This window comes from Mycobacterium sp. ACS4331 (assembly GCF_001667265.1).
Lineage (GTDB): Bacteria > Actinomycetota > Actinomycetes > Mycobacteriales > Mycobacteriaceae > Mycobacterium.
The window spans coordinates 1-57,130 of sequence record NZ_LZHW01000017.1; the positions used below are offsets into that span (position 1 = coordinate 1).

Here is a 57,130-nt window from a genome sequence, read left to right on the forward strand (position 1 = left end):
CCCACTTCCCGCGAGCTCCCCCCACTTCCCGCGAGCTCCCCCCACTTCCCGCGAGCGTGCATGTCTCCGCTCGACACGCCGCGTCAGGACCGTGTTCTGCGCACGCTCACGCCGCCGAAGCCTCCAATGCGGCGGCAATGCGGTGCACCGTCGCGTCCGGGGTCCGCCGCACATCGACATCGACCAGGGACACCAGCGTCCACTTCATCTCCTCCAGCGCGGCCCGTTTTCGGCGATCACGGCGGAACGCCTCTGGGTTGCTGTGCCACGCGAACCCGTCGTACTCCACCGCCACCTTCTGCGCGGGCCAGGCGAAATCCAGGCGCCACAGGTTCCCGTGAAAGTCAACGATCTCGTATTGGAGAACGGGGGCGGGCAGCCCTCTGTCATGCATGATGAGGCGGGATTCGCTCTCCATTGCGGACTCGGCCAGGGGTGAGGCCAGCTCCAACAGTTTGCGCACGTTGACGATCCGCCGCCGGCCCGCCTGCAGTTGCGCGGCACGCAGCAGATCGGCGCGGTCGCATGTGCTGCTGCGCAGCGCGGCGTCCAGCGTGGCCAGCGCTCGTGGACGGCGCAGTGATCGCGCGACCTCGATCGCCGTCCATGCCGGCGCGGTGGCAAGTCTGCCGTCGACCGTCGCCAGCGGCGCACCCTCACGCCGATGCACCACGAGCCCGTCACTGGAGCGCAGCTGATGGCCCAACGGAGTGAGAACGTGCAGATCCCGCGTCTCCTCGGTGTCGAAACCGTATGCCGCAGAGGCGGTTCCGAGACAGATCGGCACGGGTTCACCTGCGCGCAGATCCAGGCCGGCCAGCCGAATGTGGTTGTCGACCTCGCCTCGCGCATACACTCCCGTCCACACCGGCACGAACAGTCCGGAGGCCACACCCGACTCGAACCGCGCTCGGCCGACGACGGCCTTCAGCTGACCTGTCTGGGCTACACCACCCTGCGATGCGAACAGTCGATCAAGTGCCTCATCCATGTGAGGAGGCTGCAGTCGCGACATCGGTCGCGGTATTCAGCCTGATCGGGTCTGTGGACAACTCCACGAGCGTGCGCGGAACACGGTCTGAGCGCGGCGTGTCCGCCGGAGACACGCACGCTCGCGAGGAGAAAGTCCGAGAAAGGGGCGTCGGAGTTCTGTCCTCAGCGGCGACGATAAGGATGTGAGCGCCGAATCGGATCAGACGGACGCTCCACGGCGACTGCTTGCGCTCTACGACGAGGCCCTGCCCACGGTCTACGGGTACTTCGTCCGGCGCTGCGGCGACCGTGGGACGTGCGAAGACCTGACGTCGGAGACCTTCCTGGCGGCCATGGACGCCGCACGCAGGAAGGATCCGCCCCCGATCGGCCTGCCCTGGCTGATGGGTGTGGCGCGACACAAACTGGCCGACCACTATCGCCGCGGCCTGGACCGGTTCACCACACCGGTGTCCGATCCGCCGGAACAGCCGGCCACGGACCACTGGGACGCCGAACTCGACCGCATCGTGGCCGAGAGCGTCCTGGCACGACTGTCCGAGCCGCATCGCGCTGTGCTGGCGCTGCGGTATCTGGACGACCGCTCGGTGCCCGAGTGCGCCGATGCGCTCGGACGCACCGTGCACGCCACCGAGGCCCTCCTGGTCCGCGCCAGGCGCGCCTTCCGGGCGCAGTACCCCGAAGTCCAGCACCCGGAAGGAGGAGCGTCATGACTCACGACCCGCTGAGCGTGCTGCGCGACGGCGACGTTCCGGTCCGACCGGACCCGGAGTTCGCGGCGCGCCTGCGCAGGCGTCTGGAGTCGGCCCTGTCCCTGCCCCACGGAACCGAAGGAGTCACCATGAGCGGCACCGCATCTGCACTCGAAGACCTCACGACAGACCACACCCTGCCCCGCCCCGCGGTCCTGCCCTACCTGACCGTTTCCGACGCGCGTGCGGCGCTGCGCTGGTACGCCGACGTGCTGGGCGCCTCGGTCGTCTCCGAACCCGTGGTCATGGCCGACGGCCGCATCGGCCACGCCGAACTCGCCCTGGCCGGCGGGACGCTGTACCTGGCCGACGAGTACCCCGAGATCGGGCTGCGCGCGCCCGCGCCGGGCGCGGTGTCGGTGAGCCTGATGCTGCCGGTCGACGACACGGACGCCGCACTGCGCCGGGCTCGTGACCACGGCGGGCGCGTCGAACGCGAACCCTATGAGGACCACGGATCGCGCAGCGCGAGCATCGTCGACCCGTTCGGCCATCGCTGGATGCTGACGGGGCCGTTGACCGGTGCCACCACGACCATCAAGCACGGCGACGTCGGGTACGTGGCGGTGTGGACGCCCGACGCCACGCGCGCCGCCGCGTTCTACGGCCACGTCCTGGGCTGGACGTACGACCCTGCGACGCACCAGATCACCAACACGACAGCACCCATCGGGATCTTCGAAGCGCCCGAGCGCCACACGCTGTTCTGCTGCTACGCCGTCACCGACCTCGACGGCACGCGCGAGTCGATCCAGGCGGGCGGCGGCACCGTCGGCACCGTGCGGGAGTTCGACTTCGGCACGGTCCTGGACGCGACCGATCCGCAGGGCGCGCCGTTCGCGGTGTTCGTGCCCGCGCCGACGACTCCCCGGCCCGAACTGAACGGTGCTGGGCCAGGCGAACTCTCGTACATCACCTACGAGGTCGCCGATTCGGCGGCATTCCGGGCGTTCTTCTCCCGCGTGCTGTTCTGGACCTATCAGCCCGGCCGCATCGAGGACGGCTGGCAGGTCGACGGCACCCACCCCATGGCCGGCATCTCGGGCGGCCACCCGCAGGCCGTGACGGTGCCGATGTGGACCGTCGCCGACATCGACGCCGCGGTCACGCGGGTCCGCGAGGCCGGGGGCTCCGTGCTGCAGGAACCCAGCCGTCAGCCCTACGGCCGGATGGCGGAGTGCACCGACGACCAGGGCGGCCGGTTCTACCTCGGCGAGTTCTGAATCTCCCACCCGCGAGCGTGCGCAGATCACGGGCTGAGCGCGGCGTGTCGGCCGGCGACACGCACGCTCGCGGGGGGATCAGCCCACGCGGGGGATCAGCCTTCGCGGGGGATCAGCCCAGGACGTCGGAGATCGGTGCGCCCGCGGCGATCTTGGCCCGCACCTTCATGACCTTGCCGGGCATGCCGCCGCCGACCACACCGGCCACCACGCCGTCGCGTTCGTAGTAGGCCAGGAACTTACGGCCGTCGTCCTCGACGATGTGGACGATGTCGTCGGCCTCGGGCTCGCCGAGACACTGGATCTTGACGTCGTACTGATCGCTCCAGAAGTAGGGCACGACGACGGCCTCGGACGGCTCCCTGCCCAGCAGCGCCGGCACCAGAACGCGCGCCTGCTCGGCGACGTTGCTCCAATGCTCCACGCGGGCTTGATGTCCCGTGGCGTCCTTCCACGACGCGACGTCACCGAGCGCCCACACGTGGGGGGCGCTGGTGCGTCCGACGTTGTCGCACACGATGCCGTTGTCGATGTCGATGCCGCTGCCCTCGAGCCAGTCGGTGGCCGGCCGCGAACCGATGCCCACCACCACGAGATCGGCGTCGACCTCGGTGCCGTCCGTCAGGGTCACCCGCTGCACCGCGGCATCGCCGGCCACACCGGAGACTCCGACACCCGTGCGCACGTCCACACCCTCGGCGCGGTGCAGCCGGCTCACCAGGGCGCCGATCTGAGCGCCGAGCACCGACGCAAGCGGTTCGGGCTGGGGCTCCACGAGCACGGCCTCGACGCCCAGTTTGCGCAGGCTGGCCGCGACCTCGCAGCCGATGAATCCGGCGCCGATGATCACCGCGCGGCGGGCCGACGCGGCCTGCTCGCGCAACTTGCGGCTCTCGTCGTAATTGCGCAGCACATGGATGCCCTCAAGATCGGGGAACGACGGGATCCGCTTGGGCACCAGGCCAGTTGCGACGATGAGCTCGTCGTACTCGAGCGTGCTGCCGTCGGCCAGCGTCACGGTCTTGGCGGCGGTGTCGACGGCCGTGGCCGCCGAGCCCAACCGCAGCGTGATGTTGTTCTCGTCGTAGAACTCGCGCGGCTTCAGCAGGACGGCGTCGAGATCGTGGTCGTCGGCGTGCAACGCGTCCTTCGACAGCGGCGGCCGGTCGTAGGGCAGATGCACCTCGTCACTGACGATGGTGATCTCACCGGCGAACTCCGCGCGACGCAACTGCTCGGCTGTCCGCGACGCGGCCAGGCCCCCGCCCACGATGACGATCTTCTCGGTGCTCACGAGGACTGTTCTTACACGATGGACGCGCTCTCGGGGACGCCACCCCTTGTCACTGCGACCAGCGTGCCCTGTCGATGATGTTGGACAACACCACGATGCTCTCGCTGCGTTCGATGTCGGCGCTGGAGCGGATGCGCTCCAGCGCGGTCTCCAGGTGGCGCATGTCGCGGGCCAGCACGTGCAGGATCGCGTCGGACGTGCCGGTCACTGTCGCGGCGCTGACCACCTCCGGGATGTCCACCCAGGCACGGCGCAGCTGGTCGGGCGCGATGGTGCCGTGACAGTAGACCTGGACGTAGGCCTCGGTGGTCCAGCCCAGCGCATTGCGGTCGATTACGGTGGTGAAGCCACGGATGACGCCCGCCTCGAGCATGCGGTCCACCCGGCGTTTGACGGCCGGCGCGGACAGGTTGACGCGCTCGCCGATCTCGGCGTAGGTGGCCCGGGCGTGCTCGGCGAGCTCGGTGAGGATCTGCTCGTCGGTCTCGTCCAGACGGTCCACAGGAATCGACTCCCCCATCGTGCGCAACAGATCGCGTCCATACGCCCATTTGCACAACAGATCATACGCCTACGCGCAATATCCGTTGATTGATTGCATCATTTGCCGTCAATACCATCGATTCATGACGGTTTCCGACGCCTGCCCCGCCGCGATCGCCGCCCACGCCGAGCCCACGACCGTCCGCACCGCGCGCGTGCGGCGCTACGCCATGACCCCGCCGACCCATTTCGCGGTGGAGTACGCCATCAACCCCTGGATGGACACCAGCACCCCGGTCGACACCGGGCTCGCCCTCAGACAGTGGGACTCCCTGCGACAGATCTACCTCGACCTCGGACACTCGGTGGAACTCGTCGATCCCCTGCCCGGGCTTCCCGACATGGTCTATGCGGCCAACGGCGGACTCATCGTGGGCGACCGCGCGGTGGTCGCCCGCTTCAAGTTCGCCCAGCGCGCGGATGAGGCGCGTGCCTACGCCGACTGGATGACGGCCCGCGGATATCCACCCGTGAGCACCCAACACATCAACGAGGGCCAAGGCGATCTGCTGGTGGTCGGCTCGATCATTCTGGCGGGCACCGGCTTTCGCACCGACGAGGCCGCCCACGCCGAGATCGCGACCGCCTTCGGACTGCCGGTGGTCACCCTGGAACTGGTCGACCCGCGGTTCTATCACCTCGACACCGCGCTGGCGGTGCTCGACGACACCACCGTCGCCTACTACCCGCCCGCCTTCACGCCACCGTCCCGTGCGCGCCTGCTGGAGCTGTTCCCCACGGCGATCGAGGTCGCCACGCCCGACGCCTACGCACTGGGTCTCAACGCCGTCTCCGATGGGCGGCACGTCGTACATCCCGCCGCGGCGACCGGGTTCGCCGCTCAGCTGCGCGACGCGGGTTTCGAGCCCATCGGCGTGGATCTGTCGGAGCTGCTCAAGGGCGGCGGATCGGTGAAATGCTGCACGTTGGAGGTGTATTCGTGACCATCCTGGATGACGTGACGGAGACGGCGGACACTGGGCCCAGCGCCGCCACCCGTGCTGCGATCGACGTGGAGGCGCGCCACACCGCGCACAACTACTCCCCGCTGCCGGTCGTGGCCTCCTCGGCCGAAGGCGCCTGGATCACCGACATCGACGGCCACCGCCACCTCGACTGCCTGGCTGCGTATTCCGCGGTGAACTTCGGCCACCGCCACCCGCGGATCGTGGCCGCCGCGCACGCCCAGCTCGACGCCGTGACGCTGGTCAGCCGCGCCTTCCACTCCGACCGTCTGGGTCCCTTCTGCGCTTCGCTGGCCCAGCTGTGCGGCAAGGATCTGGTGCTGCCGATGAACAGCGGCGCCGAGGCCGTCGAGAGCGGCCTCAAGGTGGCCCGCAAGTGGGGGGCGGACATCAAGGGCGTGCCCGTCGACGCCGCCAACATCGTGGTGGCACGGAACAACTTCCACGGCCGGACCATCAGCATCGTCAGCTTCTCGTCCGACCCGCTGGCCCGCGGTGGCTTCGGCCCGTTCACCCCTGGATTCCGGACCGTGCCGTTCGGCGACGCCGACGCCGTCGCGGCCGCAGTCGACGACGACACCGTCGCGGTGCTGCTCGAGCCCATCCAGGGTGAGGCCGGGATCATCGTCCCGCCCGCGGACTTCCTGCCTCGCGTCCGCCGGATCTGCACCGAGCGCAACGTGCTGCTGATCGCCGACGAGATCCAGTCCGGACTGGCACGCACCGGGCGCACGTTCGCATGTGACCACTGGGATGTGGTGCCCGATATGTACCTGCTGGGCAAGGCTTTGGGCGGCGGTGTGATCCCGCTGTCGGCGGTGGTGGCCGACGCCGACGTGCTCGGGGTGCTGCACCCCGGCGAGCACGGGTCCACCTTCGGTGGCAATCCCCTGGCCGCGGCGATCGGATCCACCGTCGTCGAGATGCTGGCGACCGGCGAATTCCAGGCCCGCTCGGCCGAACTCGGCGCCCACCTGCACACGCGCCTGCGCGCGCTGATCGGCCATGGCGTGCACGACGTTCGCGGCCTGGGCCTGTGGGCCGGGGTCGACATCGACCCCGTTCTGGGTACGGGTAAGCAGATCAGCCTCGCGCTGGCCGCGCGCCGAGTGCTGGTCAAGGACACCCACGGTTCCACGCTGAGGTTCGCACCACCGATTGTCATCACCGAGGACGAGATCGACTGGGCGGTCGAGCAGTTCGCGGCCACGCTGGCCGATGCCGCAGTGCAGCAACCGAATCGAGCGGTCTAGGCGCCACGCTCATCCGGCATAAAACCGGGTGCCGGCGCTGTCGGCCTGAGCCTCAGTGCTTCATCACGCCGCGGTCCACGGCGATCTGCGACCCGGAGATGGACATCGACGTGTCACCGGCCAGCCAGGCCACCACGTCGGCGACCTCCTCGGGCGACATGAACTCCTGCAGACCCTTCTTACCATCGCGCGCAACGGGTTTGAACGGCATCGGGGCGAAGCTGTGCAGGAACTGGGGGTACTTGCCGAAGATCTCGGCCATGGCCTCGGGTTCGATCATGGGCGTGTCGATCGAGTACGGGTGGATCGAGTTGACCCGGATGCCGAACTCGCCGGCCTCGATGGCCAGCGCGTTGGTCAGCGCCACCAGGCCGTGCTTCGACGCCGCATAGTGCGCGTTGCCTGGGGTGGCCTTGAGCCCCGCCGAGGAGCTGACCACGATGATCGACCCGCCGTTGCCCGCCTCGATCATCGCCGGCAGTGCGGCCCGCAGCGTGCGCCACGTCCCGTTGAGGTTGACGTCGACCACGGTGTCCCACTGCTCTTCGGACATCTCCCAGATCCGGCCCCAACTCAGGATGCCCGCGTTGGCGACGACGATGTCGAGGCGGCCGAACTGCTCGATGCCGTCGGCGACGAGGAGCTGCTGTGCGGCGAGGTCACGGATGTCCACCTCGCGCGCCAGCACCTTGCGGCCCGCGGCCTCGACGAGGCGCACAGTCTCGGCGAGGTCCTCCGAGGTCGGCATCGGGTAGGTCACGGTGTCGGACACGGGCCCGCAGATGTCGAGGGCGATGATGTCGGCGCCCTCGGCGGCCAGCCGGACGGCATGCGCCCGGCCCTGACCGCGGGCCGCCCCGGTCACCAGGGCCACCCGTCCCAGCAGCGGTTCCGTGGGCATTCGGTGGTCCTTTCCTCGACGACTCGCGAGCCCAGGTTAGCAGCCGAACTGGAACGTGTTCCAAGCTCTGTCAGGACACTGGATCGCGGGTGATCGGGCAGGTCATGCAGTGCCCGCCACCGCGGCCGCGGCCCAGCTCGGCACCCACGATCGTGATCACCTCGACGCCGGCCCTGCGCAGCAGCGAGTTGGTGTGGGTGTTGCGGTCGTAGGCGAAGACCACCCCCGGTTCGACGGCCACCAGGTTGTTGCCGCTGTCCCACTGCTGCCGTTCGGAGTCGTACTTGGTGCCGCCGGTCTCCACCACGCGCAGCTCCGGGAGGCCCAGGGCCGCGGCCACGACCTCCACGAACGGCTTGTTCTCCTCGATGACCGCGACACCGGGTTCGGCGTCGTCGGGCACCAGGGTGAACGGCGCGATGTTGTCGACGATCTCGGGGTACACCGTCACCACATCCCGGTCGGCGAAGGTGAACACCGTGTCGAGGTGCATCGCCGCCCGCAGTTTCGGCATACCGGCCACAATCACCTTCTCGGCGACGTTGTTGGCGAACAGTTCGGTGGCCACCTGCGTGATGGCCTGGCGCGAGGTCCGCTCGCTCATTCCGATCAGCACCACTCCGTTGCCCGGGATCAGGACGTCGCCGCCCTCGAAAGTCGCCAGCCCCCAGGACTTCTCGGGGTCTCCCCACCAGACCGTGGAACCGACGAAGTCCGGGTGGAACTCGTAGATCGCCTTCATCAGCAGGGTCTCGTCGTGCCGCGCGGGCCAGAACAGCGGGTTCAACGTCAGGCCGCCGTAGATCCAGCACGTGGTGTCACGCGTGTAGAGCGTGTTCGGCAGTGGCGGCATGAGGTATTCGGTGACCCCGGTGTCCTCGCGGGCCAACGCGCGGTATCCGCGGCCGAGGTCGGGGGGAAGGTCCCGCGTGGACATCCCGCCGATGAGGAAATCGGTGAGGCGCCGCGGCACGAGTTCGTCGAGGAACGCCCGGGTTTCGTCGACCAGGCCCAACCCGACTTCGTTGGGCACGATCTTGCGGTCCAGAAGCCAGTCCCTGGCCTCGGGCATCTCCATGGTCTCGGTCAGCAGGTCGTGCAGTTCGACGACCTCGACACCGCGGTCGCGCATCTTGTCCATGAAGTCGAAGTGGTCACGCCTGGCGTTCTGCACCCACAGGACGTCGTCGAACAGCAGGGCGTCACAGTTCGTCGGGGTCAGTCGCTCATGCGCCAGCCCCGGTGAGCACACCAGGACCTTGCGCAGGGTGCCGACTTCGGAGTGGACACCGTAGGTGTCGGACGGTCTGCTCATACGTCGTCCTCTCTAGATCTGGATGGAACCGGACACAAGGCCGTACACCCCGGCGATCGCACCGGCGACGATCACCAGGAACAGCAGCAGTTCAACCGGACGGAACACCCGCAGCCCGCGCTGCCTGCGGGCCATCCAATACAGCAGCGCGCCAGGCGCATAGAGGATGCAGGACAACAGCAGATGGTCCAGACCGGCCGCATACACGAGGAACAGCGTGTAGAAGGTCGCAATCGCGGCGATGATCATGTCCGGCACAAGTGAGCGCCGGTCGTCATACGTCTCGCGGGTGATGGTCAGCTTCAACGCATAGCCGGCGGCCAGCAGATACGGGATCAACGCCAGCGCCGCGGTCAGGTCCAGCATGAAATCGAGGGCGTTGTCGGAGAACAACAGCAGGAGCAGCAGCAGCTGCACCAGTCCGCCCGCCATGATGAGTGCGTTGACGGGTGCGCCGTTGGCGTTCTCGCGCGCCAGGAAACGGGGCATGTCGTCGGATTTGGCGGGAATGTAGAGGATCTCAGCGGCCATCAGCGTCCAGGCCAGATAGGCGCCCAGCACCGACAGGATGACACCGAGCCGGATCAGCACGGAACCCCAGGGGCCGACGACGGACTCCAACACCGATGCCATCGACGGTTGCGGCGTCTCGGCCAACTCCGACTGCGACATCACGCCGTACGACGACAGGGTCACCAGCATGAACACCGAGAGCACCGCCAGGAAGCCGATCACCGTGGCACGACCCACGTCGGCGCGCTTGCGGGCGAACCGGGAGTAGACGCTCGCGCCCTCGATGCCGAGGAACACGAAAACCGTGATCAGCATCGTGCCCTTGGCCTGCTCGAAGAGCGAGGCCCAGGAGTAGTCTCCGTCTCCGCCCCAGAAGTTTCCGGTGAAGACGTCGGCTTTGAACGCGATGCCGACGATCAGGATGAACATCAGGATCGGGACGACCTTGGCCCAGGTCGCGATCCGGTTGATGATCGCGGCCTCCTTGACCCCGCGCAGGATCAGGTAGAAGAACAGCCACACCCCGATCGAGGAGATCACCACCGCGATCACGGTGGAACCGTCGCCGAGGGCCGGGAACAGCGCCGGGAACAGCGAACCCAGCGTGGCCATGATGAGCACCCAGTAGGAGGTGTTGCCCGCACATGCCGACGCCCAGAATCCGAACGCCGAGTTGAATCCCACATAGTCGCCGAAACCCGCCTTGGCGTAGGCGAAGATGCCGGCGTCCAGGTCGGGCTTGCGTGAGGCCAAGCGCTGGAAGACGAACGCCAGCATCAGCATTCCGGCGCCGGCGATGGTCCAGGCGATCAGCGCGCCGGCCACCCCGGCCTCGGTGGCGAAGCGGCGGGGCAGAAGGAAGACGCCGGATCCGATCATCGATCCGACCACCATGGCGGTCAGTGTCGGCAGGCTGACCTTGTTGTCGGTGTGCTGCTTCTCGGTGGTGCTCATGACGCCCCTTCCGAATCGGGATCAGGCTGTGCGGCAATGACTCTGAATCCGGTGAACCCGTACAGCACGCTGAGCGCCGGGCTGAAGATGTTGAAGAACGCAAACGGCAGATACGCCAGCGTGGAGACCCCCAGCACCGCACTCATGAACGCGCCGCAGGAGTTCCACGGGACCAGCGGTGAGGTCACGGTCGCACTGTCGGCGGCAAGCCGGGACAGATTCTGCGGCGCCAGACCGCGATTGGCGAACTCAGCGCGGAACATCCGGCTCGGCAGCACCAGGGCGATGTACTGGTCCCCCGCCACCACGTTGAGGCCGAAGCCGAAGCCGAACACCGTCAGGTAGAGCCTGCCGCGGCCCTTCGCCTTCGCGATCGCGGGCAGCACGATGCGATCGATCAGCCCCAACTCCTCCAGCAGCGCGCCGAAGGTCACGGCCGCGATGATGAGCCAGATGGTCAGCAGCATGCTGTCCATGCCGCCGCGGGACAGCAGACTGTCGATCTCCCCGATGCCCGAGTTCATGCTGAACCCATTGGCCATGGTGGTCCAGACCGCCTGCACCGAGCCGACGACAACGTCTGCGCTGCCACCGATCTCCCGCACGAAGCCCTCGACGACCTCGCGCTGCAGCAGCACTGCCTGCACTCCGGCGAACAGGCTGGCGGCGAGCAGCGCCAACGACGCCGGGACCTTGCGGATCGAGAGCACCGCCAACAACACCAGCGGCAGCAGGTTCAGCGGGGTGATCCAGAAGATATCCCCGAGCTTGGCCAGCTCGACCTGATCGCTGACCGTGTTGTGTACGGGTGGGCCCGCCACCCCGAGCAGCGTGAAGCACAGTGCGGCAGCGATGAACGCCGGCACGCAGGTCCAGGCCTGGGCGCGGATGTGGGTGTAGAGGTCGACGCCCACCAGCTGAGAGGTCAGGATTGTGGTCTCCGACAGCGGCGAGAGCTTGTCGCCGAGGTAGGCACCGGAGATCACCGCGCCCGCGGTGATGGCCGTCGACACCCCCAGCACTCCCGCGATGCCCACGAGTCCCACCCCGATGGTGGCCGAGGTGGTCCAGGAGCTGCCGATCGACAGTGCCACCACCCCGCAGATGCAGGCCGCGGCGACGTAGAAGAATCCCGGCGACAGGGCCTGGATTCCGTAGTACACCAGCGTCGGGATGGTTCCTGACAGGTTCCACGTGCCGATCAGGGCGCCGACCGCAAGCAGGATGAACAACGCACTGGTGATCGATGACAGGGCGCCCTGACCGGCCTCCTGCACCGCGGTCCAGGCGTGCCCGTTCTTCATGCCGATCAACGCCGCCACGGCGCAGCACATGACCAGCGCGACCTGGATCGGCCCGTCGAGGGCACGCATACCGAAAAGTGCGAGCGCCGAGGCGATCAGAACCGCGAGGACGACCAACGGGATCAGCGCGTCGAGCAGCGACGGGGACTTCAACGACCGCACGTCCTGATCGCCCGACACGTCGAACCCCCTGCCCCCAGGCCGAAAACCAGCCGTGCGGGACGCTATCAGCATCCGGGCGCCCGCGCGCGTTATTGACCTCCAGGTCAGTTCAGTGAATCGCTTCCGCCACTCACAGATCGGCGAGTATCTGCTGGCGTTTTTCGGTGTACTCGTCCTGCGTGATCGCGCCCGTGGCGCGCAGGGTCTCGAGCTGCTGCAGTCGTTCGGCGGTCGACGGCGACGGGGGCGCCATCACCGGCGGGGCGGCCAGGGGTGCTCCCGCCGGCGTTGCCTCCGGGGCGGCCTGAGGTGGCGCGACGGCTCCGCGGACGATCGCCATCACCTGCTGGCGCACGCCAGGATGGGAACGGATGTCGATGGTCGAGGTCATCGGGATTCCGTTGTCCTTCAGGATCCGCAGAATGTCCATCAGCGGAGCGGCCTGCCCCGAGAGATCGTAGGTGCGGCCGTCCTCGTCGAGGGTGAACTGTGCGGGCACCACACCGCTCACCAAAGCGCTTCGGTTCCAGTCGATCTGGAGATTCTGCGTCCCGGGTTCGACCAGAACGACGAGGTGGCGCGATGTCAGCATCGGCAGCCGGCCGATGGATCCGATCACCCTGTCCTCGGCGGTGAAGGGCGCCAGCCCGGGCGCCTCCACCTGCAGGGTCAGCTTCACGAGCGGTTGATCGTTGATGCGCGTACCGGTTTCGGTCATACCGACGATCCGCGCCAGCGCCAGGATGCCGTGCTGTTCGAGCAGGCTCGCCTTGGCCGCGGCGTTGGCACCGTAGTTGGCCAGCCACAGCGCGGCCAGCACATCGAGTGCGGTCACGACCAGACCGGTCCAGAACATCCACTTCAGCAGCGGATCTGCGCCGAGGGCGAAGTACACCACGAGGAAGATCGGGCCCACCAGACCACCGCACAGCAGCACCGTGACCTGCGCCTTGAGATAACGCACCAGCATTCGCGGACATCCTTCCCCCGATGGATCTCGCGCAAGAGTAACGCAGGCGTGAATGCAGAAGTCCCCCATTTCCCGATGGTAAATGGGGGACTTCTGTCAGATCAGATTCCGCAGGCGGAACCTACTTAGATGATCCCGTAGGCGGAGCCTACTTAGATGATCCCGTAGGCGGAGCCTACTTAGATGATCCCGTAGGCGGAGCCTACTTGATGATCTTGGTGACCCGGCCGGCGCCGACGGTGCGGCCACCCTCGCGGATCGCGAAGCGCAGACCCTCGTCCATGGCGACGGGCTGGATCAGCTTCACGGAGATGTCGGTGTTGTCACCGGGCATCACCATCTCGGTGCCCTCCGGCAGCGTCACAACACCGGTCACGTCGGTGGTGCGGAAGTAGAACTGCGGACGGTAGTTGTTGAAGAACGGCGTGTGGCGGCCGCCCTCGTCCTTGGACAGGATGTAGACGCTGCCCTCGAACTCGGTGTGCGGGGTGGTGGTGCCGGGCTTGACGACAACCTGGCCACGCTCGACGTCCTCGCGCTTGATGCCACGAACCAGCAGACCGACGTTGTCACCGGCCTGGCCCTGATCGAGCAGCTTGCGGAACATCTCGACACCGGTGACGGTGGTCTTGGTCGTGTTGGGACGGATGCCGACGATCTCGACTTCCTCGTTCACGTTGATCACGCCACGCTCGACGCGACCGGTGACCACGGTGCCACGGCCGGTGATGGTGAAGACGTCCTCGACGGGCATCAGGAACGGCTTGTCGGTCTCGCGGACCGGATCCGGGATCGACTCGTCGACCGCGTCCATCAGATCCTCGACGGACTTGACCCACTTCGGGTCACCCTCGAGGGCCTTGAGCGCCGACACCCGGATGACCGGGGCGTCCTCGTCGAAGTCCTGGGCGGCCAGCAGTTCGCGGACCTCCATCTCGACGAGCTCGAGCAGCTCCTCGTCGTCGACCATGTCGGCCTTGTTCAGCGCGACCAGGATGTAGGGCACACCGACCTGACGACCCAGCAGCACGTGCTCACGGGTCTGCGGCATCGGGCCGTCGGTGGCGGCGACCACCAGGATCGCGCCGTCCATCTGGGCGGCACCGGTGATCATGTTCTTGATGTAGTCAGCGTGACCGGGGGCGTCGACGTGCGCGTAGTGACGCTTCTCGGTCTGGTACTCCACGTGGGAGATGTTGATCGTGATACCGCGCTGACGCTCCTCGGGCGCATTGTCGATCTGGTCGAATGCGCGCGACTCGTTCAACTCCGGGTACTTGTCGTGCAGAACCTTGGTGATTGCTGCAGTCAGCGTGGTCTTGCCGTGGTCAACGTGACCGATGGTCCCGATGTTGACGTGCGGCTTCGTCCGCTCGAACTTCGCCTTCGCCACTTCTGTGTCCTCCTGGACTAGTTGGTGCTTTGGTTAAAGCAGTGTGGATTTCTTCAGTTGTGTGGTCCGTGAAGACCAGTGGGCAGAACTACTCGCCCGTCGCCTTCGCGATGATCTCCTTCGACACGTTCGCCGGAACTTCGGCGTACGAGTCGAACACCATGGAGTAGTTGGCCCGGCCCTGGGTCTTCGACCGAAGGTCGCCGACATAGCCGAACATCTCCGACAGCGGCACCTGCGCCTTGACGACGCGCGCCCCGCTGCGCTCCTCCATGGCCTGGATCTGGCCACGGCGGGAGTTCAGGTCGCCGATCACGTCACCCATGTAGTCCTCGGGGGTGATGACCTCGACGGCCATGATCGGCTCCAGGATGACCGGTTGGGCCTGTCCCGCAGCCTTCTTCATGACCTGAGAACCGGCGATCTTGAAGGCCATCTCAGACGAGTCGACGTCGTGGTAGGCGCCGTCGAGCAGCGTGACCTTCAGGTTCACCAACGGGTAGCCGGCCAACACGCCGTACTGCATGGCGTCCTGGCAGCCCGCATCCACCGAGGGGATGTACTCGCGCGGGATACGGCCGCCGGTGACCTTGTTCTCGAACTCGTAGGTCGCACCATCCTCGCCGACGAACGGCTCGAGGTTGATGAGCACCTTCGCGAACTGACCCGAGCCACCCGTCTGCTTCTTGTGGGTGAACTCGACGTTCTGGACTGCGCGCTTGATCGTCTCGCGGTAGGCCACCTGCGGCTTGCCGACGTTGGCCTCGACCTTGAACTCGCGGCGCATGCGGTCCACCAGGATGTCCAGGTGCAGCTCGCCCATACCGCCGATGACGGTCTGGCCGGTCTCCTGATCCAGGTGCACCTTGAAGGTCGGATCCTCTTCGGCGAGCTTCTGGATCGCCGTGCCGAGCTTCTCCTGGTCGCTCTTGGTCTTGGGCTCGATGGCCACCTGGATCACCGGATCCGGGAAGGTCATCGACTCGAGCACGATCTGCTGGCTGGAGTCGCACAGCGTGTCACCGGTGGTGGTGTCCTTCAGACCGATCACGGCGTAGATGTGACCAGCGGAGGCCCGCTCGACCGGGTTCTCCTTGTTGGCGTGCATCTGGAACAGCTTGCCCAGGCGCTCTTTCTTGCCCTTGGTCGAGTTGACGACCTGCGAGCCGGACTCGACGGTGCCCGAGTACACGCGCACGTAGGTCAGCTTGCCGAAGAACGGGTGCACCGCAATCTTGAACGCCAGCGCCGAGAAGGGCTCGTCGACCGACGGCCTGCGGGTGATGACCTCGTCCTCCTTGCCGGGCACGTGGCCCTGCACGGACTCGACGTCCAGCGGCGACGGCAGGTAGTCGATGACGGCGTCGAGCATGGGCTGAACGCCCTTGTTCTTGAACGCGCTGCCACACAGCACCGGGTACAGATCGCTGGCCACGGTCAGCTTGCGGATCGCGCCCTTGATCTCGTCGATCGTCAGCTCTTCGCCGCCGAGGTACTTCTCCAGCAGCGCCTCGTCGGTCTCGGCGACCGTTTCGATGAGCTTGGTGCGGTACTCCTCGGCCTTGTCGGCGAGATCGGCCGGGATCTCCTCGACCTCGTACTTCTCACCGAGGGCGGTCTCACCGCGCCAGACCTTGGCCTTCATCTCGACCAGGTCGATGATGCCGATGAAGTCGTTCTCGGCGCCGATCGGCAGCTGGATCACCAGCGGGGTGGCGCCCAGGCGCTCCTCGATGGTGCGCACGGTGAAGTAGAAGTCCGCGCCGAGCTTGTCCATCTTGTTGACGAAGCAGATGCGCGGCACGTCGTACTTGTCGGCCTGGCGCCACACCTGCTCGGACTGCGGTTCGACGCCTTCCTTGCCGTCGAAGACGGCGACCGCACCGTCGAGCACGCGCAGGGACCGCTCCACCTCGACGGTGAAGTCGACGTGTCCCGGGGTGTCGATGATGTTGATCTGGTTCTGGTTCCAGAAGCACGTCACGGCAGCGGACGTGATCGTGATGCCACGTTCCTGCTCCTGCTCCATCCAGTCGGTGGTGGAGGCGCCGTCGTGGGTTTCACCGATCTTGTAGTTGACACCCGTGTAGTACAGGATGCGCTCGGTGGTGGTGGTCTTGCCGGCATCGATGTGAGCCATGATGCCGATGTTGCGGACCTTGCTCAGGTCGGTGAGCACGTCTTGTGCCACGGTCGGATTCCCGTTCTTTCGCTCAGTGGTTGAGTGGTGCGCTGACGCCGGCGGCGGTTGAGGTCCGCCGGCACCGAGTCACCAGCGGTAGTGCGCGAAGGCCCGGTTCGCCTCGGCCATCTTGTGGGTGTCCTCACGCCGCTTCACGGCGGCACCCAGGCCATTGCTGGCGTCGAGGATCTCGTTGGCGAGACGCTCGACCATGGTCTTCTCGCGACGGGCCTTGGAGAAGCTCACCAGCCAGCGCAGCGCCAGCGTGGTGGAGCGATCCGGGCGAACCTCGACGGGGACCTGGTAGGTGGCACCACCGACGCGGCGGCTGCGGACCTCAAGAGCCGGCTTGACGTTGTCGAGGGCACGCTTGAGGGTGACGACCGGATCGGTGCCGGTCTTCTCGCGGGCCTGCTCCAGCGCACCATAGACAATGCGTTCAGCCAGGGATTTCTTCCCGTCCAGCAGAACCTTGTTGACCAGCTGGGTCACAAGCTGGGACCCGTACACCGGGTCGTTGACCAGCGGACGCTTCGGCGCGGGGCCCTTGCGCGGCATTAGCTCTTCTCCTTCTTGGCGCCGTAACGGCTGCGTGCCTGCTTGCGGTTCTTGACACCCTGGGTGTCGAGCGAGCCGCGGATGATCTTGTAACGCACACCCGGCAGGTCCTTCACACGACCACCGCGCACCAGCACCATCGAGTGCTCCTGCAGGTTGTGGCCCTCACCGGGGATGTACGCGGTGACCTCGACCGCGCTGGTCAGCCTGACGCGGGCGACCTTGCGAAGCGCCGAGTTCGGCTTCTTCGGGGTCGTGGTGTACACGCGGGTGCACACGCCGCGACGCTGAGGGCTGCCCTTCAGGGCCGCGGTCTTCACCTTGGCAATCTTGTCGGTGCGACCCTTGCGGACCAGCTGGTTGATGGTTGGCATGTACCGGCTTTCTGTGTTGCTTCCGTGCTTCTTGGTTACTGCTAGGTCTGTGTACTGCGGTTATACCTCGGTCACGTCCCCCGCGCCCGGGCGTGTCGCACGCGCTCACATCGAGGTGTCGATGCGAAACTTACACATGCGAATTGGCCCGGCGTGTGGGCACGCTGGCTTGGATTCAGCGCCGCGTGCACCCGCGTTGGCCAGGCACGAGCTACCACAATACCAGCAGTGAGCAGCCCGACAAAACCTGCGCGTGACCGGTCTATTCGCAGGTCAACTACTGTCGGTGCGCCAGGCCCGAAGTGAGTCGCAGGACCATATCCGAGAAGACGGCATCCGCGTCGACGTCATCCATCACACCGGTCATCTCCAACAGCACGAAACCGTGCATGGCCGACCAGAACTCGAGCGCGGCGTAGAAAGCCTCCTCGCCCTCGAGCCCGTAGGACTCCAGCACCGCGATGACCGGGGCGGCGGCATCCTTGGTGGCGGCCGAGTACTCGGGGTCGTCGCCCCCGAAGGGCATCCGGGTGAACGCCGAGTAGCGGCCCGGGTGGTGGTGGGCATAGCTGCGGTAGGCGCCGGCCATCACCATGACGGCGTCGTCACGGGTGCGGCCCTCCCCGACGGTGTTGAGCATCCCGATGATGTCGCCGACGACGCGCATGCGCACGGTGCGACGCAGATCGTCGAGGCTGTCGACGTGGTTGTAGAGCGACGGCCCCTTGGTCCCGAGGTGATTGGCCAGCGCGTTGATGGTCAGCGCGTCCCAGCCCTCCCGGTCCAGGAACGTCAGCGCCGCATTGACGATCACATCGCGGCTCAGTTTCGTCGACCGCGCCGGCGCACGCCCCCCGGCGCGCGACCGCGCACCCGTCTCGGGTGAGTCAGGTCGTGCGGCCATGGTGTTCCTTGCCTGGTGCGGTCGAGGGATGACGGTCAGCGATGAACTCTAGTTGACCGGGTCACGCGAAGGCCGATCCCGCGGTCCCTGCCCAGACCGTGTCTTGGGGACGTAGTCTTTCCCGCACAGTCTTTCCCGCAGACCGACACCACCGATTGGGAGGCACCAGAAGGTGAAGAGGACGAACGCGACGATCGGCGCGCTGGCCGCCACCGCCGTCGTGACCGCCGGCGGCGTCGCGGCGTCTCCGGCGGCGCAGGCCAAGTTCAACGACACCCACATCACCGGGGTCGGAATCGTGCAGACCGTCGACTGCCGGGACGCGACGCTGTTCGTCAACGGCGCCAACAACGTGATCACGGCCCTGGGCAGCTGCTGGGCGGTCACGATGCAGGGGTCGAGCAACACCGTCATCGCCGACAACGTCGTCAACGACATCACGGTCTACGGATTCGACCAGACCGCACTGTTCAAGACGGGCAACCCGGTGCTGGTCGACCGGGGCCGAGAACTCGGCATGACCAACCGTCTGGATCGGGTGCCCGCCTGACTCCGGTGCGCCGCCCAGTCCTGCTCGCCGCCGTCCCCGCTCTCGCATTCGGCCTGATCGGCTGCGGCTCGGACGAGCCCGCTGCCACGACCGAGTCCTCGACGGCCACCGCGCCCGCACCGACGGGGTACGGCCGCACCCTGCACTACAGCTCGTTCGGCACCAAGGCGGACATCGACTGCGGCGACCGCCGCCCATTGGACGTCTCGGGCTCGAACAACACCCTGACGGTCACGGGCACGTGCGCGTCGGTCACGGTCTCGGGCGCCGACAACCGCCTCCGGGTCACCGACGTCGCCGACTCGATCGTCGTCACGGGCCTGAACAACACGGTGGTCTACGACAACGGCGAGCCCGAGGTCACCGACAGCGGCACGGGTAACGACATCCGCCGCCCCTGACGCCGGCGCCCTCAGGCTTTCTGCCCGTGCCGGCCCGCGCCGTCGGCGAAGCGTCTGGGACCGTCGGCCAGCGACGCGGCATCCAGCTGGGACAGGCTGCCGAACTCGTTGTCCATCGCCTGCGCCTCGGTCAACCCCCACTGCCCCAGCGTCGAGAGCCGGTCGGCGCGCAGGCACTGCTGCGGCAGCGCGGCCAGTTCAGCGGCCAGCTCCTCGGCCTGCTCGCGCGCGTGTCCGGTGGGGACCACTCGGTTGGCCAGTCCGATCGCGTATGCCTCGGCCGCGTCGACCGCGCGGCCGGTCAGGATCATGTCCATCGCGCGGCTGTGCCCGATCAGCCTGGGCAGCCGTACGGTGCCGCCGTCGATGAGCGGCACCCCCCACCGCCGGCAGAAGACGCCGAAGACCGCATCCTCCTCGGCCACCCGCAGGTCGCACCACAGCGCCAGCTCCAGCCCACCGGCCACGGCGTAGCCGCTGACCGCGGCGATCACCGGCTTGGACAGCACCATGCGGGTCGGGCCCATCGGCCCCGGCCCGGTGCGGTGTGTCTGATTGGTGTCCGCGGTCCCCAAGGCCTTCAGATCCGCTCCCGCACAGAAGGTTCCACCATCGCCCCACAGCACCGCGACCGACGCGGACTCGTCGGCGTCGAACTCCTCGAAGGCCGCCACGAGTTCGGCGGCCGCGGGTCCGTTGACCGCGTTTCGGGCCTGCGGCCGGTTCATGATGACCGTGGTCACCGGGCCGTCGCGTTCGACGCGCACTCCACCGCTCATCGGTTCGCCTCCTGCAGTTGGTTGATCGGATCGCGGCGGGCGACCAGTTCGTCAGCGAAATCGGTGTAGGCGCGGCGCAGTTCGTCGGCCGGCCAGTCATCGGGCAGCAGCTGGGCCGGCAGCACCGGATCGGTCAGCAGGTGACGCACGATGGCAGCGGCCGTCACAAACCGGGCCGACCTCTCCCCCGCCTCGGCCAGCGCGGCCAGCAGGTGCCTGGCGTCGGCGGCCCACGCATCAAGGTCCCACAACTGCGCCGCCAGCGCCTCGGGGGCCGATTCCCGCACCTCGAAGACCCGCACCACTGCGCGCACCTCGTCGGGCAGGTCGGCGTCAAGGTTGTCCGGACGCAGCCAGACGCCCTCCCGCAGTTCTGCGAATCGACTGTCCTGCAACATCTTCCGCAGGGAAGACCGATCCCTGGCATCGATGCCCACCGTGGTGATCACGAGCATCACCCAAGTCCCGTCCCACGGCCGCAGCCGGGGATGCACGGCATCGTCCTGGCGGCGCTGCCGCGCCAGGAGCCGATCCGAGAGCCGATAGCCGTCGGCCGAGCGCACGAGGTCACCCGCGCTCACCATGCGCGTCAGCGCCACCCGCAGCGTCGACTCCTTGATGTCGAAATCGGCTGTCAAACGGACCAATTCGGCTGCCGAGGCCCACGCGGGGTGCGCACCGAGCAGCACCGAAAGCACGACAGAGCGGGCGGTCAGCCGCCTCAGGGGCCCCACGTCACACCCCCGAGGTGCGCCTGCCGTGGTCACCGCGCGGTTCGTCGCGGTGCCGCACGGCCTCGCGGAATCCATGCGCGGTGGCGTCGGCGACGAAGGCGTGCCCCTCCGGGGTGTGCCGGGCGATCCCGTCGAACACCGTGCTGATCATCTGCGAGGTCGCCACGCCCTGGTTCAACAGTGCGGCGTTGCAGGCCAGTTTCGCCATGATCAGCTGGTTCACCGGCATCGAGGCGATCCGCTCGACCAGACGCTCGGTGCGCTCGTCGAGGTCGTCGGGTTCGGGCGCCTCGACCGCCAGACCCCATTCCGCGGCCTGGGCGCCGGTGATGCAGTCGCCCGTGAACAGCAGGCGTTTGGCGCGCTGGTCACCGAGCCGGTGCGCCCACAGGCCCGCGGCGGGCACCCCCCAGACCCGCATCGGCGGATACCCGATCTTGGCGTCGGCCGCCGCGATCACCTGGTCGGCATGCAGTGCGATGTCGGTTCCGCCGGCGATGCAGTAACCGTGGATCTTGACCACCGTCGGCTTGTCGGCGTGCATGAGGCTCGCGAACCCGCGGACGAACCGGCTCATCATCTGGTAGTCGATCATCGGGTCCCAGGGCTGGTCCGGCCGGTGGTTGGTGGCCTGGATCCGCCCGTCGAGCACCGTGTCCCGGCGATCGCCACCGCCGCCCGCCGACGACCGGTCGGCATAGGCGCCGAGGTCGAAACCGGCGCAGAATCCCGCACCGCGGCCAGACACCAGGATCACGTGCACCCTCGGGTCGAGATCGGCGCGCTCGACCAGGGCGGCCAGCTCGACCGGGGTGTCGGCGACGATCGCGTTGCCGCGTTCGGGCCGGTTGAACGTGATGCGCGCGACCCGGTCGGTGACCTCATAGGTCATGGTGTTCAACGCATCCATGCGCCGCTCCTCCCGCCGCTGCTCGCCAGCCGCGAGCAGACACAGACTCGCATGAAACCCCTCGAATTCATGCGAGTCTGCGTCTGCTCGGCAGGATCAACCCCTTCACCCCTTGACCAGGGCACGCTCGAGGATGGGCGCGACGTCGAGGCCCGCGGGCATGGTGCCGTACGCGCCGCCCCATCGCCCGTCCAGGCGGGTGGCCAGGAATGCATCCGCGACGGCGGGGTGCCCGTGCCGCACCAGGAGCGCGCCCTGCATCGCCAGGCAGATGTCCTCGGCCACGCTGCGAGCACGGAACGCGATCGTCTCGAGGTCACCGAGCTGCGGCTTCAACCGCGCGACGTGGGCGTCGAGGCGTGCGTCGGCGCCCGCGGCCTGCGCGAGTTCGTCGAACAGCACGTCCACCGACTCGGGCCGGGTGGCCATGGCGCGCAACGTGTCCAGCGCGCTCACGTTGCCCGAGCCCTCCCAGATGCCCATCAGGGGGGCCTCACGGTAGAGCCGCGGCATACCCGAGTCCTCGACATACCCGTTGCCGCCGAGGCACTCCATGGCCTCGGCCGCATGTCCGGTCGAGCGCTTGCACACCCAGTACTTGGCCGCGGCCAGTCCGATGCGGCGCAGCAGCGACTCACGCTCGTCGCCCCGGACCGCACGGTCGGTGGCCCCCGCCATCCGGAACGCCACCATGGTCGCGGCCTCGGCTTCGACGGCCAGGTCCGCCAACACGTTGCGCATCAGCGGCTGGTCGATCAGGTACTCACCGAAGGCCTCGCGGTGCGTCGCGTGATGCACCGCCCGAGCCAGGCCGGTGCGCATGCTGGTGGCACTGCCCAACGTGCAGTCCAGTCGGGTCAGATTGACCATCTCGATGATGGTCGGCACGCCGCGGCCCTCGTCACCGACCAGCCACGCCGTCGCACCGTCGTATTCGACCTCGCTGGACGCGTTGGCATGGTTGCCGAGCTTGTCCTTGAGCCGCTGCAGAAACATCCGGTTGCGGGTCCCGTCGGGCAGCACGCGCGGCAGCAGGAAGCAGGACAGGCCGCCCGGCGCCTGAGCCAGGACGAGGAAGATGTCGCACATCGGAGCGGAGGTGAACCACTTGTGCCCGGTCAGGGAGTAGCTGCCGTCGCCGTTGGGCACCGCAGCCGTGGTGCCTGCCCGCACATCGGACCCACCCTGCTTCTCGGTCATCGACATGCCGGCGGTGATCCCGGCCTTGGTGGCCGGCACCCTCAGTTCGGGGTCGTACACCCGCGAAGTCAGCAGGGGTTCGTAGACCGCGGCGAGGTCGGGGTTGTGCCGCAGCGCTGGGACCACGGCGTAGGTCATCGAGATCGGGCAGATGTGGCCGGGCTCGGGCGTCCACACCGAGGTCTTGGCGGCACGGACGACATGGGCGCCCGGACGATCGTCGGCCCACGGCGCGGCGTGCAGACCGTGGGCGATCGCGGTGCGCATCAACTCGTGATAGGCGGGGTCGTACTCGACCTCGTCGACGCGGTGGCCGGTGCGGTCGTGGGTGTGCAGCACCGGGCGGTTGCGGTCGGCGAGTTCACCCCAGCGCTGGGCCTGCCGACCGCCGCTCAGTGCGCCGAGTTCGGTGATCTCGTCCAGGCCCCACTGTCCGCCCTCGCGCACGATGGCCTCGGTGAGCACCGGAGAGGTTGCCGGGTTGTGGTCCTCCAGCGCGGGGACCTGGTTGGTGACGACGTGGGTGTCCGACATCATCCCGATGTTACATATCTACGACGATCGTCGGAAGTATGTAATGGATACAGTGACTGCCATGCAGCCCAACACGTCGGCGTCCACCGCATCGCTGGAACTCGCCCACGAGCCCGTGCCCGACGAGCAGGCCGTACGCGGGGCCCCCACCACGGCCGTCACCGAACTCGGTGAGTTCAATGGGCTCGAGGTCGGCGTGTGGGAGATGACCCCGGGAGTGATGACCGACGTCGAGGCCGACGAGGTCTTCGTGGTGCTATCCGGCGCGGGGACCGTCGAATTCGCCGACGGCACTGCGCCCCTGCACCTGGGACCCGGCGACGTCGTGCGACTGGCCGCCGGCGCCCAGACCGTCTGGACCGTCACCGAAACCCTGCGCAAGGTCTACCTGAGCTGACTCGGCGACGCGGCGCCTGTCCAACGCGGCCAGGATCCACGTGACGGCCAGGGCCAGGGCCCACCCCAGCAGGATGTCGATCACGTAGTGTTCGGCCGAGTACACCAGGGTGAACGCCATGATCAGCGGGTAGGCCACCAGCGCCGGGCGCCACCACGGATTGATGCGGTTCCACAGGAACATCGCGATGCCCAGGCTCAGCCCGGCGTGCAGTGACGGGATGGCGGCAACCAGGTTCACGCTGGCCTGCCCCTGGTCGAGCAGGGCCCGCGCGGTGTCGAGGTTGAGCACCCCCCAGCCGCGGGTCGAGATCCGCTCGACCCACTCGTGCGCGCCCGGTTGGCTGTGCGCCATGGCCCCGAGCACCCCGCCGTCGGGCACGTCACGGGCCGAGGTGAACATGCACCCCGGGTTCGCCGGTCCCCCCGCCACATCCGCGGCAGTGCATCGGGCCGCCGCCCACGGCGGCGCCGCGGGCAGCAGCGCATAGATCACCAACCCGGCGAACGACAGCGACACGAACAGTTTCGCGAACCGCTTCCATTCGTCGCGGTTGCGCAGCCACAGCACCGCCGCGATGACGTACGGCAGGATGAAGAAGGACATGTAGGTGGTGCTGATCACCACCTCCCACCAGGGCGCATGCGCCTGTTTGAGGTGCTGCTGCAGCCACACCGTGGGCACCACACCGGAGAACATCCAGCGATCCACCTCGGCCGGCCAGTGCCACAGCGTCGGGCGCCCGATCAGGTCGGCCGCTCCCCGGGACAGGTCGTAGACGATGAGCACCAGCGCGAACGGCAGCCAGTCCCGGATCACGTACAGCACCTGCCGGCGACCGATGCTGGCCGCGGCCAACCCGGTGCAGATGTAGAGCAGCAGCAGTTCGCGGTTGAAGGCGAAGCCGTCGGTCACCGTGCGGGCGATAATCACCCCAGCCCACAGCGCGATGGCCGCCCACCGCACGACGAGCAGCCGACGCTGGCGGGACACCCGAACCCCGGTTGCGGTTCGCTCCAGCGTCACCGAGGTCTCTTCGAGCGCCGACATCCAGGTCAGGGTAGTTCACCCAGGCAGAACCAATCGTTTGATTTCCATTCAGCTTCCGGTCGCGTCATCGATGAGCCGGGCCGCCGCAGTCCGGGCGTGCAGCAGCGCGACGGTGTCGTTGAGCGAGGTCGCCAACGCCGTGGCGCCCTCGAACAGGACCAGCAGTTGATTGCCGAGAGCATAGGGATCGTCGGCACCAGCCTCCGCGGCCACCGCGATCAGGCGCTGCGCGAAGCGGCGTTTGTGAGCGCGGACCAACTCGTCGACCCGCTCCCAGCTTCCCGCGGACTCGACGGCGGCATTGTGGAACGGGCAGCCACGGAATCGTTCCACCGGGGGCGCGTCGAAGATCGCCAGCAGGCGCTCACGTGGAGCCAGGTCGGCCCGATCCAGCGGCCGCTCCATCGGGGTGCCCGACTCGTCGAGACCACGAAGGTAGTTCTCGACAAGTTCCGTCTTACTCGAAAAGTATTGATAGAGCGTACGTTTCGACACCTTGGCCTGTTTGATGACCATCTCGACGCCGGTGGCGTTGATTCCGTTTCGGTAGAACAGCTTGGCCGCGGTGGCGACGAGACGCTCGCGCGCACCCCGGCCACGGCCCGACACCTCGGTGGTCACACCCAGAGCATACCGATCACCCGATGATTCATTACCCGTGTGGACAGGGCATTCAGCACTTTGGAAACCGATCGGTGTACTTTGAAGTGAAAACGGTACAGAGGAGACCACCTATGTCAGCGAATCCGATCCTGGTCACCGGAGCGACGGGACGACACGGCAACACCGGCGAACACCTGGTACATCGCCTCAGGGAGGAGGGCCGCCCGGTGCGGGTGCTGACCCGCACCCTGGGGGACCGCACCGATCGACTCGCCGACCTGGGTGCCGAGATCGTCGTCGGAGACCTGCACGACCGCCGATCCCTGACGGCCGCGCTGACCGACGTCGATCTGGCCTACTTCGCCTACCCGATCGCCGCCGGGGTCATCCCGGCCGCGGCCAACTACGCCGCAGCCGTCCGGGAGGTCGGACGCCGACCTCGGACCGTCGTGATGTCCATGGGCCCGGCCCACCCTGGCAGCCCCAGCAGCCTGGGCCGCGACCATTGGCTCGCCGAGGAGATTCTGCGATGGGCCGGCCTCGACGTGCTCATCCTTCGCGTGGTGGCGTTGTTCCACGAGAATCTCGCGGTTCTGCACGGCAGGTCGATCTCCGAACGCGGTGTCATCCGCAACTCATTCGGAGAAAGCGAGGTCGCCTGGATCGGCGGAGTCGACGCCGCGGAGTTGGGACTGACGGCGCTGCTGCACCCCGAGCGGTTCGCCGGACCGATCCACTTCGCGAAGGGATCTGAGGTCTTCAGCCACGACGAGATCGCAGCGCTGCTCACCGAACTCACCGGCGCCTCCGTCAGCTACGAGTCCATCACCCAGGACCAGTGGCGACGCGATCTCGAGCAGCAGGCTCGGCACGCCGGTGAAGATGTCGTCAACCCGGCCATGGCGCAACATATTTCGTCCGTGGGACACATGGTCGCCAGCAACGGGCCGACCCTGCCCGCCGACCCTGACGCGCTGCGCGACCTCATCGGCCGCGCACCGGTCACCCTGCGGGACCATCTGCTCGCCAACCTTGACCAGTTCAGCGACCGACAACCTGCCTGACCCGACGAAAAAGCCCCCGCTCGACACGACGCGGGGGCTTTCTCGTCTCGACTTACCGGTAGTCGGAGTAACCGTAATCGTCCAGCGGCACGGCGGCACCGGTCGCCTGGCCGAAGTCCGGGCTGTAGTACTGATCCTCGTAGGACGGGATCGTGTACGCCGCAGCGCGGGCCTCTTCGGTCGGCTGCACCGCGATGTTGCGGTACCGGTTGATACCCGTGCCTGCCGGGATCAGCTTGCCGATGATCACGTTCTCCTTCAGACCCTGCAGCTTGTCGCTGCGGCAGTTGATCGCCGCATCGGTGAGCACGCGAGTGGTCTCCTGGAACGACGCCGCCGACAGCCACGAATCCGTGGCCAGCGAGGCCTTCGTGATACCCATCAGCACCGGACGGCCGGCCGCGGGCTCGCCACCCTCAGCCACCACACGCCGGTTCTCCGACTCGAACTCGCTGCGCTCGGTCAGCGAACCGGGCAGGAACTCGGTGGCACCCGAGTCGATGATGGTCACACGACGCAGCATCTGGCGAACGATCACCTCGATGTGCTTGTCGTGGATCGACACACCCTGCGCGCGGTACACGTCCTGGACCTCGCCGACGAGGTGCACCTGCACCTCGCGCGGGCCCATGACACGCAGCACCTCGTGCGGATCGGCCGAACCCTCCATGAGCTGCTGGCCGACCTCGACATGGTCGCCGTCGGCGAGCAGACGCTCGGTGCCGTCGTCGTGCTTGAACACGCGCAGACGCTGACGCCGGGAGAGCTTGTCGTAGACCACTTCCTCGCCACCGTCGTCCGGCACGATCGTGATCTTGTAGAACTTGTCGCTCTCCTCGAGGCGGACCCGCCCGGTGACATCGGCGATCGGGGCACGGTTCCGCGGAACGCGCGCCTCGAACAGCTCCTGCACACGGGGCAGACCACCGACGATGTCGGCGCCGCCGGTGACACCACCCTGGTGGAAGGTGCGCATCGTCAGCTGCGTGCCGGGCTCACCGATCGACTGCGCGGCGACGATACCGACGGCCTCGCCGATGTCGACGAGCTTGCCGGTGGCCATCGAGCGGCCGTAGCAGTGCGCACACACGCCGGTGCCGGTGGTGCAGGTCAGCACCGACCGGACCTTGACGGTCGTGATGCCCGCCGCCAGCAGTGCGTCGATGGCCGGGTCGCCCAGGTCATGACCGCGCTCGACGATGACGTTGCCGTTCTCGTCGACCGCATCCGAGGCCAGGGTGCGCGCGTAGGCGCTGGTCTCGACATGCGGGTCGCGGATGAGCGTCCCGTCGGCCTGCTTCTCGGCGATCGTGACGGTGATGCCACGCTCGGTGCCACAGTCGGCCTCGCGGACGATGACGTCCTGCGACACGTCCACCAGACGACGGGTCAGGTAACCCGAGTCGGCGGTGCGCAGCGCGGTGTCGGCCAGGCCCTTACGGGCACCGTGGGTGTTGATGAAGTACTCCAACACCGTCAGACCCTCACGGAACGAGGACTTGATCGGGCGCGGGATGAACTCACCCTTCGGGTTGGTCACCAGACCCTTCATGCCGGCCAGCGTCCGCGTCTGGGTGAAGTTACCCGTGGCGCCCGAGTCGACGATCGTGATGATCGGGTTGTCGGACGGGTAGTGGGCCCGCAGCGCCTGACCGACCTCTTCGGTGGCCTCCTGCCAGATCTTCACCAGGTTCTCGTTGCGCTCGTCCTTGTTGAGCGCGCCGCGCTGGTACTTCTTCTCGATGCAGTCGGCCTGAGCCTCGTAACGCTCGAGGATCTCAGCCTTCTCCGGCGGCACGATGACGTCCGCCATCGACACGGTGACACCCGAACGCGTGGCCCAGTAGAAGCCGGCGTCCTTGAGCTTGTCGACGGTCTGCGCCACGACGATCATCGGGTAGCGCTCGGCCAGATCGTTGATGATCGCGGCCTGGACCTTCTTGTGCATCTGCTTGTTGACGAACGGATAGCCCTTGGGCAGCAGTTCGTTGAACAGCACACGGCCCAGCGTGGTCTCGGCCGTCCAGGCGTCGCCCGCCTTCCAGCCGTTCTCGAACAGCTCGGCCTCGAGCTCGGCCGGCGGACGCTGCTGCGTCAGACGGACCTTGATCTTGGCGCGCACGCTCAGCGCACCGCGGTCGAAGGCCATGATGGCCTCGGCCGGGCTGCTGTAGACGCCGGTCTCCGGCTGATCCTTGCTCGCCGGCGTGTATTCGCCGGTGTCGCCCTCGATCTCGGTCGTCAGGTAGAACAGGCCGGTCACCATGTCCAGTCGGGGCATGGCCAGCGGCCGGCCCGACGCGGGCGAGAGGATGTTGTTCGACGACAGCATCAGGATGCGGGCCTCGGCCTGCGCCTCCGCCGACAGCGGAAGGTGCACGGCCATCTGGTCACCGTCGAAGTCGGCGTTGAAGGCCTCACACACCAGCGGGTGAAGCTGGATGGCCTTGCCCTCGACCAGCTGCGGCTCGAAGGCCTGGATGCCGAGGCGGTGCAGCGTGGGTGCACGGTTCAGCAGCACCGGGTGCTCACCGATGACCTCTTCGAGGACGTCCCACACCTGCGGGCGCTGACGCTCGACCATGCGCTTGGCGCTCTTGATGTTCTGCGCGTGGTTCAGGTCGACCAGACGCTTCATCACGAACGGCTTGAACAGCTCCAGCGCCATCAGCTTGGGCAGACCGCACTGGTGCAGCTTGAGCTGCGGGCCGACCACGATGACCGAACGGCCCGAGTAGTCGACGCGCTTACCGAGCAGGTTCTGGCGGAACCGGCCCTGCTTGCCCTTGAGCAGATCGGACAGCGACTTCAGCGGGCGGTTGCCCGGTCCGGTGACCGGACGGCCGCGGCGGCCGTTGTCGAACAGCGCGTCCACCGACTCCTGAAGCATGCGCTTCTCGTTGTTGACGATGATCTCGGGCGCGCCGAGGTCGATCAGTCGCTTGAGCCGGTTGTTGCGGTTGATGACCCGGCGGTACAGGTCATTGAGGTCGGAGGTCGCGAAGCGGCCACCGTCGAGCTGCACCATCGGGCGCAGTTCCGGCGGGATCACCGGGACGGCGTCGAGCACCATGCCCATCGGCGAGTTGCCCGACTGCTGGAACGCGGCGACGACCTTGAGTCGCTTGAGCGCACGCAGCTTCTTCTGGCCCTTGCCGTTGCGGATGGTGTCGCGCAGGCTCTCGGCCTCGGCGTCGATGTCGAAGGTCTCGATGAGCTTCTGGATCGACTCCGCGCCCATGGCGCCCGTGAAGTACTCGCCGTAGCGGTCGACGAGCTCGCGGTAGAGGTTCTCGTCCACGATCAGCTGCTTGGGAGCCAGCTTGGTGAACGTGGTCCAGATCTCGTCGAGGCGGTCCAGCTCACGCTGGGCCCGGTCGCGCAGCTGACGCATCTCGCGCTCGCCGCCGTCGCGGACCTTGCGCTTGACGTCGGACTTGGCGCCCTCGTCCTCGAGTTCCTTCATATCGGCCTCGAGCTTCTGGGCCCGGGCCTCCAGGTCGGCGTCGCGCTGATCCTCGACGGCCTTCTTCTCGACGACCATCTCGGCCTCGAGCGTGGACAGCTCGTTGTGCCGCATCTCCTCGTCGACCGAGGTGATGACGTAGGCCGCGAAGTAGATGATCTTCTCGAGATCCTTGGGCGCCAGATCCAGCAGGTAGCCCAGCCGTGACGGGACACCCTTGAAGTACCAGATGTGCGTGACGGGTGCGGCCAGTTCGATGTGGCCCATCCGCTCACGGCGCACCTTGGCGCGAGTCACCTCGACGCCGCAGCGCTCACAGATGATGCCCTTGAAGCGGACGCGCTTGTACTTGCCGCAGTAGCACTCCCAGTCGCGAGTCGGTCCGAAGATCTTCTCGCAGAACAGGCCGTCCTTCTCGGGCTTGAGCGTGCGGTAGTTGATGGTCTCCGGCTTCTTGACCTCGCCGAAGGACCAGTTACGGATGTCGTCCGCGGTGGCAAGGCCGATGCGGAGTTCATCGAAGAAGTTGACGTCGAGCACGTAAACTCCCTTTCCCCTGTACGGGATAGATATGGGTGGTTAGGCGAGGTCCTCGACGGACGCGGATTCGTTGCGAGACAGGTTGATTCCCAGGTTCGCGGCAGCGCGCTCCAGGTCCTCGTCGTCACCGTCACGCATTTCGATCGCAGCGCCGTCGCTGGAGAGCACCTCGACGTTGAGGCACAGCGACTGCAGTTCCTTGAGCAGCACCTTGAACGACTCGGGGATGCCGGGCTCGGGGATGTTCTCGCCCTTGACGATCGCCTCGTACACCTTGACGCGCCCGACGGTGTCGTCGGACTTGATCGTCAACAGCTCCTGCAGCGTGTAGGCCGCGCCGTAGGCCTGCATGGCCCAGCACTCCATCTCGCCGAACCGCTGACCACCGAACTGCGCCTTACCACCGAGCGGCTGCTGGGTGATCATCGAGTACGGACCGGTCGAGCGGGCGTGGATCTTGTCGTCCACCAGGTGGTGCAGCTTCAGGATGTACATGTAGCCGACCGTCACCGGGTACGGGAACGGCTCGCCGGAACGACCGTCGAACAGCGTCGCCTTGCCGTCCCCGTTGACCATGACCTCACCGTCGCGGTTGGCCAGCGTCGAGGACAGCAGACCCTGCAGCTCCTCCTCGCGGGCACCGTCGAACACCGGCGTGGCGGTCTTGGTGTCGGCGGGAGCCGAGTACAGCTCCTCCGGCAGCTTCTCCGCCCAGTCCGGGACTCCCGCGGCGACGTCGATGTTCCAGCCCGTCTTGGCGACCCAGCCGAGGTGGGTCTCCAGGATCTGGCCGATGTTCATACGACGCGGCACACCGTGGGTGTTCAGGATGATGTCGACCGGGGTGCCGTCCGGCAGGAACGGCATGTCCTCGATCGGCAGGATCTTGCCGATGACGCCCTTGTTGCCGTGGCGTCCGGCCAGCTTGTCGCCGTCGGAGATCTTGCGCTTCTGCGCCACGTACACGCGGACCAGTTCGTTGACGCCGGCGGGCAGCTCGTCGTCATCCTCGCGGCTGAACACGCGGATGCCGATGACCTTGCCCGACTCACCGTGGGGAACCTTGAGCGAGGTGTCGCGGACCTCACGGGCCTTCTCACCGAAGATGGCACGCAGCAGGCGCTCCTCCGGGGTCAGCTCGGTCTCACCCTTCGGGGTGACCTTGCCGACCAGGATGTCGCCGTCGCGGACCTCGGCGCCGATGCGGACGATGCCGCGCTCGTCGAGATCGGCCAACACCTCATCGGAGACGTTCGGGATGTCCCGGGTGATCTCCTCGGCGCCCAGCTTGGTGTCGCGGGCGTCGATCTCGTGCTCCTCGATGTGGATGGACGTGAGCACGTCCTCCTCAACCAGGCGCTGCGAGAGGATGATCGCGTCCTCGTAGTTGTGGCCCTCCCACGGCATGATCGCCACGAGCAGGTTCTTGCCCAGGGCCATCTCGCCGTTCTCGGTGCAGGGACCGTCGGCCACTACCTGACCGGCCTCGACGCGCTGCCCGGCGTCCACGATCGGGCGCTGGTTGGCGCACGTGCCGTGGTTGGAGCGGGCGAACTTGCGCATCCGGTAGGTCTGGCGGGTGCCGTCGTCGGCCATCACCGTGATGTAGTCGGCGCTGACCTCTTCGACCACGCCGGCCTTATCGGAGACGACCACGTCACCGGCGTCGATCGCGGCACGCAGTTCCATGCCCGTGCCCACCAGCGGAGCCTCGCTGCGGACCAGCGGAACGGCCTGGCGCTGCATGTTGGCACCCATCAGGGCACGGTTGGCGTCGTCGTGCTCGAGGAACGGGATCATGGCCGTGGCCACCGACACCATCTGGCGCGGCGAGACGTCCATGTAGTCCACCTCGCTGGCGGAGACGAACTCGACCTCGCCGCCCTTTCGGCGGACCAGGACGCGTTCCTCGGCGAAGCGGCCGTCGGCGTCCAGCGGCGAGTTGGCCTGCGCCACGACGTGGCGGTCCTCCTCGTCGGCGGTCAGGTAGTCGATCTGGTCGGTGACCACACCGTCGACGACCTTGCGGTAGGGCGTCTCGATGAAACCGAACGGGTTCACCCGCGCGTACACCGACAGCGAGCCGATCAGACCGATGTTCGGACCCTCAGGGGTCTCGATGGGGCACATGCGGCCGTAGTGGCTGGAGTGCACGTCGCGCACCTCGAGGCCGGCGCGCTCACGGGACAGACCGCCGGGGCCCAGCGCGGACAGGCGGCGCTTGTGGGTCAGACCCGAGAGCGGGTTGTTCTGATCCATGAACTGCGACAGCTGGCTGGTGCCGAAGAACTCCTTGATCGCCGCCACGACGGGACGGATGTTGATCAGGGTCTGCGGCGTGATCGCCTCGACGTCCTGCGTGGTCATCCGCTCACGGACGACGCGCTCCATCCGGGACAGGCCGACCCGGATCTGGTTCTGGATCAGCTCACCCACGGTGCGCAGGCGGCGGTTGCCGAAGTGGTCGATGTCGTCGACGTCGACCGGGACCTCGACACCGCCGGGGGCGGTCATCACGGCGGGCTGGCCGTCGATCGAGGCGTGGTGCAGGCGCACCAGGTACTCGATGGTGGCGGCGATGTCCTCTTCGGTCAGCGTCGAGCTGGTGATCGGCTGGCCGGCGTTCAGGCCCAGCTTCTTGTTGACCTTGTAGCGACCCACGCGGGCCAGGTCGTAGCGCTTCTCCTTGAAGAACAGGTTCTCCAGCAGGGTCTGCGCGGACTCCTTGGTCGGGGGCTCGCCCGGACGCAGCTTGCGGTAGATGTCCAGCAGCGCCTCGTCGGTGCCGTTGGTCGGATCCTTCTCCAGCGTCGACATCATAATCTCGGAGAAGCCGTAGCGCTCCACGATCTGCTCGTTGGTCCAGCCCAGCGCCTTGAGCAGCACGGTGACCGGCTGACGACGCTTGCGGTCGATGCGCACACCGACGGTGTCGCGCTTGTCGACGTCGAACTCGAGCCAGGCGCCGCGGCCCGGGATGACCTTGACGCTGTGCAGGGTCTTCTCGGTGGACTTGTCGATGCTGGCGTCGAAGTACACACCGGGCGAACGGACGAGCTGCGACACCACGACGCGCTCGGTGCCGTTGATGATGAAGGTGCCCTTCTCGGTCATCATCGGGAAGTCACCCATGAAGACCGTCTGGCTCTTGATCTCGCCGGTGTTGTTGTTGATGAACTCGGCCGTGACGAACAGCGGGGCCGCGTACGTCATGTCCTTGTCTTTGCACTCGTCGACAGGAGCCTTGACCTCGTCGAAACGCGGGTCGGAGAAGCTCAGCGACATCGAGCCGGAGAAGTCCTCGATCGGCGACAGCTCGTCGAGGACCTCCTCGAGCCCACCCTTGGGGTCGACATCCCCGCGCTCGACGGCGCGCTCACGCCAGCGATCGGCTCCGATCAGCCACTCGAACGATTCGGTCTGAACGTCGAGCAGCCCCGGAACCTCGAGAGGCTCACGGAGCTTGGCGAAGGAAATACGGTTGGGTGCTCCAGGGACGGAACTGTTACTGGTGGCGGCGTCGTTAGTGGATTCTGACTTGCTCTGGCTAGAGACTGCCAAGATGCATCCTTCCAGCACCTCATGCGGCTGACGGATGACCAGGACGACCGGGTCCGCACGCCGCGCTATCTGCGTCGGTATCGGCTGGTTGACGACCAGACCCGCAACCACGGCACAGAGCGAGCTTCACTGAGCAGAGCTCAGGCAAGACCTACGGTGTCGATGCTGATGATGGGCAGGAGGCAGCCAGCGCAACGTCCAACAATAGCGCAGGACGGCGCATTCCTCAACTACCGCTCGGTGACACCCGCATGGTTCGCCTTGGTGATCCGAAGGCAGGGCGCTGGCTGGCGTCTGAAACTACCGGTGCGAACATGCTGGGAAACAGATTGGCCCCTGATCGCCCGTCCGTCAAGAGGTGACGCGCCGAACGTGGGGAGTTCGCGGTGCCGGGCCGTTCAGGCCGCCACCAGCGCGGGGCTTGCGACGGCCTCGTGGCTGGCGTCGGCCGCGGCCCCGGAGTCGAGCCGTTCGACCCGGGCGCCGCCGATCATGATCGAACCCGGTTCGCCGTAGTAGCCCGCACAATCGCTGCCGCACACCCCGGACTCGGGACTGATCCGGCCGGCCAGCATGTCGGTGATCCAGCCCGCGGCCAGCACGGGCACCGCCGCCGAGTTCTGCGGCTTGGACGGGCCGCACGCCAACGCGGCGAGCGGGCCCGAATTCACCCCCTCGGGGTCGATGTGGCTGCCACCGGCCACCAGCACGCCGACGAAACGCCCGGCCCGTTCGGAGATCAACACCTCGGTTCCCGAACCGAACGCATTGCACAGACACGGCTCGGCGGCGATCTGGTAGACCGGGATCCCCGTGGACTCCAGCCTGCGCAGGCCCGTGCGCATGGCGCCGCCACTGTCGACGGCGTCCAACAGCACGACGCCCTTGAAGTCGCCCAGGTCGGCACCCGAGTCCGCGAGGTGACCCGCGGCGGCAGTGACGAGGTTTCCGCCGGCCGAATGCCCGGCCAGGACGAACGCGCTGGGCAGCTCACCGGTGAAGCCGGCCGCGGCCGCGCTCGCCGACAGCGCCTCCCGGTCACCGGCGAACAGCGCCGCGACGGCCTCCTGTGTCGGGGCGCCGTTGATCCAGAAGCCATCTGCGGTAAGGAAATTCGACGACAGCGACGGCGCGACCACCACCGCACCGGTGCTGCGCGCCAAGTCGGCGGCCAGGGCGCTGACGTTGTCTCTGCTGCGGAAGAAACCATGCTGCAGGTAGATCACCCCGGTGGGTTCGGCGTCCGGGAAGTACCAGTCGGCCTCGACGGTGCGACCCGGCGAGATCTCCAGTTGGGACGTGCCCACCGTGACACCGGGACCCGGTGCGGACGGCCCCCCGAGCAGCGCCCTCGTGACCGTCGAGACGATCAGGTTCACGAACTGGGTGACGACGCCGGGGCGGTCGGCGCCCGGGCGCGAATCGATCACCACGGCCGTCGCCTCGCCGGCGGCGGTCGCGACGGAGAACCGCTGCCCCGGCCCGGCGTACTGCCCCGCGCAGTCGAGGACGCATCCGCCGGTCGAGGGATCGATACGGCCGGAGAACATGTCGTCGATCCAGCCGACCGACAGCTCCTGCACGGCGAGCGGATTCTGCCGCTGCGGAATGCCCGCGATCAGGTAGGCCAGCGTCTGGGTGAGCGGATTGGGGCCCAGCATCGCGTCCATGTGCACCCCGCCGGCCAGCACCACTCCATTGAACTTCCCGGGCCGCGCGTCGGACAGTTCAGCGTCGATGTGGCTGAACAGATTGAAGAAGTTCAGCGGGGCGCCGATCTCGTACACCGGCACGTAGTCGCTCGCGTCGCCACTGGCCTCCAGCGCGGCCAGGCGGGCCATCGCGTTGGGCATGATCGGTGAGATCGGCACCGCGTCGTAGACCACCACGCCCGCGAGTTGGTTGGGCGCGCCGGGGTCCGTCTCCCGCTTGAGCAGCAGGCCCTCGGCGTAGTGACCGGCCACGCCCGGCGCGAATCCCCCGCCCAGCGAATGCCCGGCCAGCACGAACCGGTCCGGCAGGGTGATGTCATCGCGGCCGGCCTTGAGCAGCGCGGTCTGCAGGCTCGCGGTCAGCGCCCGCCGGTCGTCGTCGAGGTACAGGTCGGCGACGGCCTTGTGCATGGCGTCCCCACCCAACCAGAGGCCGCCCTCGGCGAACGGGTTGGACGTCAGGGACGTGACGACCACGACGCTGTTGGTCCGGTCGGCCAGGATCGCTGCGGTGTAGCTGTACATCGGGCCGTTGGCCAGGAAGCCGTGCTGCAGGTGGATCAGCCGGTCGGGCGCCGGTTCCCCCTCGGCCCGGATCGGCAGGTACCAGTCGGCCGGCACCTCCTGCCCCGCGGTGATCACCAGGGTCGAACTGCTGACCTGCACGCGGTCGCGCAGGTTGGGCGGGACCGCCGGCGGGCCCTCGAGCACCCTGGTCAGCGCCGAGTAGATCGTGAAGAGCACGGTGCTCAGCACCGTCACCGGACGGGGGGTGTCGGTGCGGGTGGGGTCGATCAGGGCTTTCCCGAGGGGATCGATGAGTCGGGCGGCGGCCTCGTCGAGGCGCGCGAAGGGCCGGCGCAGCACGGCCTGGGTGGTTGGCACGGTTGCCGAGGTCATGGAGGGTGTGGCGGTCGTGGTGGTTGTGGTGGCCGTGGAGGGTGTGGTGGCCGCGCGCTCAACGGCCTGGGCATCGGCAGCGGGGGCGGAATCACCGGCGCCGGTCTGGACCGACCTCACCATCGGGTCGCCGGCGTCTCCGGTGGTGTCCCGCTGGGCGAACGCACCCCGCGGCGTCCCCCGCAGTGCCTCCCGTACGCGGGTGGGGATCGCCGCGATGTCTCGCCGGGCCGTGGGTCGCGCGTCCGCGCTGGGGGTCCGCTCGCCGGCAACCTGATCCGCAACGGCCCGCCCGGCCCGCTCAAGGGCCGCCTCGATGCGCGACATCGCTTGTTCGCCAGGCTTTTTCGGCGCGTCATCGGCCGTGGCCGCGTCACCGGCCCCAGCACCTGCGAAGCGCTCGACCCGGGTCCGCAGGTCGCGCAACTCGATCCGGGGAGTGCGCGCCGCGGGCCGTTGCGGGCCGTCGCCGGCGGAGGAGGACGGTCGGTCACCGCCGCTGTCGGTGTCGCTGCCGGTGTCGGCACCGGCCACGCCGGCCCCGGCGAGGACGGTCATGGACAGTCCGGCCGCGACGACGCCGACGCCCAACCACCCCGACACTCGCGTCACCGCTCCTCCTTGGACGTCGACCACAGGTCGGCGGATGCTAACAGCCCGCGCGCACCGCTCGAAGGCGTTTTGGGGCACACGGTAAAGAAGCCGACACCATTCGGTGCCGGCTTCTCTCGCGTTCTGGTCGGACGGGGCCGTCAGCTCTCGCTCTGCACCGGGATCGAGGCCGTCGGCGCCTCGTCGTCGGTGCGGTGACGCGCGGTGGCGTCGTCGGCGAACTGGTGCACCGGGTACTTGTGCCCACCCTCGAGGTCGTCGCGGATGGCCTCCTGGGCGGCCGGGGGCAGCGTGTGCAGGATCTCGCGCACGCGGGCCTGACGACGGGCGACGGCCTTGCGCTCGGGCAGACCCGGGGTGGCCTGAATCTGCGGGGGCACGCCCTCGATCTCCTCGACGCCGCCGTCGTGGTGACCGGCGTCGGCCATGGCCTGCTCCTCGGCCATCGTCGACTCGTCCTTCTCCTCGGACATGCCGATGGGGCCGATGCGGCGACCGTTGAGGAACTGCTTGACGACGGGCTCCTCGCTGGTCAGCAGCACCTCACGGGGACCGAACATCACCAGGTGCTTGCGGAACAGCATGCCCATGTTGTCCGGCACGGTGCGGGCGATGTTGATGTTGTGCGTCACGATCAGGATCGTGGCGTCGATCTGGGCGTTGATGTCGATCAGCAGTTGCGAGAGGTACGCGGTACGCACCGGGTCCAGACCGGAGTCCGGCTCGTCGCAGAGGATGATCTGCGGGTCGAGAACCAGCGAGCGGGCCAGGCCGGCACGCTTCTTCATACCGCCCGAGATCTCGCCCGGGAACTTGTTCTCATCGCCGGCCAGACCCACCATGTCGAGCTTCTCCATGACGATGTCACGGATCTCGCTCTCCTTCTTCTTGGTGTGCTCACGCAGCGGGAACGCGGTGTTGTCGTAGATGTTCATCGAGCCGAACAGCGCGCCGTCCTGGAACATCACGCCGAACAGCGTGCGGATCTCGTAGAGCTCCTTGGCCGAGCACTGGATGATGTCCGTGCCGTCGACGATGATCTTGCCCCGCTCGGGGCGCAGCAGACCGATCAGGGACTTCAGGAAGACCGACTTACCGGTACCCGACGGCCCCAGGAGCACGCTGACTTCGCCGGCGGGGATGTCCAGGGTGACGTCTTCCCAGATTCGCTGGGAACCGAACGACTTCGTCAGTCCCTCAACCTGGATACCAATGCCCACGCGAAGATCCTTCCACCTATATACCCGGGGTGACCACAAGCCACGGCCTGTGGTTTGAGTCACTGTAACCTATGGCCGTTTCTGACACTCCCTTTGTGTCAGTGCTGTGACTACGCCGGGCACCAGTTTCCGTGGAAACCCATCGGAACGCGTTGCGGTAGATGCACGCGGGCGACCGTTTCGAGGCTTTGGGCGTCCAGAATCACCAGCTGCCCCTCGTCGGCGTCCAGGTCGTGCCCGAACCCCATGAGAACACCGTCGTCCTCGGCACGCGAGCCGGGATTGGGCACGAACGACATCTCCCCGACCAGCAGGCGGCTCTCCAGCGGCGCGACAGACGTGGCACCGGTCGCGTAGTCGTGTTTGTAGACCGCGGTCCGCGTGACGCCCCCGCCGAACGTGTTCTCGGTGCCCACGGTGTAGCCGTAGCGGTGCCGCGAGCCGGTCAGCGACTCGTTGATCCGGGGAAACTCCTGCTCGCGGTCGTCGCGGCGGTCGGCGCGCACGGCCCCGGTGGTCAGGTCGATCTCCCAGCGGTCCAGGGTGGGGTGCCCCTCCCCCGGGCCGCGGCGGTCCCTGTCGAACATCCGGCCGTGACGGACGACGTCGAGCACCAGCACCTCATGCCCGTCGCGGTCCTCGCTGTAGGCGTTGAGCGGATGGAACACGTAGCAGGGTTCGATGTCGAACCAGCGGACCTGGTCGTCGCCCCCCTCGCGCGGCATCACGCCGATGCGGGCGGGATAGGACTCGTTCCAGGCGAACGGCAGCGCGGAGATGGGGTGGGTGTCGGCGTTGATCCGCGCCGCGATGGGCCCGGGCACCTTGACCCGGCCGGCGAGCGCCGAGACCACCATGCGCGCGGGCGCGCGCAGCCACTTCGGCACGGTCACGGGAACCACCTCGCCGGGGTCGAAGGTGACGGGCAGGTCGTAGATGACCACGTACTTGTCGGTGAGCGAGAAGTCGTGCATCATCGGCGATCCCGACACGCTGATGTCGACCGTGCGACGGGTCCGGCCCGCAGCGTCGATCACCGAGTACTGCACTGTGCGACCACGCGCGAATGAATACGAGATGGCATGCAGCTCACCTGTTTTGGGATCACGATGGGGATGGGCGGTGTAGCCGCCGTACAACGTGCCGTCGAAGTCGCACGTGCCGATGGTGTCGAGTTCCTCGGTGAGGCGATACTGCGCGCCGCCGCCCTCGACCAACGCCAGCGTCTGACCGGCGTGGGTCAGCACGTTGGTGTTCGGGCCGACCGACAGCATGCCGGCCCGCGGGTCGAGCGCGGCGATTCGGGCCTCACCCAACTTCCGTGACACCGACGGCGTTCGCACCCAGCGATTGCGGTACCACTGCGCGGCGCCGTCCCGCAGGGACAGACCGTGCACCATGGCGTCGCCGGAGAACCAGTGATAGGCCGCCGGGTCCACCTCGGCGACCGGGTTGGGCCCGTTGCGGAGATACCTGCCGTGCAGGTGCTCCGGGACCGTTCCGGTGATCTTGAGATCGGTCGCGGTGACCTCGGTTCGCACGGGCGCGAGAAACCCCTGCAGATACGGGTTGGCGACGTCGTCGGTGGGTTCCACTGCGGTCATGTTGATCAAGCCCCCTCGGCGTATAACACTGTTATGACGGTGTTATCAGGAGGCTACGCGCATCGTGGGAGGATCACAACGATGGATTCGGCCAAGACTGCGCCCAGCGTGCGCGAGGAGCTTCTGCGCGCCGCCGTGGGACTGCTCGACGACCACGGCCCCGAGTCGCTGCAGGTCCGCAGGGTCGCCGCGGCAGGCGGCACCTCCACCATGGCGGTCTACACGCACTTCGGCGGCATGCGCGGCCTGATCGCCGCCGTGGCCGAGGAGGGCCTGCGGCAGTTCGACGCCGCCCTGACCACGCCGCCGTCCGACGACCCCGTCGCCGACCTGCTGGTGTGTGGGGCGGCCTATCGGAGGTTCGCCAACCGGCGCCCCCACCTGTACCGGCTGATGTTCGGCAGCACCAGCGCGCACGGCATCAACGCCCCGACCCGCAATGTGCTGACGCTGTCCGTCGACGAGATCACCGTGCACCATCCCAGCCTCGCGCACGTCGTCCGCAACGTGCACCGCTGCGTGCAGGCCGGGCGCATCGTCGGCGACGCGGAGGACGACGCGTCGGTGGTGGCGACCGCGGCCCAGTTCTGGAGCCTGGTGCACGGCTTCGTGATGCTGGAGCTGGCGGGTTACTACGGCGGAGACGGGACGGCGGTCGGACCGGTGCTCGGGGCGATGACGGCCAACACCCTGCTGGCCCTCGGCGACACCCCCGAGGCCCTGCAGGCCTCGCAGGCCGCCATGGTCGCCCGCCTCTAGACCCCCAGACAGCAGAATCCCCGGAGATCGCGGGGATCTCCGGGGATTCTGTCGAGAGCGAACTACTTGACGGTGACCGTGGCGCCGGCGGCCTCGAGCTTGGCCTTGGCGTCCTCGGCGGCCTCCTTGGCGACCTTCTCGAGCAGCGGCTTGGGAGCGCTGTCGACGAGGTCCTTGGCCTCCTTGAGGCCCAGGCCGGAGACGATCTCGCGGACGACCTTGATGACGCCGATCTTCTTGTCGCCGGCACCCTCGAGGATGACGTCGAACTCGGACTGCTCCTCGGCGGCCTCGGCGGCAGCGCCACCACCGGCGGCGGGGGCAGCGGCAACGGCGACCGGGGCGGCCGCGGTGACCTCGAAGGTCTCCTCGAACTTCTTCACGAACTCCGAGAGCTCGAGCAGGGTCAGTTCCTTGAACGCGTCGAGCAGTTCATCGGTGCTGAGCTTTGCCATGTTGGCGGTCCTTCCTGGATGTGTTTGTTAGGGGTGGTTGGTCTGATGTGTCACTCGGCAGATTCGGCAGCGGCCTCGGGGGCCTCTGCCGCGGGAGCCTCGGCGGTCTCGCCTTCGGCCGCACGCTTGTCCTGCAGGGCCGCCGCGAGGCGGGCGACCTGCGAGGCCGGAGCGTTGAACAGCGCCGCAGCCTTGGACAGGTTGGCCTTCATGGCGCCCGCCATCTTGGCCAGCAGCACCTCACGCGACTCGAGATCGGCGATCTGCTCGACCTCGGCGACGGTGAGCGGACGGCCCTCCATGTAGCCGCCCTTGATGACCAGCGCCTTGTTGTCCTTCGAGAACTTCTTGAGCGCCTTGGCGGCGTCGACCGGCTCACCTTCGATGAACGCGATCGCCGTCGGTCCGGTGAACAACTCGTCGAGACCTTCGATGCCCGCCTCGGCCGCCGCACGCTTGACCAGCGTGTTCTTGGCGACGGAGTAGGTGGCCGAGCCTCCGAGCGAGCGCCGCAGTTCAGCCAGGTTGGCCACCGTCAGACCGCGATATTCGGTCACGACGGTCGCAGTCGAGGCCTTGAACTGCTCGGTGATCTCTGCAACGGCGGTGGCCTTGTCAGCCTTTGCCATGCATGCCTCCTGATGGTGTCGTGTGGTTGCGCTCCACGCGCTCCGAACTCACGGGCGAAGGACCCCGGAAATGAACGACGCCCCGACGCAGGCGCGGCGGGGCGTGGAATGCTGCTGACACAGGTCAGCGATTCTTGCCTCGTCCTCCTGCGTGGGCCGCCGGGACGTTTCCCGGACCTTCAACCGATTACTCGGTGACCGACGGTCTTCGGTGGATCGTCGACCACCATAGCGCGAAGTGGGTCGATCAGCCAAAACGGGCCGCCTCAGCGCAGCAGCGCCGCGGCACCCACGAGGCCCGCGTCGCCGCCGAGCGCGGCCGGCACCACCGCGATGTCCGCGATGAAGCTCAGGCCGGCGAAGCGCGCCAGCGCCGCCCGCACCGGGTCGAACAGCAGCGGCCCCGAACGCGCCACGCCCCCACCGATCACCACCAGGTCGAGGTCGCACACCGCGCCCACCGACGCGATCATCGCGGCCAGGGCCGTCGCCGACCGTTCGAAGGCCCGCTGGGCCACCGGGTCGCCGGCGGCGGCGTCGGCGGCCAGGGCCTCCGCGTCGGCGTCCCCGCCGGGTTGCCAGCCGTTCTCGCGCGCCCAGGCCGCCATGTGGGGACCGCTCGCGATCGTCTCGACGCAGCCCCGGCCGCCGCATGCACACGACTCCCCCGCGACATCCACCACCACATGTCCGACATGTCCGGCGTTGCCGGTCCGGCCGTCATACGGCACGCCATCGAACACCAGGCCGCCGCCGATCCCGGTCGAGACGACCATCCCCAACAGGAAGCTCGCCCCCTGTCCGGCACCGCGCCAGTGTTCGCCCAGAGCCATGCACAACCCGTCGCCACCCAACCGCACCGGGACGCCGGGCACCGCCGCGGACACCCGCTCGTGGATCGGGAAGCCGCGCCAGGCAGGAACATTGATCGGCGAGACGGCGCCGGCGGGCAGGTCGATGGGCCCGGCCGAGGCGATGCCGACACCGCGCACGGTTGTCCCCGCGGCCATCTCGGACAGCAGTGCGGAGACCACGGCCCAGGCGGCCTCGGGGTCACCGCCCCGCGGGGTGGGCCGCTGCTGCGAGGCCACCAGCGTGCCGTCGGGGTCGACGAGTCCGGCGGCGATCTTGGTTCCGCCGATGTCGAGGGCAAGTGTCAGTTCGGTCATCAGTGCCTGTGGGTGTTGTCGGGTTGGCGGGGATCGCCAGGGTGCTCGAATCCAGGTGCGAGGCAGACGAGTTCGTCGCGGCGTCCGTCCAGCCACAACCGGAAGGCGTGCCGGCGCGCGGCGCCCAGCAGATGCTCGCGGACGACGGTGTGCACCTGGGACAGGGGCGGTGCGCTGCGCGGCGCGTCCCAGCCGTCGGGTCCCGCACGGACGACCGCGAACCGCAGGGGGTTGCGGCGGTGGTAGGACTCGATGTCCTCCGCCGAGACCGTGACATCGCGGGTCACGTGCGCGAACAGCGCGCGGGCGGCTGGGTCGGACAGCGCCGCGGCAGTCACGCTGCCCACCTCATGACGCGCGATGCCGTCGGGCAGGATCGCGGCCAGAGCCGGGGCCTTCCCGGTGTCGACGCCGAGTCGCTCGGCCTCGATCGCGACGACGCGTTCGGTGACGATCAGCTGGGTCAGCCAGCGCCGCAACTGCCTGCCTTCGCTGGTGCCGGCCAGCGGCAGCGCGCCCGCCGGCTGATGGTCGCGCAGCAGCGCTTCACCGCGGTCGACGTCGGCGACCGTCACCGGCACACCGGCCACATGCGCGGCCACGGCACTCATCGGACCACCACCCTGACCGCCGGGGTGTAGAGCAGTTCACCGGCGGCGGCCACCCTGACCAGTGCCCACCACTGGCCGGGCGCAACCCACGCCGGCGGCGCGACGTCGAACACCAGGTCCACGCCGCCGCGGGCGGGCAGCACCGCGCCGATCGCCGCGGGCCCCAGCCATTCCCAGGTTCCCCACGGGCTGATCAGATGAGCCTCGACGGCCAGGTCGGCATGCGCATCGGTGCCGACCCGGACCGTCAGCCGTTGCGAGCACCCGGGCGCGACGACCACGTCCGACGGCTCCGACTCCAACCTCAGCACGTCGCCGCGGTCCTCTCCGACCGCGATCAGGCAGACGTCCTCGACGGTCTGGCGCCACGGGCGCGGAATGTCGCCGTCCAGGGTCAGTTGGGCGCGAACGGGATACCAGCCCGGCGACGCCGCCGTGGGTCCGGCGATGCGCACCTGTGCTTCGCGGTGCGCACCGGGCTTGAGCTGGACCGGCAGAGCACCCGGGGTGGCGATCCATCCCGGCGGGCAGACCACCTCGATCCGACCGGCCACATCGGCGTCCGTGCAGTCGCTGGCGACGGTCAGCCGCAGCACCAGGTCGTCATCGGTCGCGGTCACGCGATGCGGATGCAGATGCGCGACGGCCGGCAGGCCACCCAGCGGCGCTGGACCGCGGTTGTGCAGCCAGTAGCGCGCGTACAGCGGTTGCGCGGCCTCGACTTCGGGCGCCAGCGGACCGTTGTGCCGGACGCGTTCACCGGCCGTGAGTTCGGCGACGACGGTCGCGATCTCGTAGCCGTGCAGCGATTCCGGCACCCGCGGGCCCTCCGTCAGCCGCTCGAGCAGGTCAGCCCTGCCCAACACCTGGATGTCGACGACATCGGAGGTCACGTGCCAGGACGTGTCGCGGCCCAGGGTTTCGACGAGGCGCAGCGTGGCCCAGGTCTGGGCACCCCCGGATCGGCCCGACGGCGTCGGGTTGCCGGTCAGTTTCAGCGCGTCGACATTGACCGCTGGGGAGTCGACGCCCAACAGCGAACCCTGTGGGGCCGACGAGGTCGACGACGCACCGGCGACCGCGACCAGCGGGCGGGAGTGCTCGGCGCTGCGCAGGGGAAGGCCCGCCTCGCGCCAATCGCCGTCCGCAACGATGACGGCGTAGTCGAAGGTGTGCGACCAGTGCTGGAGTTGGAAGTTGGAACCGTCTGGCGCGGTGCGCTTCTCGTGTGTCGTCCACACCCCCGACGGCCATCCGGTGCACGACCGCAGGAGCGAGGTGTGCAGCGTTCCCTCGGTGTCGACGGCAAAGCTGGGCACACCGCGGTTCAGCAGGGCCGCGGTGCGGTGTTCGAACGGCACGCCGACCACGCCCGCCTGGGACGGCACGGCGATCTCAGAGTCCTCGAGATCGGCCGCGACCGCCGCGACGGCCTGGGCCAGCAGCTGATCGTCGCGGCCCGCGATGATCAGCACCGGGAGGGCGGTCACCGCACGGAGATCGGCGTCGGGCACCCACACGTCGGCCAGCGCGGCCGCCGGAGGCACGAACACGCACGCGGTGCCGCAGTCGTCGAGCTGGCGCTGCAGCTGCGCGGCGGCCCCGGGGCCCGCGGCGGCCAGCACGGCCGCGGTGAAGGCGTTGCGGTCGGGTCCGCCGATGGCGATGCGGGTGTCCGGCAGGTTGGAGTCCACGTCGAGGTGCCCGTACCGGGGCCGGTCCGCACCCGAGCAGGTCGCGGTGACTCCCGCCCGCACCAGCGCCACCAGCACCTCGCGCGCCAGGCCCGCGGACTCGGTGCCGGCGGGCGTCACCACCTCGGCGACCGCGACGGCGTGGGTACCGCTGTCCCCCAGCCTGATTCGGACGGCCGAGGACAGCCCGAACCAGCCGTGGGCGGGGTTCTCCAGGGTCCACGGGTGCACCGCGGTGTCCACCGAGTCCGTGGATCCGGGCTGGTGCAGCAGACCGAACCCGCGGCCGATCACGGCATCGCCGACCTCGCTGACCGGCACCGCGCCGGGGATCGGCAGGGGCCAGCGCAGGCGCAGCAGGCGGTCGGACCCGGTGAACTCGTCGATCGTGGTCCGGCAGTCGACACGGTCGATGCCGTCCCACAGTGTCAGCGTCTGGGTGTACCGCAACAGACCCTCGATCCGGCCGTGCACCACGAGGCGCTGCCCGATCGCACACTCGTGGGCACTGACCTCCGCAACGCCGTCCCCCGAACCCACGACGGGACCTCTGGGCAGCAGATGCCACGGGCCCTCGCCGGCCTGTGGGTGGGCCGAATACTCCTCGTACACCGCCAGTTCGTTGGCCACTCGTCCCGGCGCCACCCACTCGGAGCCCGCCCTGCGCACCGAGACCACGCCGCCGCCGCGGGCCGGGTCGACGCGAATCGCCAGGTGCGCGTTGGCGATTCCGACGCCGTCGCGCGGTCGCCAGGAACACGCCGCGACATCCCGTCCCGCCGCGAGACGATAGGAGCGCCAGCCCAGTGCGGGCACGTCGCGCGCCAGCCATGTCAGGGTGTGGCCGTCGTCCTCGACCAGCACGGGGACGTCCCGACCCGCATCGTCGATGACACGGGTCGGCCCCGGTTCCGTCACGTGCAACGTGACCACATCGGTCCGGTTGTGCGCCAGGGGATTCCACACAGTCACCGGTCCGCCTCCGAGCGTCTCGGTGAGCACCGCGAGCGCCCGGTCGCGGGCGGTGCTGCCGATCTCCCAGGCGTCGCGCCATCCGGTGAGCAGGTCGAGGTAGACCTGGTCGGACTCCGACCCGGTGATCGCGTCGTGGTGTGCACCGTACGCCAACTGCACCCAGGCCTTGGCGAAGGCGGGTTCGGGGTACTCGACGCCGGCGAGAAGATGCGCGAACACCGCGAACCTCTCGGCGTCGAGCACCGCGGCCTCGGCGGCGCGGTTGGCCTGCTTGGTGTCGATGAACGACACGTCCTTGCCGGTGTAGATCGGGTTCATGTCCCGGGTCTGTGGCGAGGCCGCGGCACCCCGTGCGTCCAGTTCGGCGCGCACCGCGGCGAAGAACTCGCGCGGCAGTGCGCACACGAACTTCGGCCAGCAGTACCGCGCCGCCCAGAAGCGCATGATCTCGGTGACCCACTTGTTCGGTGGCGTGTAGTCGGTGCCGACGGGCAGCAGCACATTGCGGGTGGCGGCGACCTTCTTCAGGCCGCGGAACAGCTCCCAGGTCGCCGCGGTGGCCTCGGCCAGCGTCGTCGACGAGTCCATCCACCATCCCGCCGAGTAGTGCGCGGGCATGTAGTGGGTGAGCAGGCCGACTCCCGACGGTGCGATCCACTCGAACTCACTGGCGAACTGCATGCGTTCGGGGTCGCCGTCGCCGGCCATCGGCCCCCACTGGTGGTGCGGGCCACGCGCCCAGGAACTCGACGTCAGCCCGGCGTCGGCGGCCATCCCGGGGAACTGCGGATCGTGGCCGAACACATCCAGCTGCCAGGCCGTCGACGGCTCGGCGCCGAGGATGTCGCGCTGAAATCCGATGCCCGCCACGAAGTTCCGGATCGCGGTCTCGGGGCTGGTGAGGTTGGTGTTGGGCTCGTTGTACGTGCCGCCCATGATCTCGACGCGGCCCTGGCGCACAAGCCGGCGCAGGTCATCCCGGTCCTGGGGGTGGGTGTCCCAATACGGTTTGAGGTAGTCGACCTCGGCCAGCACGAACTTGTAGTCGGGGTCGCGGCGCGCCATCTCAAGGTGGGCGGACACCAGTTCGAAGCCGTTGGTCTGCCGGGCGCGACCGGGCGGGTCCTCGGTCCACTCGCTGGTGTAGGCGGCCTGGGTGTTCCACCACACCGGGTCGTAGTGGAAGTGGCTGACCATGAACATCGTCCACCCGGGTTCGGCGTCGACGAAGGTGAACTCGAACCCGGCATCACCCCCGTGGACGACGGCGGCCCTGCGCCGTCCCACGGCGGCGTCGTCGGCCAGCAGGACACCGACTTCGACGACACCGTCGCCCACACCGGTGAGCACCTCCTCGCTGGTCAACCCGGCGCCGGTGACCCGCACCGGGGTGGCGTGGGTGGCGCCGGTGTAGCCGACGCGCACCACCTGCCGGGGCGCATCCTCGGTCCCGACGAACAACTCTGTGGACTCCGCGGAGGTCACCGACAGAGACATGCCCCCAACTATCGCCGCATCCGCGACAGCGCGGTGCGAGTCCGGGGCAAGACACGCCGCGGATCCGCGCGGGTCAACGCACCGCCACTGTTCGGCAACAGTTCACACCCCGCTGACCTGGACGGCATGCCAACCTCGAGAGCCCGTGCCACAGTGGAGTCATTGTGAGTGAGGACATGCAGTACAGCGGCGAGCGCAGGGCACCGTGGCGAGACCCGTTGTCGATGGGCTGGCAGGCGCATCGACGGATTCTGCTGCTGCGCCTGCGATGGCATTCGTCATCGGCGAGACGACGCGATGGCGGCCTGCGGCGTCCACACCTGCGCTGACTGTCGCGCCGCCTATCCGAGGGGGACCCCATGACCGAGTCTGAACAGCGGAGGAGTTCCGGGGCGGCCGCCACGGAGGTGCTCAAGGGTCTCGACGGGGTCCGCGACTGGGTCCGGGACACCTACATCGACCTGCACCGGCATCCGGAGCTCTCCCATCAGGAGTTCCGCACCGCGGGCATCGTCGCCGACCGACTCCGCGCCGGCGGTCTCGACGTCCACACCGGGGTCGGCGGCACCGGGGTGGTGGGTGTGCTGGCCAACAGCAGTGGTCCCACGGTGCTGGTGCGCGCGGACATGGACGCCCTTCCCGTTCAGGAGGCCACCGGCCTGCCGTATGCCAGCACGGTGCACGGCACCGACGCCGACGGACATGAGGTGCCGGTGATGCATGCGTGCGGGCACGACGCGCATGTGGCGGCGCTGCTGGGTGCGGCGCAGCTGATGGCAGACCGCACCGACGTGTGGTCGGGCACGCTGGTGACGCTGTTCCAGCCCGCTGAGGAGACCGCCGACGGAGCCCGCGGGATGGTGGCCGACGGGCTGGCCGACGTGGTGCCGACCCCGGTCGACGTGGCACTGGCCCAGCATGTGTTCCCGATCCCGGCCGGCACCGTCGGTGTCCACGCCGGACCGTTCATGGCCTGCGCCGACAGCATGCGGATCACCGTGCACGGGCGCGGTGCGCACGGGTCGATGCCCCAGGCGTCGGTCGATCCGGTCGTGCTCGCGTCGATGATCGTCATCCGGCTGCAGACCGTCATCTCCCGCGAGGTCGCCCCCACCGAAGCCGCGGTGCTCACCGTGGGCAGCATCGAGGCCGGCAGCGCCAGCAATGTGATCCCGGACCGGGCCGTGCTGCAGTTGAACATCCGCACCTACAGCGAACAGACGCGCAGCACGATCCTCGCCGCGGTGCAGCGCATCGTGCGCGCCGAATGTGCGGCGTCGGGATCACCGGCTGAACCCGAGTTCGAGATGTTCGGCCAGTTCCCCTTGACCGACAACGACGTCGCCGCCACCAGCCGCGTCACCGCGGCGTTCACCGGCTTCTTCGGCGACCGGTGCTGGCAGATGCCGCAGGGCACCGGCAGCGAGGACTTCAGCGAGATTCCAAGGGCGCTGGGCGCGCCGTACACCTACTGGGGGTTCGGCGGCGCCGACCCCGCCCAGTTCCGGGCCGCGACCGAGGGCGGCGCTGTCTCCCAGGACATCCCGGTCAACCACTCGCCGCACTTCGCACCGGTCATCGAGCCCACCCTGGACGTCGGCATCCAGGCGCTGGTGCTCGCGACGACGGCCTGGCTGGCCACCGACACCCCGGCGGCCGCCGCCCGTTAGGTCGGGATGCGCGCCAACCGCCGGGCCACGGCCCCCGCCGCGGCGATCACCTCCGGCGGTTCCAGGATCTCGAAGTCCGCGCCCACGAGCGCGAGCCACAGAACCATGCGCTCGGGATCGTCGGCGCCTGTGGTGACCAGGCACGACTCGGGACCTTCGACTTCGATCGTCACCGCCGACGGCGAGAAGTGCTGCGCGACAACATCTGCCGAGCAGTGGAAGCGCACCCGGGCGATGTGCCGGTAGGACGAACTGCTGATCGCCCGGCTGACGTAGGCCGCCGCGTCGGGCGCCGCGCGCGGGACGAACGTCGTCCCCCGCGCGGTGACGTCGCCCATGCGGTCCAGCCGCAGCGTGCGCCAGTCGTGGCGGTCACGGTCGAAGGCCAGCAGGTACCAACGCCGGCCCGTGGTCACCAGCTGGTAGGGCTCGAGTCTGCGTTGGGTGATCTCACCGGCGAAAGCCGTGTACTGCAGGTCGATGTGCTCGTGGTCGCGGCACGCCCGCGCCAGGGTCATCAGCGTTTCGGGATCGACCGTCGCCTCGACACCGTTGGTCAGCGTCACGGTGCTGTCGTGCACCGCGGCGACCTGTGAGCGCAGCCGCGACGGCATCACCTGGTCCAGTTTGGACAGCGCGCGCAGGGCGGACTCGGAGATCCCCGCGACGCTTCCCCCCGCCGCCAGGCGCAGGCAGACGGCCATCGCCACGGCCTCGTCGCCGTCGAGCAGCAGCGGCGGCAGCGCCGCGCCCGCACCCAACTGGTAGCCACCGCCGTGCCCGGTGCTGGCCTGCACCGGATAGCCCAGCTCCCGCAACCGTTCGATGTCTCGGCGCACGCTGCGGCCGGTCACGCCGAGGCGTTCGGCCAGCTCTCCCCCGGTCCAGACCCGGCGGGACTGCAGCAGGCCGAGAAGCTGCAGGATGCGTGCGGTGGTCTCCGCCATTCTCCGAGTATGGCGCACTTCTAGGACAGATACTGTCCGCAATGGGTGTCAGAGTGGTGATATGACAGCACTGGACGTCACGAAATCCCTGGTCGACCAGCTCGAATACCACTGGGCGCAGCAGTTGCGCCCTCGTCTGGACGGGCTCACCGACGATGAGTACCTCTGGGCGCCCGTGCCCGGCGCCTGGACCGTGCATCCGGACGGGTCCATCGACTTCACCCACCCCGCACCCCAACCCGCACCGTTCACGACGATCGCGTGGCGGCTGGGACATGTCATCGTCGGCGTGCTCGCGGTGCGCGCCCACCACCATTTCGGCGGTCCACCCGCCGATTACGCGACGTGGCCCTGGGCCACCGACGCCGGCACCGCCCTGAGCCAACTGGATGCCGCCCACTCGGACTGGATCGCCGGGGTCCGCGCGCTCGACGACGAGGCGCTGGGCCGCCCGATCGGACCGGCCGAGGGACCGTGGGCCGACTACCCGATGCTCGACCTGGTGCTGCACATCAACCGCGAAGTCATCCACCACGGCGCCGAAATCGCCCTGCTCCGAGACCTTTACACGCATACCCACACCCACACCCAGGAGAACTGACATGCCCGCCATGCCCCCGCCCATCGCCGACGAACGTGCCGGCCTCAAGGAGTACATCGCCGCGCAGCAGCACGCCTTCCGCGCCGTGGCGTTCGGACTCACCGACGAACAGGCCCGCTCCACCCCGACGGTCAGCGCGCTGTCCATCGGGGCGCTGATCAAACACGTCACGTCCTGCCAGCGCGGCTGGATGGAGCGCGTGGCCGCCGCACCGGAACTGGCGCCGGCCGATCAGCGCTCGCAGGAGGAGCAGGCGGCCCAGTACGCCGACGAGTTCGTGATGGGTTCTGACGAGACCCTGGCCGGCATCCTGGAGAGGTTCGAAGCGGTCAACGCCGAGGCCGTGCGGTTGATCGACTCCGTGGATCTGTCTGCTGCGGTGCCGATTCCCCAGGATGTGCCGTGGTTCCCCAAGGAGATCGACGCGTGGTCCGTGCGCTGGGTGCTGTTCCACATGATCGAGGAGATGGCCCGGCATGCCGGGCACGCCGACATCATCCGGGAGTCCATCGACGGCGCGACGCTGTATGAACTGCTCGCGGGCCTGGAGGACTGGGAGCCCACACCGTGGCTGACGCCGTGGGGCAAGGAGCCCGTCGCGCCCCGCGGCTGAGGAAGCAGATCAGAGACACGGGTCACGCCGGTGGGAACGCACGCTGCTTTTGAGCAGAACTCCGCGGGTTTGGCACACTACAACAATGAGTTCAACCAGAAATCACCGGGAGGTGGCCAGACTGGACCGGGTGCCGTTGCCGGTCGAGGCCGCCCGAATCGGCGTGACGGGTTGGCAGCTCACCCGCACCACCGCGCGTGTCGTCACCAGACTGCCGGCCCGAGGCTCGTGGCAGATGAAGGTCATCAAGGAGATCCCGCAGACCTTCGCCGACCTCGGCCCCACCTACGTCAAGTTCGGCCAGATCATCGCCTCGAGCCCGGGTGCCTTCGGCGAACCGCTCTCCCGCGAGTTCCGCACGCTGCTCGACGCCGTGCCGCCGGCCGACCCGCAGGAGGTGCACCGCCTCTTCAAGGAGGAGTTGGGCGACGAGCCCAAGAACCTCTTCAAGCACTTCGAGGAGCGGCCGTTCGCGTCGGCCTCCATCGCCCAGGTGCACTTTGCGACACTGCACAGCGGCGAGGACGTGGTGGTCAAGATCCAGCGTCCCGGCATCCGTCGGCGAGTCGCCGCAGACCTGCAGATCCTCAAGCGCTTCGCGCAACTGGTGGAGGTCGCCAAGCTGGGCCGTCGGCTGTCCGCGCAGGACGTGGTGGCCGACTTCTCCGACAACCTCGCCGAGGAACTCGACTTCCGCATCGAGGCACAGTCGATGGAGGCCTGGGTCAGCCATCTGCACGCGTCGCCGCTGGGCCGCAACATCAAGGTGCCCGACGTGCATTGGGACTTCACCACCCAGCGCGTGCTGACCATGGAGCGCGTGCACGGTGTACGCATCGATGACGTGGCCGCGATCCGCCAACAGGGTTTCGACGGCACCGAACTGGTGAAGGCCCTGCTGTTCTCGACGTTCGAGGGCGGTCTGCGGCACGGCCTGTTCCACGGCGACCTGCACGCCGGCAACCTACTGGTCGACGAGCAGGGCAGGATCGTGTTCCTCGACTTCGGCATCATGGGCCGGATCGATCCGCGCACCCGTTGGCTGCTGCGTGAGCTCATCTACGCGCTGCTGGTCAAGAAGGACCACGCGGCCGCCGGAAAGATCGTGGTGCTGCTGGGGGCGGTGGGCACGGTCAAACCCGAGAAGCAGGCCGCCAAGGACCTTCAGGCGTTCGCCGAACCGCTGACCATGAAGACGCTCGGGGACATGTCCTACGCCGACATCGGCCGGCAGCTGTCGACGCTGGCCGAGGCCTACGACGTCAAACTGCCCCGCGAACTCGTGCTGATCGGCAAGCAGTTCCTCTATGTCGAGCGCTACATGAAACTCCTCGCGCCGCGGTGGCAGATGATGAGCGACCCGCAGTTCTCGGGGTACTTCGCCAATTTCATGGTCGAGGTCAGCCGCGAACACCAGAACGCCGACAGCATCACCGACAGCGAGGTCGAGGCTTGATGCAGACCCCGGTGCGCGCCGGCGTCGCCCGGTCCGGGGACCTCGAGATCCACTACGAGGACATGGGCGACCCGAGCGATCCGGCGGTCCTGCTGATCATGGGGCTGGGTGCACAGCTTCTGTTGTGGCGCAAGGGTTTCTGCGAGAAGCTGATCGCGCGCGGCCTGCGCGTGATCCGCTTCGACAACCGCGACGTGGGTCTGTCGAGCAAGCTCGACGGTCAGCGCATCGACGGGTCGGCGTACCCCAACATGGTCCGTTCGGTGCTGGGCCGGCGCAGTCCCGCGGTCTACACGCTCGAGGACATGGCCGACGACGCGGTGGCCGTACTCGACCACCTCGGCATCGACCGCGCGCACGTCGTCGGCGCGTCGATGGGCGGCATGATCGCCCAGGTGGTGGCGGCCCGGCACGCGCACAGGACCACGTCACTGGGCGTGATCTTCTCCAGCAACAACCAGGCCGCCCTGCCCCCACCCGACCCGCGCGCGCTGTTCGCGGTCATCAAGGGCCCGCCCGTCGGGGCGCCGCGTGAGGTCATCCTCGACAACGCCGTCCGGGTCACCAAGATCATCGGCAGCCCCGCCTATCCGACACCCGAGGAGCGCATCCGCGCCGATGCGGGTGAGGCCTACGACCGATGTCACTACCCGGTCGGGGTGGCCCGGCAGTTCGGCGCGATCACGGGCAGCGGGAGCCTGCGGCACTACGACCGCCGGATCAACGCGCCGACGGTCGTCATCCACGGTCTCGCCGACCGCCTGATGCGGCCCGCGGGGGGCCGCGCGGTGGCCAACAACATTTCCGGAGCCCGCCTGGTGCTGTTTCCGGGAATGGGACACGACCTCCCGGAGGCGCTGTGGGACCCCGTCGTCGACCAGCTTGACCTCACGTTTTCCTACGCGCAGGCCTGAATCGCCGGCGCGTTCGACCTGTGACGTAATTCTGACGTAGGGGTAACCCACGTTGCCGAGATCGCGAATCGCCTCAACCATGGAGGAGATACCTGGGGGTGGATCAGGTTCCTCGGGGGGAACAGTGTGCCCGCCTCTTCCACATTTCCTGGAAGGCAGCTCGCCTGTGCCGAAAGCACTACAACCACACTTCGACGACGTCCAAGCGCACTACGACCTGTCGGATGACTTCTTCCGGCTGTTCCTGGACCCGTCGCAGACCTACAGCTGCGCCTACTTCGAACGCGAAGACATGACGCTTGAGGAGGCCCAGCTCGCCAAGATCGACCTGTCGCTGGGCAAGCTCGGGCTGCAGCCGGGGATGACGCTGCTCGACATCGGCTGCGGTTGGGGTGCGACCCTCAACCGCGCACTGGAGCGCTACGACGTCAACGTCGTGGGGCTCACGCTGAGCCGGAACCAGCGGGACCACGCTGAGGCGCTGCTGGCCGCGAACCCCAGCCAACGGTCCAAGCGGGTGCTGCTGCAGGGGTGGGAGCAGTTCGACGAGCCGGTGGACCGGATCGTGTCGATCGGCGCGTTCGAGCACTTCGGCCACGACCGCTACGCCGACTTCTTCACCATGGCCTACAAGGCACTGCCCGCCGACGGCGTGATGCTGCTGCACACCATCACGGCGTTCAAACCCAAGGACGCCGCCAGCCTCGGCATCCCGCTGACCTTCGAACTGGCGCGGTTCATCAAATTCATCCTCACCGAGATCTTCCCCGGCGGCCGGTTGCCGTCGAGCGACATGGTCGAGGAGCACGCCACGGCAGGCGGTTTCGACGTCGCGCGAATCCAGTCCCTGCAGCCGCATTACGCGCGCACCCTCGACCTCTGGTCCGCCGCGCTGGAGAGCCACCGCGAGGAGGCCATCGCGATCCAGTCCCAGGAGGTCTACGACCGGTACATGAAGTATCTGACCGGGTGCGCCAACCTCTTCCGCAACGGGACGATAGACGTGCGTCAGTTCACGTTGAAGAAAGTCTGAGGTCGCTTCTGTTGGGCGCGCTGCGTACGGTCGTGCCCGTAATCCAGTAGCGTGTGCTTGAGATCACTAGTGGGTTGGAGTCTGCACCAGTATGTCCAAATTGAAGCCGAAGTACGAAGAACTACAGTCCATCTACGACATCTCGAACGAGTTCTACGAGTTGTTCCTCGGGCCCACAATGGGTTACACGTGCGGTTACTTCGAACGCGAAGACATGACCGGCGATGAGGCTCAGATCGCGAAATTCGATCTGGCACTGGGAAAGCTCGGACTCGAGCCGGGAATGACACTGCTCGACGTCGGCTGCGGCTGGGGCGCCTGCATGCAGCGCGCCATCGAAAAGTATGACGTGAATGTGATCGGACTGACGTTGTCCGGCGAGCAGCGCAAGTACGCCATCGAGAAGTTGGCCAAGGTGCCGACCGAACGCAGTGTCGAAGTCCGCCTGCAGGGCTGGGAGGAGTTCGACGACAAGGTCGATCGGATCGTGTCGATCGGCGCGTTCGAGCACTTCGGTTTCGAGCGTTATGACGACTTCTTCAACATGGCCTACGACGCGCTGCCCGACGACGGTGTGATGCTGCTGCACACCATCACCGGATTCGACATGCGGCGCGCCAAGGAACTCGGTTTGCCGATGACCTTCGAGTTGGCTCGGTTCGCGAAGTTCATCATGACCGAGATCTTCCCGGGTGGCCGCCTGCCGTCGGTCGAGAAGGTCCACGAGCACGCGTCGAAGGCGGGCTTCGGCATCGCCCGCACCCATGAGATCGGCCCGCACTACGTGCGGACGCTGCAGGGCTGGGCCGAGCAGCTCGAGGCGCACAAGGAGGAGGCGATCGCCCTGCAGGGCCAGGTCGTCTACGACCGGTACGACAAGTACCTCAACGGCTGCGTGAACCTGTTCCGCGTCGGCCACACCAGCGTGCACCAGTTCACTCTGACGAAATAGGCTCTGCGCCAACGTCCCCCGGGTCAGCCAGGCGCCGAAGAGGCGTCGGTCAGACCAGGGGGACGTTGAGCAGAGGCCGCGGCACGTCCGCCTCCGGACCGTCGAAGTGCCACCACTCACCCGAGTACACCGTCAGCCCGCCACTGGCCATCGCCTCCCGCAACATCGTGCGGTTGGCCTGCTGTGCGGCGCTGACACCTTCGGTGGCGTACGCGTGCGCGACGGGTGAGAAGTCGTCGAAGTCGGTTCCCATGTCGAGCAGACGGCCCGACGCATCAGCCACCGTCACATCGACCGAACGGCCCGCGGTGTGGCTGCGGGCGGACTCGCCCGGGCGGGCCACCCAGTTGGGGTCCGGCACGGCCTCGAACATCCGAACCTGAACCTCATGCGGCCGGTAGCAGTCCCAGAAGACCAGTCGGCGGCCCTGCTGGCGCAGAGCAGCAGCGGCCGTACGCAGGCCGGGCGCAAGCGCTTCGTGCACCAGACAGCGAGCGTCCGCCGGGTACAGCGCGAGGCCGACGAAGTTGTCGGCCGTGGCGTATCGCAGATCGACGATCGCGTCGGGGACGACGGTGTGCACCTCGACCAGTCCGGCCTCGGCGGGTGTCGTGGGTGCGGCGTGGGCGGTCATCGGCGTCAACATCATGAGCAGTCCTGAAAAAACAGCCGTGGGGGGGGGGGGGGGGGAGGTGGGGGGGGGGGGGGCGCCCGGGGGGGGGGGGGGGGGGGGGGGGGGGGGGGGGGGGGGGGGGGGGGGGGGGG

General features: G+C 68.0%; 47 protein-coding genes and 1 pseudogene. 17 read left to right on the forward strand and 31 right to left on the reverse strand.

Translation table 11 applies throughout. The features are described 5' to 3' along the window. Positions 1–106: 106 nt before the first annotated feature. Positions 107–991 (reverse strand): type IV toxin-antitoxin system AbiEi family antitoxin, encoded by an 885-nt coding sequence (locus A5727_RS05610; RefSeq protein ID WP_068245919.1) that lies wholly within the window; start codon positions 989–991, stop codon positions 107–109. A gap of 184 nt (positions 992–1,175) precedes the next feature. On the opposite strand from A5727_RS05610, the gene A5727_RS05615 reads away from it, so the two are divergent. Further along, positions 1,176–1,706, forward strand: coding sequence for an RNA polymerase sigma factor (locus A5727_RS05615; protein ID WP_068245922.1), 531 nt, complete (start codon positions 1,176–1,178; stop codon positions 1,704–1,706). Further along, positions 1,703–2,968, forward strand: a complete 1,266-nt coding sequence (locus tag A5727_RS05620; RefSeq protein ID WP_068245925.1) for a VOC family protein — start codon at positions 1,703–1,705, stop codon at positions 2,966–2,968. The genes A5727_RS05615 and A5727_RS05620 overlap by 4 nt, the downstream gene beginning before the upstream one ends. 112 nt (positions 2,969–3,080) lie before the next feature. On the opposite strand, the gene A5727_RS05625 is transcribed toward A5727_RS05620, so the two are convergent. Both A5727_RS05625 and A5727_RS05630 read right to left on the reverse strand, forming a co-directional pair. Further along, positions 3,081–4,262 (reverse strand): NAD(P)/FAD-dependent oxidoreductase, encoded by a 1,182-nt coding sequence (locus A5727_RS05625; protein WP_068245928.1) that lies wholly within the window; start codon positions 4,260–4,262, stop codon positions 3,081–3,083. Positions 4,263–4,311: 49 nt separating this feature from the next. Continuing rightward, complete coding sequence (locus A5727_RS05630; protein WP_068245930.1) at positions 4,312–4,764, reverse strand: Rv2324 family transcriptional regulator; 453 nt, start codon at positions 4,762–4,764, stop codon at positions 4,312–4,314. A gap of 124 nt (positions 4,765–4,888) precedes the next feature. On the opposite strand from A5727_RS05630, the gene ddaH reads away from it, so the two are divergent. After that, positions 4,889–5,749, forward strand: coding sequence for a dimethylargininase (gene ddaH / locus A5727_RS05635; RefSeq protein ID WP_068245933.1), 861 nt, complete (start codon positions 4,889–4,891; stop codon positions 5,747–5,749). Continuing rightward, positions 5,746–7,023: an ornithine--oxo-acid transaminase gene (gene rocD, locus A5727_RS05640; RefSeq protein ID WP_502687659.1), complete on the forward strand. Its 1,278-nt coding sequence runs from the start codon at positions 5,746–5,748 to the stop codon at positions 7,021–7,023. The genes ddaH and rocD overlap by 4 nt, the downstream gene beginning before the upstream one ends. 52 nt (positions 7,024–7,075) lie before the next feature. Here rocD and A5727_RS05645 read toward each other — a convergent pair whose 3' ends face one another. From A5727_RS05645 to A5727_RS05690, 10 genes are all read right to left on the reverse strand, one after another. Further along, positions 7,076–7,924, reverse strand: a complete 849-nt coding sequence (locus tag A5727_RS05645) for a mycofactocin-coupled SDR family oxidoreductase (protein WP_068245937.1) — start codon at positions 7,922–7,924, stop codon at positions 7,076–7,078. A 70-nt stretch (positions 7,925–7,994) separates the two neighbouring features. Continuing rightward, positions 7,995–9,239 carry an arginine deiminase gene (locus A5727_RS05650; protein ID WP_068245940.1) on the reverse strand — a complete coding sequence of 415 codons (1,245 nt, stop codon included), beginning with the start codon at positions 9,237–9,239 and terminating at the stop codon, positions 7,995–7,997. 12 nt (positions 9,240–9,251) lie between these two features. Beyond that, positions 9,252–10,706, reverse strand: coding sequence for a basic amino acid/polyamine antiporter (locus A5727_RS05655; RefSeq protein ID WP_068245943.1), 1,455 nt, complete (start codon positions 10,704–10,706; stop codon positions 9,252–9,254). Then, on the reverse strand, positions 10,703–12,190 hold the full coding sequence (gene nhaC / locus A5727_RS05660) for a Na+/H+ antiporter NhaC (protein ID WP_068245947.1): 1,488 nt from the start codon (positions 12,188–12,190) through the stop codon (positions 10,703–10,705). Before nhaC ends, A5727_RS05655 begins: the two co-directional genes overlap by 4 nt. A 112-nt stretch (positions 12,191–12,302) precedes the next feature. Beyond that, entirely contained in the window at positions 12,303–13,142 is an 840-nt protein-coding gene (locus A5727_RS05665; RefSeq protein ID WP_068245950.1) for an SHOCT domain-containing protein, read from the reverse strand. A gap of 202 nt (positions 13,143–13,344) precedes the next feature. Beyond that, complete coding sequence (tuf, locus tag A5727_RS05670) at positions 13,345–14,535, reverse strand: elongation factor Tu (RefSeq protein ID WP_068245955.1); 1,191 nt, start codon at positions 14,533–14,535, stop codon at positions 13,345–13,347. 88 nt (positions 14,536–14,623) lie between these two features. Next, positions 14,624–16,726, reverse strand: coding sequence for an elongation factor G (gene fusA, locus A5727_RS05675; protein ID WP_068245958.1), 2,103 nt, complete (start codon positions 16,724–16,726; stop codon positions 14,624–14,626). 78 nt (positions 16,727–16,804) lie between these two features. Further along, on the reverse strand, positions 16,805–17,275 hold the full coding sequence (gene rpsG, locus A5727_RS05680) for a 30S ribosomal protein S7 (RefSeq protein ID WP_068245961.1): 471 nt from the start codon (positions 17,273–17,275) through the stop codon (positions 16,805–16,807). After that, positions 17,275–17,649, reverse strand: coding sequence for a 30S ribosomal protein S12 (rpsL, locus tag A5727_RS05685; RefSeq protein ID WP_068245964.1), 375 nt, complete (start codon positions 17,647–17,649; stop codon positions 17,275–17,277). The genes rpsG and rpsL overlap by 1 nt, the downstream gene beginning before the upstream one ends. Before the next feature lie 277 nt (positions 17,650–17,926). Then, complete coding sequence (locus tag A5727_RS05690; protein WP_068245967.1) at positions 17,927–18,553, reverse strand: TetR/AcrR family transcriptional regulator; 627 nt, start codon at positions 18,551–18,553, stop codon at positions 17,927–17,929. A 172-nt stretch (positions 18,554–18,725) separates the two neighbouring features. Here A5727_RS05690 and A5727_RS05695 point away from each other — a divergent pair, with 172 nt between their 5' ends. Both A5727_RS05695 and A5727_RS05700 read left to right on the forward strand, forming a co-directional pair. Next, the gene (locus tag A5727_RS05695) at positions 18,726–19,103 is read left to right on the forward strand and encodes a DUF3060 domain-containing protein (RefSeq protein ID WP_068245970.1); all 378 of its coding nucleotides are present in this window, start codon (positions 18,726–18,728) and stop codon (positions 19,101–19,103) included. A 5-nt stretch (positions 19,104–19,108) separates the two neighbouring features. Further along, positions 19,109–19,504 carry a DUF3060 domain-containing protein gene (locus A5727_RS05700; protein WP_068245974.1) on the forward strand — a complete coding sequence of 132 codons (396 nt, stop codon included), beginning with the start codon at positions 19,109–19,111 and terminating at the stop codon, positions 19,502–19,504. Between the two features lie 11 nt (positions 19,505–19,515). Here A5727_RS05700 and A5727_RS05705 read toward each other — a convergent pair whose 3' ends face one another. The 4 genes from A5727_RS05705 to A5727_RS05720 form a co-directional block, all read right to left on the reverse strand. After that, positions 19,516–20,283, reverse strand: a complete 768-nt coding sequence (locus A5727_RS05705; protein WP_068245977.1) for a crotonase/enoyl-CoA hydratase family protein — start codon at positions 20,281–20,283, stop codon at positions 19,516–19,518. Beyond that, the gene (locus A5727_RS05710) at positions 20,280–21,017 is read right to left on the reverse strand and encodes a PaaX family transcriptional regulator C-terminal domain-containing protein (RefSeq protein WP_231991964.1); all 738 of its coding nucleotides are present in this window, start codon (positions 21,015–21,017) and stop codon (positions 20,280–20,282) included. Before A5727_RS05710 ends, A5727_RS05705 begins: the two co-directional genes overlap by 4 nt. A gap of 1 nt (position 21,018) precedes the next feature. Beyond that, positions 21,019–21,966, reverse strand: coding sequence for a crotonase/enoyl-CoA hydratase family protein (locus tag A5727_RS05715; protein ID WP_286150026.1), 948 nt, complete (start codon positions 21,964–21,966; stop codon positions 21,019–21,021). A gap of 66 nt (positions 21,967–22,032) precedes the next feature. After that, on the reverse strand, positions 22,033–23,661 hold the full coding sequence (locus A5727_RS05720; RefSeq protein WP_068246035.1) for an acyl-CoA dehydrogenase family protein: 1,629 nt from the start codon (positions 23,659–23,661) through the stop codon (positions 22,033–22,035). Between the two features lie 61 nt (positions 23,662–23,722). On the opposite strand from A5727_RS05720, the pseudogene A5727_RS28055 reads away from it, so the two are divergent. After that, positions 23,723–23,989: pseudogene (locus A5727_RS28055) on the forward strand (cupin domain-containing protein); the annotation flags it as partial. On the opposite strand, the gene A5727_RS05725 reads toward A5727_RS28055, so the two are convergent. Both A5727_RS05725 and A5727_RS05730 read right to left on the reverse strand, forming a co-directional pair. Further along, positions 23,918–25,108 carry a phosphatase PAP2 family protein gene (locus A5727_RS05725; RefSeq protein ID WP_068245982.1) on the reverse strand — a complete coding sequence of 397 codons (1,191 nt, stop codon included), beginning with the start codon at positions 25,106–25,108 and terminating at the stop codon, positions 23,918–23,920. The pseudogene A5727_RS28055 and the gene A5727_RS05725 sit on opposite strands and share 72 nt — an antisense overlap. 48 nt (positions 25,109–25,156) lie before the next feature. After that, entirely contained in the window at positions 25,157–25,729 is a 573-nt protein-coding gene (locus tag A5727_RS05730) for a TetR/AcrR family transcriptional regulator (protein WP_231991966.1), read from the reverse strand. Between the two features lie 113 nt (positions 25,730–25,842). On the opposite strand from A5727_RS05730, the gene A5727_RS05735 reads away from it, so the two are divergent. Beyond that, a complete protein-coding gene (locus A5727_RS05735; RefSeq protein WP_068245985.1) occupies positions 25,843–26,775 on the forward strand; it encodes an NmrA family NAD(P)-binding protein in 933 nt (310 codons plus the stop codon). 52 nt (positions 26,776–26,827) lie between these two features. Here A5727_RS05735 and A5727_RS05740 read toward each other — a convergent pair whose 3' ends face one another. The 5 genes from A5727_RS05740 to A5727_RS05760 form a co-directional block, all read right to left on the reverse strand. After that, on the reverse strand, positions 26,828–30,781 hold the full coding sequence (locus A5727_RS05740) for a DNA-directed RNA polymerase subunit beta' (RefSeq protein WP_068245988.1): 3,954 nt from the start codon (positions 30,779–30,781) through the stop codon (positions 26,828–26,830). 39 nt (positions 30,782–30,820) lie between these two features. Then, entirely contained in the window at positions 30,821–34,342 is a 3,522-nt protein-coding gene (gene rpoB, locus A5727_RS05745; RefSeq protein ID WP_197507599.1) for a DNA-directed RNA polymerase subunit beta, read from the reverse strand. Positions 34,343–34,740: 398 nt separating this feature from the next. Then, positions 34,741–37,566: an alpha/beta hydrolase family protein gene (locus tag A5727_RS05750; protein ID WP_157521237.1), complete on the reverse strand. Its 2,826-nt coding sequence runs from the start codon at positions 37,564–37,566 to the stop codon at positions 34,741–34,743. A gap of 140 nt (positions 37,567–37,706) precedes the next feature. After that, positions 37,707–38,786 (reverse strand): ABC transporter ATP-binding protein, encoded by a 1,080-nt coding sequence (locus A5727_RS05755; RefSeq protein ID WP_068245992.1) that lies wholly within the window; start codon positions 38,784–38,786, stop codon positions 37,707–37,709. Between the two features lie 110 nt (positions 38,787–38,896). Beyond that, positions 38,897–40,390 (reverse strand): carotenoid oxygenase family protein, encoded by a 1,494-nt coding sequence (locus A5727_RS05760; RefSeq protein ID WP_068246045.1) that lies wholly within the window; start codon positions 40,388–40,390, stop codon positions 38,897–38,899. A gap of 81 nt (positions 40,391–40,471) precedes the next feature. Between A5727_RS05760 and A5727_RS05765 the strand changes: the two genes are divergently transcribed. Then, a complete protein-coding gene (locus A5727_RS05765; protein ID WP_068245994.1) occupies positions 40,472–41,149 on the forward strand; it encodes a TetR/AcrR family transcriptional regulator in 678 nt (225 codons plus the stop codon). 62 nt (positions 41,150–41,211) lie between these two features. Here A5727_RS05765 and rplL read toward each other — a convergent pair whose 3' ends face one another. The 5 genes from rplL to A5727_RS05790 all read right to left on the reverse strand — a co-directional run bounded on the left by rplL (position 41,212) and on the right by A5727_RS05790 (position 48,173). Continuing rightward, complete coding sequence (gene rplL / locus A5727_RS05770; RefSeq protein WP_068245996.1) at positions 41,212–41,604, reverse strand: 50S ribosomal protein L7/L12; 393 nt, start codon at positions 41,602–41,604, stop codon at positions 41,212–41,214. A gap of 50 nt (positions 41,605–41,654) precedes the next feature. Then, positions 41,655–42,233 carry a 50S ribosomal protein L10 gene (rplJ, locus tag A5727_RS05775; RefSeq protein WP_068245998.1) on the reverse strand — a complete coding sequence of 193 codons (579 nt, stop codon included), beginning with the start codon at positions 42,231–42,233 and terminating at the stop codon, positions 41,655–41,657. A gap of 266 nt (positions 42,234–42,499) precedes the next feature. Further along, a complete protein-coding gene (locus tag A5727_RS05780) occupies positions 42,500–43,402 on the reverse strand; it encodes an ROK family protein (protein ID WP_068246000.1) in 903 nt (300 codons plus the stop codon). After that, positions 43,402–44,013, reverse strand: coding sequence for a DUF7158 domain-containing protein (locus tag A5727_RS05785; protein ID WP_068246002.1), 612 nt, complete (start codon positions 44,011–44,013; stop codon positions 43,402–43,404). The genes A5727_RS05780 and A5727_RS05785 overlap by 1 nt, the downstream gene beginning before the upstream one ends. Continuing rightward, positions 44,010–48,173: a glycoside hydrolase family 38 N-terminal domain-containing protein gene (locus A5727_RS05790; RefSeq protein WP_068246048.1), complete on the reverse strand. Its 4,164-nt coding sequence runs from the start codon at positions 48,171–48,173 to the stop codon at positions 44,010–44,012. The genes A5727_RS05785 and A5727_RS05790 overlap by 4 nt, the downstream gene beginning before the upstream one ends. A gap of 170 nt (positions 48,174–48,343) precedes the next feature. On the opposite strand from A5727_RS05790, the gene A5727_RS27335 reads away from it, so the two are divergent. Continuing rightward, complete coding sequence (locus tag A5727_RS27335; protein ID WP_157521238.1) at positions 48,344–48,508, forward strand: hypothetical protein; 165 nt, start codon at positions 48,344–48,346, stop codon at positions 48,506–48,508. 30 nt (positions 48,509–48,538) lie between these two features. Beyond that, positions 48,539–49,849: an amidohydrolase gene (locus A5727_RS05795; RefSeq protein ID WP_068246003.1), complete on the forward strand. Its 1,311-nt coding sequence runs from the start codon at positions 48,539–48,541 to the stop codon at positions 49,847–49,849. Here the strand turns inward: A5727_RS05795 and A5727_RS05800 are convergent. After that, on the reverse strand, positions 49,846–50,796 hold the full coding sequence (locus tag A5727_RS05800; protein WP_068246007.1) for a helix-turn-helix transcriptional regulator: 951 nt from the start codon (positions 50,794–50,796) through the stop codon (positions 49,846–49,848). The two genes, A5727_RS05795 and A5727_RS05800, sit on opposite strands and share 4 nt — an antisense overlap. 61 nt (positions 50,797–50,857) lie before the next feature. On the opposite strand from A5727_RS05800, the gene A5727_RS05805 reads away from it, so the two are divergent. From A5727_RS05805 to A5727_RS05830, 6 genes are all read left to right on the forward strand, one after another. Further along, positions 50,858–51,397 carry a DinB family protein gene (locus tag A5727_RS05805; RefSeq protein WP_157521239.1) on the forward strand — a complete coding sequence of 180 codons (540 nt, stop codon included), beginning with the start codon at positions 50,858–50,860 and terminating at the stop codon, positions 51,395–51,397. 1 nt (position 51,398) lies between these two features. Further along, positions 51,399–52,010 carry a DinB family protein gene (locus A5727_RS05810; RefSeq protein ID WP_068246010.1) on the forward strand — a complete coding sequence of 204 codons (612 nt, stop codon included), beginning with the start codon at positions 51,399–51,401 and terminating at the stop codon, positions 52,008–52,010. Between the two features lie 85 nt (positions 52,011–52,095). Then, positions 52,096–53,466, forward strand: coding sequence for an ABC1 kinase family protein (locus tag A5727_RS05815; protein ID WP_068246013.1), 1,371 nt, complete (start codon positions 52,096–52,098; stop codon positions 53,464–53,466). After that, complete coding sequence (locus tag A5727_RS05820) at positions 53,466–54,380, forward strand: alpha/beta fold hydrolase (RefSeq protein WP_068246017.1); 915 nt, start codon at positions 53,466–53,468, stop codon at positions 54,378–54,380. The genes A5727_RS05815 and A5727_RS05820 overlap by 1 nt, the downstream gene beginning before the upstream one ends. A gap of 166 nt (positions 54,381–54,546) precedes the next feature. Beyond that, a complete protein-coding gene (locus tag A5727_RS05825) occupies positions 54,547–55,413 on the forward strand; it encodes a cyclopropane mycolic acid synthase family methyltransferase (RefSeq protein ID WP_068246020.1) in 867 nt (288 codons plus the stop codon). A 91-nt stretch (positions 55,414–55,504) separates the two neighbouring features. Beyond that, a complete protein-coding gene (locus A5727_RS05830) occupies positions 55,505–56,365 on the forward strand; it encodes a cyclopropane mycolic acid synthase family methyltransferase (RefSeq protein WP_068246023.1) in 861 nt (286 codons plus the stop codon). Between the two features lie 49 nt (positions 56,366–56,414). On the opposite strand, the gene A5727_RS05835 is transcribed toward A5727_RS05830, so the two are convergent. Beyond that, positions 56,415–57,014, reverse strand: coding sequence for a M15 family metallopeptidase (locus A5727_RS05835; RefSeq protein ID WP_082949621.1), 600 nt, complete (start codon positions 57,012–57,014; stop codon positions 56,415–56,417). Positions 57,015–57,130: the final 116 nt, after the last annotated feature.

Excerpts from the sequence above, each read along its gene's own strand:
- A5727_RS05795 (WP_068246003.1), top strand. The coding sequence starts at position 48,539 with ATGACCGAGTCTGAACAGCGGAGGAGTTCCGGGGCGGCCGCCACGGAG.
- A5727_RS05780 (WP_068246000.1), bottom strand. The coding sequence starts at position 43,402 with ATGACCGAACTGACACTTGCCCTCGACATCGGCGGAACCAAGATCGCC.
- rplJ (WP_068245998.1), bottom strand. The coding sequence starts at position 42,233 with ATGGCAAAGGCTGACAAGGCCACCGCCGTTGCAGAGATCACCGAGCAG.
- A5727_RS05725 (WP_068245982.1), bottom strand. The coding sequence starts at position 25,108 with ATGTCGGCGCTCGAAGAGACCTCGGTGACGCTGGAGCGAACCGCAACC.
- A5727_RS05735 (WP_068245985.1), top strand. The coding sequence starts at position 25,843 with ATGTCAGCGAATCCGATCCTGGTCACCGGAGCGACGGGACGACACGGC.
- ddaH (WP_068245933.1), top strand. The coding sequence starts at position 4,889 with ATGACGGTTTCCGACGCCTGCCCCGCCGCGATCGCCGCCCACGCCGAG.
- A5727_RS05805 (WP_157521239.1), top strand. The coding sequence starts at position 50,858 with ATGACAGCACTGGACGTCACGAAATCCCTGGTCGACCAGCTCGAATAC.
- A5727_RS05665 (WP_068245950.1), bottom strand. The coding sequence starts at position 13,142 with ATGCTGGTGCGTTATCTCAAGGCGCAGGTCACGGTGCTGCTGTGCGGT.
- A5727_RS05815 (WP_068246013.1), top strand. The coding sequence starts at position 52,096 with ATGAGTTCAACCAGAAATCACCGGGAGGTGGCCAGACTGGACCGGGTG.
- rpsL (WP_068245964.1), bottom strand. The coding sequence starts at position 17,649 with ATGCCAACCATCAACCAGCTGGTCCGCAAGGGTCGCACCGACAAGATT.
- A5727_RS05620 (WP_068245925.1), top strand. The coding sequence starts at position 1,703 with ATGACTCACGACCCGCTGAGCGTGCTGCGCGACGGCGACGTTCCGGTC.
- A5727_RS05765 (WP_068245994.1), top strand. The coding sequence starts at position 40,472 with ATGGATTCGGCCAAGACTGCGCCCAGCGTGCGCGAGGAGCTTCTGCGC.
- A5727_RS05610 (WP_068245919.1), bottom strand. The coding sequence starts at position 991 with ATGGATGAGGCACTTGATCGACTGTTCGCATCGCAGGGTGGTGTAGCC.
- A5727_RS05705 (WP_068245977.1), bottom strand. The coding sequence starts at position 20,283 with ATGAGCGGTGGAGTGCGCGTCGAACGCGACGGCCCGGTGACCACGGTC.
- A5727_RS05835 (WP_082949621.1), bottom strand. The coding sequence starts at position 57,014 with ATGATGTTGACGCCGATGACCGCCCACGCCGCACCCACGACACCCGCC.
- rplL (WP_068245996.1), bottom strand. The coding sequence starts at position 41,604 with ATGGCAAAGCTCAGCACCGATGAACTGCTCGACGCGTTCAAGGAACTG.
- A5727_RS05820 (WP_068246017.1), top strand. The coding sequence starts at position 53,466 with ATGCAGACCCCGGTGCGCGCCGGCGTCGCCCGGTCCGGGGACCTCGAG.
- A5727_RS05760 (WP_068246045.1), bottom strand. The coding sequence starts at position 40,390 with ATGACCGCAGTGGAACCCACCGACGACGTCGCCAACCCGTATCTGCAG.
- A5727_RS05720 (WP_068246035.1), bottom strand. The coding sequence starts at position 23,661 with ATGTCGGACACCCACGTCGTCACCAACCAGGTCCCCGCGCTGGAGGAC.
- A5727_RS05645 (WP_068245937.1), bottom strand. The coding sequence starts at position 7,924 with ATGCCCACGGAACCGCTGCTGGGACGGGTGGCCCTGGTGACCGGGGCG.
- A5727_RS05655 (WP_068245943.1), bottom strand. The coding sequence starts at position 10,706 with ATGAGCACCACCGAGAAGCAGCACACCGACAACAAGGTCAGCCTGCCG.
- A5727_RS05690 (WP_068245967.1), bottom strand. The coding sequence starts at position 18,553 with ATGGCCGCACGACCTGACTCACCCGAGACGGGTGCGCGGTCGCGCGCC.
- rpsG (WP_068245961.1), bottom strand. The coding sequence starts at position 17,275 with ATGCCGCGCAAGGGCCCCGCGCCGAAGCGTCCGCTGGTCAACGACCCG.
- A5727_RS05810 (WP_068246010.1), top strand. The coding sequence starts at position 51,399 with ATGCCCGCCATGCCCCCGCCCATCGCCGACGAACGTGCCGGCCTCAAG.
- A5727_RS05830 (WP_068246023.1), top strand. The coding sequence starts at position 55,505 with ATGTCCAAATTGAAGCCGAAGTACGAAGAACTACAGTCCATCTACGAC.
- A5727_RS05650 (WP_068245940.1), bottom strand. The coding sequence starts at position 9,239 with ATGAGCAGACCGTCCGACACCTACGGTGTCCACTCCGAAGTCGGCACC.
- A5727_RS05800 (WP_068246007.1), bottom strand. The coding sequence starts at position 50,796 with ATGGCGGAGACCACCGCACGCATCCTGCAGCTTCTCGGCCTGCTGCAG.
- A5727_RS05785 (WP_068246002.1), bottom strand. The coding sequence starts at position 44,013 with ATGAGTGCCGTGGCCGCGCATGTGGCCGGTGTGCCGGTGACGGTCGCC.